Below are 57,671 nucleotides of genomic sequence, written 5' to 3'. Positions count from 1 at the left end.
CGACCAAAGGCCTCCCACAGGGCAGCCGCCGAGAGCAGAAGACGCCATCTGGGTGACCGACCGAACTCCTCCACACGATCTCGGCCTCAGGCAGGTCGAGAACAACGTGTGGCGGGGGACTGTACCGATCGATGAGCTCGTCGACGTCCGCGAAGTTTTCGTCGAGATTCCCGTGTGATCCGGCTCTACGTCCCACACGCCCGTGCGTATCCGACACCATGACCATGCCCGCAACCACCCGAGGAGCACCCGCGTGACCATCATGCAGAAGGCCGTCACCCCGCCGATGTCGCAGGCGTACCTGCAGGGCGGTTTCGACCGGCTCGCCGGGTTCGTCGTCCGGGCCGAGGACGTGGCGTTCGCGACGACCCCGGCCGCGTTGTTCGAGGTGCACGGGCTCGGCTTCCCCGGGTCGACGTTCACGCCCGACGCGCCGTACGTCGACATCCTGCGCTTCCCCGCGACGCCGCAGCTGCGGTTCGAGAACGCGACCGGCGGCGTCGACCAGGAGACCCGGCAGCTCACCGGTGGCCCCTTCGTGGACCGGCCCCCGTTCACGGGCACCGGCTTCGTCGCCGTCCAGGGCGCCGTCGTGCCGCTCTACTGGTTGGTGCACTCGCGCGTGCCTGCGGGCACCGAGCTGGTCAGGGTCGCGGCCGACGGCTCCCAGAGCGTCCTGGCCCGGCACGTCGACGTGGGTCACGGCTGGCAGTCCGACGTCGTGTCGGTCACCCACTCGCCGAGCCCGCAGATCTCCCGCTTCGTGGGTCCGATGGCGAAGTGGTCCGAGACCTACCTCAACGCCGACGTGCTGGGCGACGACGTCGTCGTGGTCGCCGAGGTCGAGCCGCCGGCGCAGCTCGGGTTCGAGCGGACCGAGGCCGGGCGTTGGCGCCGCGTGGTCCCGCGCGCGGAGGTGACGGAGCTGTTCGAGCTCAACGTGACGGCCCGGTGGAACGGGCTCGAGATGCGCGTCGTCGACCAGTGGACGGAGCGAGGCGGCGCGACGGTCTCGCGCGTCTCGTACACGGGCCACAACGCGGACCTGGCCGAGGGCCTGCGGCTCGAGAAGATCGACGCCGGGGTCTACGAGGCGACGGTGCCGACCGGCAACCTCTCGGACGTCGTCACCGCGCAGCTGATCCCGTCGTCGTGGGCCGCGAGCGTCTGACCGACGCTGCCCGTCCCACGAGGCGCATGCATGTCCGCGCCCGCGACGGGACCGCGGATCTCAGTGCCAGTCGTGCCACGTCAGGACGAGGCCCACGACCACGGGATAGCGGGCCAAAGCAGCGAGATCGGTGGCGTCCGCGAGCGCTCGCGCGAGCCCGGGTCCGTCGGGGACGTACTGCGCGGGGTAGGCGGGTAGGGACCAGTTCGGCACCCGTCCGTTCGGCTCGAGCTGGTAGCCGTACCTGTACGGCGCCGTGCTTCCCGCCGGACGTGGGCGGCCACGAGGGATGAACGCGGTCGGCTCCCAGCGACACACGTGGTTCCGTCCGGCCGGACCACGGCCACGGGTGGGTCAGGGCGGGCTGCCCGACACGACCCGAGAACGTGCGGTCACCGAGCACGAGCGCGTCTCCGCGCCTGCGTCGCCTCCGAGGGCCGGAAGTCGTGACCGGCCGGGCGGCCGGTGAGTCGTCGGTCACTCGGACATCGTGCCTGACCACTGGCAGCCGGTTGTGCAGGTCAGCGTTCGCGGACGACCACCGTGCTGACGACCTTGTCCGCGAACGTCTGGTTCCTGGGGTCCCACAGCGGCCACAGGTAACCGAGCGAGCCGGGCCAGTCGAGCACGTGGGCGAAGTCACGTCCGATCGTGCGGCCCACCCCCGGCACCTGACCGGACGTCGCATCCGCCAGGCGCAGGCCCAGCGCCTGCTTGCCCACCGACCGCCCGGTCCGGCCCTGCCGGATCCACCGGTTCCACACCCAGATGCCCGCCTGGATCGCCAGCGCGGCCAGCATGACCCAGTCGCCGGCGGTGCTGGTCATGATCGACGGCTCACCGAAGATGTCGACCCCCCGGTCCGCGGTGAACCAGGCGAACGGGCCCGCGACGAGCCACGGCAGCAGGGCCACCAGGTGGTCGAGCAGCATGGCACCCACGCGCTGGAGCCAGCTCGCGAGCTCGGCCTGCCGTGACGGCGGCGCGCCGACATCCAGCCGGAGTGACGCGTACTGCTGTCCGGGATCGTGGGCCATCTGTGCTCGCTGCTCCTCGTCGGTCCGCTCGTGCCGCCACCGAGTGTGCCAGCCGCCCGCCGGACCGTCCGCCAGTGATCCGTCCGTCGGGCACCGCGCCGCTCGCGGCGTATCCTTGGCGTCCGCCCTCCGAGAAGAGCCTCTCTCCGTGATCTCTCCCGCCCCCGTCGTGTTCGTCCACGGCGTCCGTACGTCGTCGGCCATCTGGGCCGAGCAGATCGCCGCCCTGGCCCGGCACGGTCACGAGACCTACGCGCTCGACCTGCCCGGCCACGGCTCGCGGTCCGGCGAGACGTTCACGCTCGCCGCCGCACTCCAGACCATCGACGAGGCGGTCCGCCGGTTCCCGGTCCCGCCGCTGCTCGTCGGTCTGTCGCTCGGCGGCTACGCGTCGCTCGCGTACGCGGCGCGGCACGAGGGCACCATCGCCGGCGTCGTGCTGGCCGGCTGCTCGACCGAGATCCGCGGCAAGCCCGTCGGCGCGTACCGCACGCTCGCCCACCACGTCTCCCGGACGCTGCGCCCCACGGGGGGCACGTGGCACGTGGTCACCGACATGCTCGCGGCGATGAAGGGGCACTCGTCGCTCGCCGACCTGCGCCGTCTCCTCGTGCCGGTGTGGCTCGTGAACGGTCGCCGCGACATCCTCCGGCTCGAGGAGCGGCGCTACCTCGCCGCCCGGCCAGGCATCCGCCTGACCGTGGTGCCCCGCGCCGGGCACGACGTGAACAGCCACAACCCGATCGCGTTCAACCGGATCCTGCTCGACGTGATGCACGAACTGCGCGTCGCTGCGGGGACCCTCACGGCGCCCCTGCACGCGCACGCCTGAGCGCCGCCTCGCCGATCCGGCGCTGTCGACCCGGGCGGTGAATCGCCCCGTCCGGGCGGCCGCCTGGTTACCGTGAGCCCATGGCGGCATCCAGGACTCCGGCGGTCGAGCTCGAGGTCGGCGGCCGCACGGTGCGCGTGACCAGCCCCGACCGCGTCGTGTTCCCCGAGCGCGGCCTGACGAAGCTCGACGTCGTGCAGTACTTCGTCGCGGTCGGCGACGGCATCCTCGGGGCGCTCCGCGAGCGGCCCACGACCCTCGAGCGCTGGCCCAAGGGAGTCTTCGAGGGGGCCAAGCTCGCCACCCGGACCGACTCGACGGGTGACGCGTTCTACCAGAAGCGGGTCCCGAAGGGCGCTCCGGACTACGTCGAGACGTCGACCATCGCGTTCCCCTCGGGCCGCACGGCGGACGAGGTGTGCCCCACGGAGCTCGCCGTCGTGGCCTGGGCCGCGAACATGGGCACGCTGACCTTCCACCCCTGGCCGGTGACCCGCGACGACGTGGAGTCGCCCGACCAGCTCCGGATCGACCTCGACCCCCAGCCGGGCACCGACTACGACGACGCGGCCCGGGTCGCGCCGCACGTGCGCGCGCTGCTGCACGACCTGGGGATGGAGGGGCAGCCCAAGACGTCGGGCGGCCGCGGGCTGCACATCTTCGTCCCGATCCAGCCGCGCTGGACCTTCACGCAGGCGCGCCGCGCGACGATCGCGCTCGGCCGGGAGATCGAGCGCCGCCTGCCGGAGCAGGTCACGATCAAGTGGTGGAAGGAGGAGCGCGGCCGGAAGATCTTCATCGACTACAACCAGATGGCCCGCGACCGCACCATCGCGTCGGCCTACTCGATCCGCTCCAACCCGCGTGCCACCGTGTCGGCGCCGCTGCGCTGGGACGAGGTGCCCGACGTCGCGCCCGACGACTTCGACGTGACCACGATGCCGGCGCGCTTCGCCGAGGTCGGCGACCTGTTCGCCCCGCTGGTCGCCGGCGCACCCGAGGCCTACTCGATCGAGCCGCTGCTCGAGCTCGCCGACAAGGACGAGCGCGACAACGGCGCCGGCGACCTGCCGTACCCGCCCGAGTACCCGAAGATGCCCGGCGAGCCCAAGCGGGTGCAGCCGAGCAAGGACAGGGACCGGCCGCGCTGAGGTTCCGGACGCGATCGTCGGCGGATCGGGGAGCACGACCGGGATCGAGGTGCCACCCGAGATCGGACGCCACGACACCGGAGACGCGGCGGAGCCGGGTCGAGAAGGCGGTCACGATGCTCGCCGGGGGCCGCACGTGACGCCTGCCGCGCGAGAGAGCCGCCCACGCAGAAGGCGGCGGGAGCCGAAGCTCCCGCCGCCTTCCTCCTGCGTGTCGCGCCGATGGACGCCTCTCGGCGCGTGGCCGCTCGTAGCGGCTGAGTGTGAAGCCCGGGGGTCTTGCACCGACGCGACACCAGACAGTAACTCGCCGGAGCGCCCCGGTCATCCCCTGCGGGAGCGAAATCTTCGGTGACGGCCACCACACGTCGCTCGGTGCGGAGCATGGTGCTGCTGTGGCAGGAGCGAACCGTACGGCTCGCCACCGGCCACTCGAGCACCTTCCGTCACCTGCGCCGCGCGGAAGGACGGGCTCAGAGCTTGCCGAACTCGAAGTGCCACGGCTCGAGCGGTCCGGTACCGCCCGGACCCATGTAGGGCGGGTGGTACCAGCCGAACGCGGGACCGTTCTCCTTCATCCAGCGGTACGACGGGTTGGTGAACTGGCCGACGCCGCCGAAGTTCCCGAAGTCGACCGCGAGCCCGCGACCGTGGTTGGAGCGGCCTGGCTGGCTCGCGAGCCCGCCCTTGAGCGACTTCACCGCGACCTGCTGGTCGAGCGAGCGGTACGTGCTCGTGATCTGCAGGCTGCTGCCGAAGGCCGCCCGGTACGCGGTGTTGAGCGCCTCGAGCGCCTGGGCCGCGTCGCAGCGCAGCTGCACGTTGCGCTGGAACGAGACGCCGCAGAGCAGCTCGACCGGGATCTGTCCGTTGGGCGCCTTGGTGGCGAGCGACGCCTTGCGGGACTGCGACTGGGCGGCGGCGCTCGCCGCTGCCTCGGCGGCGGCACGCGCCTCGGCCGCTGCTGCCGCGGCTGCGAGGTTCGCCTCCGCGGTCGCCTGCACCTGCGCCGAGAGGTCGGCGACCAGCTGGGCCGCCCCGACGATCTGAGCGCTCGTGCCGAGATCGAGCTCGGTGAGCTGGATCGCGAGCTGCTCGGAGGTGACCACGGGGACCTCGGCGACGGCCGGAACGGTGCCTGCGGGCTGCTCCGCAGTCGAGGCCGCCGGGGTCGTCGGGCCGGTCGTCGTGCCGGCAGCCGGAGGTGGCGTGAACTCGCCCGACACCGCGCGCTGGCTGCGCGCCGCGGGGCGGTCGGCACGCGCCTCGAGGGTCGAGGACCCGGGCGCCAGGGCGGTGACCGGCTCGGACGCGAGGTCGACGGTCGGCACCGCGGACGGCGAGGTGGCCGGCACGGCGTCGGTCGGCGTCGTGGGCGCGCCCTGCGCCGGCGAGGCGAGTGCCGCGGCCTGGACCACGGGGTCCGGCGCGGCCTCGATCATCGCGGTGAGCGTCGCCCGCGCCTGGTCCAGCGGCGTCAGCGCCTCCGGCCCCGCTGCCGGCCCCGCGGTCGCCGCGACGGCCTCGGCCTCGGCGACGACGGCGCGTGCGACCGCGAGCGCCTCGGTCCGCTTGACCGCGGCGTAGGAGACCGCCTTCCCCTGGAGCCGGGCGGCCTGCGTCCGGGTCGCCCGCGCGAGCGTGGCGTTCTCGACCAGCGCCGCGTCCTCCGCGGCTGCCACGGCGGCGCGCGAGGCCGCGGCCTGGGCCGCGACCTGCCGGGCGACGTGTCCGTCGTTGACCACCTCCGCGACACCACCGCCCAGGAGGGCGGCCGTCAGCGTCATCGCGGCGACCGTCCGCACGGACGCCGGCACGGTGGCTGTGGTCGCGGCGCGCAGCGAGCTCGTCACTGCCGCCGGGACGGCGACACGCGGGACCGCGAGCCGGTCGCTCGTCAGGGCCTGCGAGACCGTCCGGAGCGCGGCGGACCGCAGGGAGACGGCGAGGTCGCGCGACGTCGGGGCGAGGTCCGACGCCGAGAGCCAGAGACGGGACGCGAGCAGCCGCAGGGCCGGGGGAAGGACACCCGCGGCCGCCGCCGGGACGCTGCGCCGGCGCGCTCGCGCCTCGGCCTCCCTCAGCTCGCGCCGGGTCACCGGCACCTGCGTGCACTCCATCGGTAGGCCGCGTCTCCCGTCGTACGCCACCGCGCGGCGTCGAGGGGCGCGCACGCGGGCAGGGCGGGCGGCGTCGGTTGGGACGTGCCCTGCACCCGTCCAGTCGGCGCGGTGGGTCGCGGACTGTAGGGATCGGGAGGGTGCAATCGGACGTCACACGCGGGCGGCGTGCCGCGGCGTCATCCGAACGGCCCAGTCCGCCGCGGAGCTCGTGGTCGAGGTGGCCGGTTCGGGCGACGTGATGGTGAGCGGCACCGCCGAGAGCCAGTCGGTGCGCGTCGAGGGGTCGGGCACGTACGAGGGCTCGGGGCTGACGAGCCGGGACGCCGAGGTCGCGGTCGCGGGGTCCGGCGGTGCCCGGGTCGACGTCAGCGGGTCGCTCGGCGCGGTCGTCGAGGGCTCGGGCTCGATCCGGCACCTGGGTGGCGCCCGGGTGACGAGCCACGTCTCCGGGTCCGGTGACATCGAGGAGGACTGACCGCTGTGGCCCGACGGGAGGCGGGCGTCAGCGGCGGATCGCTCTGGGGCCACCGGCGGCCTCGGCGCAGGAGCCCCTGGTCTCCACGAGCTCCGCACCGGTCAGGACGGTGGTCGCACGGTCGCGGCCGAGGTTCCACTCGATCGGGCCCGTCGGCGCGTCGACCCGGGCGCGCGCGAGCAGGCACGAGCGCAGCGGCTCGTCGAGCGCGTCCATCGCGGGGACGGCGTCGGCCGAGAGGTCCTGGAGGTAGAGCACGTCGGTCCCGGCGGCACTGAGGTCCGCCGTCGCGTTGTGGCGGACGATCTGCGCATCCGGGTTGAGGAGCGCCAGCCCCAGCATCGCGACGGCGACCACCTGCACGACGGCGCGCGGCAGCCAGCCGCTGCGCCACCGCACCCCGGCGACCATGACCAGCACGAGCACCGCGGCCAGGACGAGCTCGACCACCACGGCGAACACCCGCAGCCGGGTGAGCCCGAACGCGTCGACGTAGAGGTCCATGCGGCGCAGCGCGGACGCGACCACGCCGAGCGTCCCGACGCACAGCAGGCCGAGCGCGATCCGCGTGAGCAGGCGGTCGCGCCCGGTCTCGCGCGGCGCCCGGCGGGCGGCGACCGCGACGACGACGAGCGTGAGCGCCGTCGCCGCGAGGAGCTGCGCGAACCCCTGCCGCGCGTACTCCGCGTAGGTCAGGCCCGCCGTCTCGAGCACGTACCGGTGGCCGCCGAGCAGAGCACCCACCTGGACGAGCACGAACGCGAGCACCAGCGCGTCGAGCGCGAGCACCGGGAGCAGCCACTCGCCGCGCTTCGCGGGCCGGCCGGGCGCCAGCGCGATCCCGGTCCAGCGCGGCGGCGCCAGCGCGAGGTGCGCCATCGCCGCCGCCGCGAGCGCGACCAGCACACCGACGACGACGCGCGCCGGCAGCAGGTCGAGCTCGATCTCGAACCGGGGCAGGTAGCTCGCGAAGACCTGGTCGGCGCTCGCGAAGAGCAGCCCGAACACGACGAGCAGCGCGACGGTCACGAGGACGCTGCGGGCGGCCCCGAGGAGGCGGCTCCGCTGCGTCCCGAGCAGCGTGCCGAGCTGCTGCCCCGCCGCGCCGCGGAACCAGGGGAGCACCCGGAGCACCCCCGCCGCGCCGGCCACCGGGCTCAGCACGACCGCCGGGGCCGAGCGCGCCGACGTGACCGCGACCGCGGCCACCACGACCGCGGTGAGCACGCTCAGCGCCGCGACCCACTCGGCGTCGCGGACCGCGACCATCGCGACCAGCGCGATCGAGAGGGCCGCCGTCACGGCGTCGCTCACGGACCGGCGGCGGACCAGCACGGGCAGGGCAGCCGCCCACACCAGCAGACCGAGGACCGCCAGCCCGAGCCCTGCCCGGTGACCGACGAGCACCGCCCCGCCCACGACGCCGGCCGCCAACGCGCCCACCAGGACGGGCAGCGGCACGGGCCCCTGCCGGGCCGACCAGAACTCGCGCAGCGCGAGGGCCACGGGACCCGCGGGACGCGGCGCGGGGAGCCGCGGGTACGCCGCACGCACGACGGCCGGGGGTGCAGGCGGCGGGGACACGACGCCGGAGCCGGGCTCAGGCGTCGGGCGCGGTGACGAGGGCGGTGACGCAGCGACGTCGGGCATGGGCGCAACGTTAGGGCTCGCTCGCGGTCGTGGCGGCGACCCGGTCGGCAGGTCCGGTGCAGGTTTCTGTGCGCAGGCGTGGGGGTTCGGTGGACCAGGCCCGCTGCGAATTCGGCCATCCGGCCCCGCGAGGCACGCCGCGATCGCTACGCTTCCCAGCACCACACCGTCGAGGTAGAGGTGCACCACCGTGGAGACGCGTCGTCGTCCTCGTCGTCGTGGTGTGGCGTGAGATCTGGCGCCGGCGTGCGCCGAAGCCGCAGTGGGACCGCGACGAGCAGCGACGCATCCCGCACCCGGGCCACGTACGCGAGACGTACGACGGCCGGCCGTTCAGCAGTCCCCCGATCGACCGGACGGGGCACATGGGCGGAAGCGGCGGATTCGGCGGCGGCGGGTGACCGCCGCACGCGGCGAGCCCGTCGTCCGCAACGGGTCGCGATGGCAGCGGTCGCTGCTGGTCGTCGCGACCTACGGGGCAGCCGTGGTGTTCTGGGTCCAGACCGGCCACCAGATCGCCCTGACCGCCCTGCTGATCATCGGAGCGCTCAACCAGACCGCATGGTGGACGTTCGAGCGGTGGTACCGGCGCCGACCGCCACGCGACCGCGCAGGCTCAGGGCCGCGTGACGACCAGGTGTGGCGGGCTCCCGACCGTCGTGCCCGACCAGGTCCGCCTGCCGCGCGGCCGGTGGACCCGAGCGACTGGCGCGGCCGATCGGCTGGTTCGTTCGCCGCCGGCTCGTCAGGAGCCGTGTGGTTCGCGGGCGGCGACGGCGGAGGGTTCGACGCGGGCGGTGGCGGTGGTGATGGTGGAGGTGGGTGCTGACGCTCAGTCGAGCGTGCACGTGCCGAGGAACGCGATGAGCTCCGTGGCGTCATCGGTCGTGAACATCCGGTCGAGCGCGACGTTGAACTCGAGCTTGCGGGCCGCGGGAACCGACACGGGGTCGTACCCACCGGCCATCAGGTGTCCCGTCATCATCAGCCGCGCCGTCCGCTTGTTCCCGTCGAAGTAGAACTGGGACCGGGTCGCGGCCGCGAAGTACACCAACGCTGCCAGTCGAACATCCGGTACCCGGTCCAGGTAGGCGATCAGGTCCTGGTGGCGGGCCAGGAGCTCCACGCCGCCTTCACCCGCCTCGGCACCCGCGACCACCGACCCGTCCGACAGGCGCACGTGACCGCCGCCGGTCGTTGCCCCTTCCCCACGGAACCGGCCCGCGTCCAAGGCCTCATGGCGGGCCAGGATCGCGTGCAGGTGGTCCGAGGTCCTTTTGTCCAGACGGAAGGTACCGTCGGCGAGCACCTGGTCCAGGTGGGAGTACGCCTCGGACAGTGCCAGGATCTGCCGTTCGTCATCCACCGGCTTCCCGGCGACCGTCACCCCTTCGAGCAGGGTCCGGACCTCCGGCAGGGTGTACGTGTTGCCTTCAAGGGCGGCCGCGTTCCAGACCAGCTCCGGCAGATGGCCCCGGAACCGGGCCCGCGCCCGGTCCAGACCTGACGTGCGGATCGCGGTCACGTCGACCTTGGTGTCGTCCCAGGTGACCTGCGTCAGGGCGCGCCGGCCGTCGTCGCGGGCGGCACGGCTCACGGACGGTTCAGGTGCGGCAGGCCGAGCCCGCTTGCGGTACTGGTCGGACCCGACGGCCCACCGGCTCTCAGGCATCGTTCACCACCGCCGGGCTTCGTCGAACGCCGCGGACTGCAGGGCCGGTTCGAGACCGAACGCGTCCAGCAGCATCTGGATCGGGGCGACGTACCGGAGGGGGCCATCACGCCAGGAGTCCTGGAAGACCGCCGGGTGAGCGCCGGCGACGATGACGGTCGCGACCGTCGGGGAGGTGGCCTTGCGGAGCGCCTCGCCCAGGAGCCGGGCTGCGACGTCGGGCCGCTCGGACCACAGCACGATCGTGCCCTCGACCCCCAGTGGCGGAGCGCCGGAGATCGCCCACGCACCGCCGGCACCTTCCCCGGCTGACGCGACCCGCAGGAGCGGGACCGGCCCGGTCAGGTGGAACGCCCCGGGCCGGTGGGTCAGGCTCGCGGCCTGGCCCGCGGCACGGGTGACCTCGACAGGGTCCTGACCGGCCTGCCGGGTGAGGCGGTCGACCCACGAGTCGGCTCCCGCCTGGTCGTGCGGTCCGTACCCGGCTTCGAGCATGAATCGGGCGGCTTCTGCGGCGGCGGGGTCGGACACGGGTCGGGTGTGGAGGTCGATGTCGAGCCCGCAGGCGATCGCGAGCTCGCGCAGGGTCCGCAGCGAAGGGGCGGTCTCGCCGGCTTCGATGCGCAGCACGGTGGAACGGGCAAGGCCCGCCCGCTCTGCGACCTGCGACCTCGTGAGGCCGGACGCTGCCACCCACTCCGCGATCTGTTGCATACGCGCAACAGTATCGCGTGGCGTTGCGTGCATGCAACAGATCGAGAGATCAGGGCTGAGGTGGACTGGACCTCTGCGCGAGCGACTGCTCCGCACGTCACATCGAGCGCGCAGACCGAGCAGCCGGACGTGGTCAGGCGTCGGTGTCGAGCATGCCCTCCGCCAGCGCGGCCGACAGCGCCGGGCTCACGGGCAGCCGCGGGACAAGGGTGGCCTGGAGAGCGTGGTAGACGTCGGGCTTCCCGGACCAGGTCTTGGCGCTCGGGCCGTTGGTGGGGCTGAGCTCGTGGATCCAGGCGCCGGGGCGCTCGATGTGGTGCGCGGCGGCGTGGTCCCACCAGGTGCGGTACCAGTCGTCGTAGCCGGTCTCGCTGGTCACGCGGTGCAACGCCGCGGCCGCGGCGATCGCCTCGGTGAGGACCCAGTGCATCCGCTCGCGCACCACCGGGACGCCGTCGAGGTCGACCGTGTAGACGAAGCCGTCCGCGCCGTCCACGGCCCATCCCTCGGCCGCACCCGCGGCGAAGAGCTGCCGGGCACCGTCGAGCATCCAGTCCGCCGGCGCGCGGCCGCGCCGGGTCAGGGCGTCACGTGCCTGCAGGGTCAGCCGGGCCCACTCGAACCAGTGCCCGACGGTGGCGCCGTACGGCCGGAACGGGTGCGCCGGCTCGTCCTCGTTGTACTCCGGCAGCGGCGCCCAGTCCGCGGTGAAGTGCTCGGGGATGCGCCACGACGCGGCACGGGCGAAGCCGTCGACGACCCGCTCGATGATGAGCACGGCCATGTCGAGCCAGACGTCGTCGTCGGTCACGTCGGCGGTGGCCAGGTAGGCCTCGACCGTGTGCATGTTGGCGTTGACGCCGCGGTAGTCCTCGGCCTCGGAAAAGGCGCGGTCCCAGCCCTCGACGACCATGCCCTCGTCCTCGCGCCAGAAGTGCTCGAGGGACACGGCCTTGGCGCGGGCGAGGAGCCGGTCGGCGCCGGGCCTGCCGGCCGCCGTCGCCGACGACGTGGCGAGCAGGACGAAGGCGTGCGGGTAGGCCTCCTTGCGGTCCGCCGTCGGGCCGTCCGGGCCGACGGCAGCGAACCAGCCCCCGTGCTCGGCGTCGGCGAAGACGTCGGTCAGGGCACGCAGGCCGTGGTCGACGAGCGGGGCGCAGCCGGGGCGGCCGAGCAGCGCGCCGAGCGCGAAGACGTGGGTCATCCGGCAGGTGATCCACAGCTCGGACGGGCGGGCGGGGTCCACCCGCCCGTCCGCGTCGAGGTAGCCGAAACCCTGCTCGGTGCGCGAGCCGCGGGCGAAGTCGAGCAGGGCGTCGGTCTCCTGCTCGAGCCAGCGGGCATGCGCGGGCGTGCCCAGCCAGGTCGGCGTCGTCATGGGTCCTCCGGGTCGGTCGGCCGTCGCATCGTCAGGGGCGTCCCGGTTGAGCGTATCCACGCCGGTCACCGGGCCGGGGTGAGGCGCAGCGTCACCAGCTGGAAGGGCCGCAAGGCCAGCCCGACGCCGTCGGCCGGGGTGGTGCTGAGGGCCGGGGTGGTGGTGACGGCCGGAGTGGTGGTGACGGCCCGGGGCTCGACCCGCTGCTCGTGCAGATCGGTCTCGACCACGTCGGCCACGGGGAAGTCCGCCGTGAGGACGGCGGCGGCGCGGCCGCCGTGTGCCTCGTAGAGCCGCACGACGACGTCTCCGCTGCGGTCGTCGGCGAGCTTGACCGCCTCGACCACCACGGCGGGGTTGTCGACCCGGAGAAGCGGGCCGGCGGCCCGAGCTCCGGTGACGTGGCGCAGCGGGACGTTGAGGCGGTAGCCCTCGCCGACGGCGTCCGCGACGGTGGCGCCCACTCGGAGCGCAACCGCGAACGTGTGCTCGCCCTGGTCCGCGGTGGGGTCCGGGAAGAGCGGCGCCCGCAGGAGCGACAGCCGGACCAGGGTGACGGTGCCGCCGTCGGCGCCGGTGGTGCGGGTGATGTCGTGGCCGTAGACGGAGTCGTTGGCCACGGCGACGCCGTAGTCCGCCTCGCCGACGTGCACCCACCGGTGGGCGACCGTCTCGAACCGCGCCGCGTCCCAGGAGGTGTTGGCGTGGGTGGGCCGATGGACGTGACCGAACTGGATCTCGGAGGCGGCCCGCTCGGCGTGGACGTCGAGCGGGAAGGCGAGCTTGAGGAGCTTCTGCTTCTCGTGCCAGTCGACGGTCGTGGTCAGATCCACCGTGGGCTCGTCGGGGCGCAGGCCGATCACCTGGGTGATGGTCGAGGAGCCGACCGCGCGCTCCACCCGGACCACGGGGCCCTCGTCGGACTGCACGACCTCGACGGACTCGGCCTCGTCCAGGTCACGACCGTGCCGCCGGTAGTGCTCGTCGATGTCCCACGCGTCCCACTGGTTGGGGGTGTCGCGGAAGATCTGGAGCAGGTTGGCCGCCTGGCCCGGGGCGACCACCTCGCGCTCCGCAGCCCGGTCGTAGATCGAGGTCACAAGCCCGCGGGCGTCGACGGTCACCCGGACGTGGGCGTTCTCGAGGGCGTGGCCACCCTCTGCGTGCGTCACGGTGCTCGCCGCCCCTTCGGGGGTGGCACGGGCACGGCCGGCACCGTCGACCCGTGCCGCGTCGCTCGCGAGTCCGGCGCCGAGCGCGGGCACGCCGTCGACCGCGCGCGGCCCGGCGTTGAGGACCAGCTGCCGCTCGCCGTCGCCGACCAGCGCGGACACCGCCGCACCGATGAGGTGCTCGAGGCTCTCGGCCACCTCGGCGTAACGCCGCTCGGCCTCCTGGTGCACCCAGGCGATGGAGCTACCGGGGAGGATGTCGTGGAACTGGTTGAGCAGCACCGTGTGCCAGGCGCGCTCGAGCTCCTCGTACGGGTAGACGGCACCGGCGCGGACGGCCGCCGTCGTCGCCCACAGCTCCGCCTCGCGCAGGAGGTGCTCGCTGCGGCGGTTCCCCCGCTTGATGCGCGCCTGGGAGGTGTAGGTGCCGCGGTGGAACTCGAGGTAGAGCTCACCGGACCACACGGGCGGGTTCTCGTACTCGGCCTGCGCCTGGGTGAAGAAGTCGCGCGGGCTGCCCAGGCTGACGGCAGGGGACCCCTCGAGGTCCTTGGTGCGCGCCGCGGCCGCGAGCATCTCGCGCGTGGGCCCGCCGCCGCCGTCGCCCCAGCCGAACGGCACGAGCGAGGTGGTGCCCGCCCCCTTCTCCGCGTACTGGCGCTCGGCCCGGGCGAGCTCGGTGGCCGACAGCTCCGCTCCGTAGGTGTCCACCGGCGGGAAGTGGGTGAAGATGCGGGTGCCGTCGATGCCCTCCCACCAGAAGGTGTGGTGCGGGTGCCGGTTGGTCTCGTTCCAGGAGATCTTCTGGGTGAGGAACCAGCGGGCGCCGGCGGCCCGCATGATCTGCGGGAGCGCCGCCGAGTACCCGAACGAGTCGGGCAGCCACACCTCGGGCTGGTCGACGCCGAGCTCCTCCCGGAAGAACCGGGTGCCTGCCACGAGCTGGCGGGCCATGGCCTCACCGCCGGGCAGATTGGTGTCCGACTCGACCCACATGCCGCCGACGGGCACGAACCGTCCTTCGGCGACGCGCTGCCGCAGGCGGGCGAACAGCTCCGGCTGGTCCTCCTGCAGCCAGGCGTACTGCTGGGCGGACGACGCCGCGAAGACGAGCTCGTCGCTGTCAGCCATGAGGTCGAGGACGTTGGAGAAGGTCCGGGCGACCTTCCGCCGGGTCTCGCGGGTGGGCCACAGCCAGGCGGAGTCGATGTGCGCGTGCCCGACGGCCACCACCCGGTGGGCGCTGGCGTGCGCAGGGCTGGCGAGGACCGGGGCGAGGACCGCACGTCCGGCGGCGGCCGTCCCGGCGACGTCGTCCGGGTCGACCGCGTCGGCCGCCCGCTCGAGCGCCCGCAGGATTCGCGCCCCTCGCGACGAGTCCGCCGGCAGGACCTCCAGAAGCCCCCGCAGGGCGACGACGTCCTGGACCAGCTCCCAGACGATCTGGTCGAGAAGCCCGACGGCGAGCTGCTCGAGCCGGTAGACCGGGTCCGTGCCCGCCGTCGTCTTCTCGCCCAGCGGCGTGGGCGCGAACTGCCACCCGCCGGAGAGGTCCGGGTTGGCCGCGGCCTCGAGGTAGAGGTCGACGGCGGAGCCGGGCCCGTCGGGAAGCGGCACGTACCGGTTGCGCGGCTCGACGGCCTTGCGGATGACGCCGTCCGGTGAGTACGCGGTCCCCTCCGCCTGGAACCCGGACTGCGCGACCGTGAAGCCGAGGTCCACGACGAGCTCGGCCCGGGTGCCCGGTGCGGTCCACGTCGCGGGGACGGTGCCGGTGACGTGGAACCAGGTGGTCGACCAGGGCCGGCCCCACCGCGAGCCGACGGCGAACGGCTCGTAGTCGCCGCGGACCGCCTCGGCGAAGGTCACCGGCTCGCCCGCCAGGCCGCCGCCGCCGTCGTGCCGCTCCTCCGGCACGGTCCAGGCGGTGACCGAGACGGGCGCGAGCTCGCGGTACTGCGCCGGGACCAGCCGTTCGCGCAGGAACCGGTCGATCCGGGTGCGGACGAGGGCAGAGTTGTCGTGCATATGAAGAAGCTCCTTGGTGCTGCGGGTCAGCCCTTGACGGCGCCGGACATGGCGAACGAGCCGCCGACGCTGCGCGAGACGATGACGTACAGGACGATGACGGGCAGCGAGTAGAGCAGCGAGAACGCTGCCAGCTGGCCGTAGTCGATGGCGCCGAACTGCCCGAAGAACTGGTAGATCGTGACGGCGGCCGGTTGCTTCTCCGGGCTGCGCAGCAGCAGGAACGGGACGAAGAAGTTGCCCCACGCCTGCATGAACACGTAGATGAACACCACGGTCAGGCCCGGCCGCATGAGCGGCACGACGATCCGGCGCAGCGCCGTCATGGCCGGCGCGCCGTCCATCCACGCCGCCTCCTCGAGCGACACCGGCACCGAGTCCATGAAGTTCTTGGTCATCCAGATCGCCATGGGCAGGGAGGTCGCCGCCATGAACAGCGCCGTCGCCCAGATGGAGTCGAGCAGGCCGGTGCGCACGGCCAGCGAGAACACCGGCACCATGATCGCCGTGACGGGCAGGCTGGTGCCGAAGAGCACGGTGTACAGGAACGGCTTGGAGAAGCGCATCTGGTAGCGCGACAGCGGGTAGGACGCGAGGACCGCGGCGAGCACGGTGACGGTCGCCGAGCCGAGCGAGAGCACGAAGCTGATCAGCAGTGGCCGCAGCGCGATGTCCGCGGTCAGGACGGCGCGGAAGTTCTCGGTCGAGACGGTGTCGGGCAGGCTCGTGCGGGCGCTGGCGCCCGGGTCCACCGCCGAGAGGAACAGCCAGGCCAGCGGCACGAGGAAGCAGACGCCGATCAGCACGAGGACGGCGTTCGCCGCCACCCGACTGGGGCGTCGCCCGGGTGCTGCCAGGGCCGGGGTGCGGCCGGTGGTGCCCGGTGCAGTGGGAACGGCCATGGTTCAGTCCTTCCCCGGTCGCAGCATGCGGATGTAGACGACGGAGGACAGCGCGCCGACCACGAGCATCACCGTGGCGATTGCGGTGCCGTACCCGACGTCGAGGAAGTTGAAGGCCTCCTCGTAGGCGAGCAGCGGGAGGGTCATCGACCGGTTCGACGGTCCGCCGGCGGTCATGACGAAGATCAGGGTGAACACCGACAGCGTCTGCAGCGTGGTGAGCATGAGGTTCGTCGCGATGGTGCTCTTGATGACCGGCAGCGTGATCCGGAAGAGCCGCTGGGTCGGGCTCGCGCCGTCGATCTGGGCGGCCTCGACGAGCTCCGGCGGGACGTCGTCGAGCGAGGCCCGGTAGACCATCATCGAGAAGGCGGTCCCCCGCCAGATGTTGGCGAGGATGACGGCGAACATCGGGGCGACGAACAGCCAGTTGGGTCCGTCCACCCCGACCAGGCCGAGCAGCTGGTCGAGGGTGCCCTCACCGGTGAAGAAGGCGTACATCACGAACGCGGCCACGATCTCCGGCAGGACCCACGCGGAGACCACGACGCCGCCGATGAGCGCTGAGACGCCGCCGCTCGCGCGCGACATCAGCAGCGCGAGCGCCATCCCGAGGATGTTCTGCCCGACGACGGCCGAGAGCAGCACGAAGACGACGGTCAGCAGCACCGACCGTGGGAAGTCGGGGTCCTCGAGCAGCCGCGAGTAGTTGTCGAGACCGATCCACTGCGGGTTCTGCGCGTTGGGTCCGGTCAGGGCGGCGTTCGTGAACGACCCGTAGAGGGACCAGAGCACCGGTCCCGCCATGAAGAGCAGGAGCAGGAGGACCGCGGGGACGAGCGGCAGGATGCGCACCAGGGTGCGTCCCACCTGCCGCGGGCGTCGGGGTGCGGGCCCGCCGGGACGGGAGACGGACTCCCGCCCCGGCGCAGCACTCGTGGTCGTTCTGGGCATCGTCGGTCAGGACCCGCTGACGCCGTCGGCACCGACGATCCTGACGAGCGCGTCGTCGTACGCGGCGGCCGCCTCGGCCGGCTCGGCCGCGCCGGTGACGACCTGCTCGGTCGCCTCCTGGATCTGCGCGGAGATCCGGGGGTAGTCCGCAGTGGCCGGCCGGAAGTTGGTGACCTCGACGAGGTCGGTGAAGAACTTCACGTACGGGTTGGCCTCGAGGTAGGACGGGTCGCCCGCGACGTCGTCGCGTACGGCGATCTGGGAGTTCTCCACGGTGTACGCGAGGGAGTTCTCGAAGTTCATCGCCAGGGTGAGGAACTCGAACGCCAGGTCCGGAGCGTCGCTCTGGGCGCCGACGGCGAGCGTCCACCCGCCCGACATGCTCACGCGCCCGGGCGCCTGGCCGTTCTGGGTCGGGAAGGCCGCGACGCCGATGCTGTCGGCGTACTCGGGCCACTCGAACGGACCGCCCTGCTGCCAGAACGAGGCGCCGTACGAGCCCTCGACCACGCCACCGAGCTTGGCGTCCGGCAGCCGCGTGTCGAAGATCGTCTGCCAGAGGTTGGCGTCGAGCGCCTCTTCGACAGGCACCGCGTAGCCGTCGTCGTAGAGGGTGTCGAGGAAGGTGAGCGCGTCCTTGAAGCCCTGGGTGCCCGTGTTCCAGGTCTGCGACTCCTCGTCGTACAGGCGGTCCTCGGTGCCGTAGAGCAACGGCAGGAAGCTCTGCATGAGCGTGCCCTCACCGGCGGGCTTGCCGGCGTACATGTGGAACGGCACCGACTCGGGGTCGTAGGCCTTGATCTGCTCGGCGGTGTCGAGGATGTCCTGCCAGTTCTCCGGCTGCCAGGGCAGCGTGACGCCGGCGGCCTCCAGCAGCGGCTCGGAGTACCAGATGCCGCGGGTGTCGGTGCCGAGCGGGATGGCGTAGGTGCTGCCGTCGTCGCCGCGACCGGCGCCTCGAGCGCCCTCGTTGAACTGGTCCCAGTCCTCCCACTCGGCGACGTACTCGTCGAGGTTGAGCAGGTACCCGGCCTCGACGTCGGAGCGCACCCGGAAGGTGTCCTCGTAGAAGACGTCAGGGGCGGTGCTCGCCGACTGCTGCGCGAGCGCCAGCTGGGTGGCGTAGTCGTCCTCGGCGGCCTCGATGGGCTGGAGCTCGACGGTGACGCCGTCGTTCGCGGCCTCGAACTCCGGCTTGATCCGGTTGAACAGCTCATCCAGGGCGGTGACGCCCTCGGTGCGCTGGTACATGACGGTGATGGTGTCGCCACCGCCGTCGGCCGTGTCGGCCGTGCCGCCGTCGCCGTCGCCGCTCGCGCTGCAGCCTGCGAGGGCAAGCGTGCTGGCGAGCGCCAGCACCGACGTGTTTCGAATGGTCTGACGCATGGTGCTCCTTTGCTCCGGGCCGCGGCACCGGTCCGCGGTGCGTGTGGTTAACTCAATCGGGTTTAGTTAATCACGGGTTCGAGGTGGGCCACAATGGTGGGAGGAGGGCACGCCGTGGTGCGCAGAGGGACAAACCCGGTCCGGATCGGGTCGTACAACCAGACGGTGGTGCTGGACGCCATCCGCCGGTCGGAGGGACTGAGCCGCGTCGAGCTGGCCGCTGTGACCGGACTGTCCGCCCAGGCGGTGACCAACATCTGCCGCCGCCTCCTCGCCGACGGGCTCGTGCGGGAGGCGGGCACCACGAACGTCGGGCGGGGCAAGCCCCGCACGCTGCTGCGCCTCACGGCCGCGGCCCGCCTCGCCGTCGGCGTGCACCTGGACCCGGCGGTGGTCTCCGTAGCGCTCCTCGACCTCGAGGGGGTCGTCCTGGCGCAGCAGCGGCTGGCGACACCCTCCGCGCTCGACCCGCCGCACGCCATCGCCGCCATCACGGCCGCCGTCGACGCCGTGATCGCCGGCGGCGGGGTGGACCGCGACCGGATCCTCGGCGTCGGGGTGGCCGCGCCCGGGCCCATCGACCTCCGCCGCGGCGTCGTGGCGAACCCGCCGAACCTGCCGGACTGGCACCAGGTCCCGCTCCGTGACGACCTGGCCGCCGCCACCGGGCTGCCGGTGCTGCTGGACAAGGACGTGACCGCGGCCGCCGTGGCGGAGACGTGGTGGGGCAGTCCCGGCCGCGGGGGAACCATGGCGGTGCTCTACATCGGGACCGGCATCGGCGTCGGGCTGGTCGTCGACGGCGAGGTGGTCCGCGGCTCCTCCGGCAACGCGGGCGAGATCGGGCACATCATCGTCGATCCCGACGGGCCGCCCTGTGCCTGCGGCCAGCGGGGATGCGTCGCGGTCACCCTGGCTCCGGTCGCGCTGGTCGGGCGGGCCCGCCGTGCCGGTGCGCTCGGCGCGGGCGCGCCGTCGGACACGGCCGGCGCCCTCGGCGTGCTCTTCGACCAGGCGGACGCCGGCGACCTCGCGGCACGACGCATCGTCGACGATGCCGCGGCGGGCATCGCGCGCCTCGGGCTCGTCGTCACGAACATGCTGGACCTGGACCGGCTCGTGCTCGGCGGGCCGTACTGGAGCCGACTGGAGCCGTACTACCTGGGCAAGGGCGCGGGCGAGGTGGGGGCGGGCACGGCGGCCCGCCAGATCCATCACGTGAAGGTGCTCGGCACGAGCATCGGCGAGCACTTCGGCGCGGTGGGTGCTGCCAGCCTCGTGCTCGACCAGGCGTTCTCCGCCCACCCCACGGCGTTGGTCGAGGACGTGCGCCACGACAGCCCCCGGGCGCGGTCCAAGCTCGCCTGACTCGGCAACCGGCGGATCCACGACCATGCCGATCTCGGCACAGGAACGGCCCCCCGACCTGTGCATGTGCAGGTGAGGGGCCAGCTTCTCCGGAGCCGCCTAACAGAATCGAACTGTTGACCTTCTCATTACGAGTGAGACGCTCTACCGACTGAGCTAAGGCGGCACCCTCGCGACCGAGGTCACGACGAGCGGGAGCCACTGTACCTACACGATCCCGTCCCGACCAAAGCGAGCGCTCGGGCGGGCGCCGGACGCGGTCCGCGCCGAAGATCGCCCGGTGCGGACGAGTGATTCGACTGACGCCGGGCCCCTCGCCCGGCGAAGATTCCGGCATGGAGACGAAGGCCCTCGAGACCAGCACCGTGATGGGGTTCGGCAGCCGTGGCGTGACGATGACCGAGGCGGCGCGTGCGGACTCGCCGGCCGGCTTCCGGATCCACCTCGCCACGTTCGACGCCGACTCGCTGCTGGGGCGTCACAGCGCCGGCGTGTGGCAGCTGTTCACCGTGACGTCCGGGTCGGGCTGGGTCGAGGGCGAGGACGGCGAGCTGTACACCGTCCGGTTCGGTGACGCGGTCGTCTGGCAGCCGGGCGAGCAGCACTCCATGGGGTCCGACGGCGGGATGTCGGCCCTGATCGTGCAGTCGCCCCAGCCCCTCTACGCGCCGGGCAACCCCGCCTGAGCCGTGCCGGGCGGGCGGTAGCCGACCTGCTGCGCTCGACGCAGCGCCTCGAGCGTCTCCTCGACGGGACAGCAGCACCGTCGTCTCGAGCGACCCGAGGGCGCCCCCGGCGCCGAGCGCCACGGCGACCGCAGCCATCGCGACGTCGTCGGGAGTGAACCCGAACGTGGCGTCTCTACGTCCACACGGCTCAGCAGCGCGTGCCGTCCGCGGGCACCTCGCCGGCGAGCAGGAACTGGTCCACGGCGTCCAGGATGCAGTCGTTCGACCGCCCGTAGGCCGTGTGCCCCTCGCCCTCGTAGGTGAGCAGGACGCCCGAGGACAGCTGCTCGGCGAGCGCCTCCGACCACGCGTACGGCGTCGCGGGGTCGTTCGTGGTCCCGATCACGAGGATCGGGGGTGCACCCTCGGCCGTCGTCGGGCCCGGCTCGCCCGTGGGCGGGTACGGCCACGCGGCGCAGGTCACACCCCCGTAGCCGAAGAAGGCGCCGACCGTCGGGGCGGCCGCCTCGATCTCCGCGGCCTCCGCCCGCATCTCCGCGAGATCGGCGGACGAGGCGGAGTCGAGGCAGTTGATCGCGACGAACGCCTCGGTCGAGTTGGACGAGAACGAGCCGTCGGGGTTGCGGTCGTTGTAGATGTCGGCGAGCTGGAGGAGCACCGAGCCGTCGTCCTCGACGATCGCCGCGGTGAGCGCCTGCGTCAGGTAGCCCCAGAGCGCGTCGTCGTACAGCGGGAGCGCGATGCCGGTGAACGCGAGCGAGCCGGTGAGGGGGCGCCCGCTCTCGGTCTGCAGCGGGTTGCGACGCGCGCGCTCGACCAGCGCCTCGACCTGCGCGAGCCCGTCGTCGACGCCGCCCTGCAGCGGGCACTGCGACCCCGCCTGGCAGTCCTCGACGTAGGCGCGCAGCGCGTTCTCGAAGCCGACCGCCTGCTGGAGCGCGAGCTCGGACCGCGTGACCGTCGGGTCAAGCGCGCCGTCGAGGACGAGGCGTCCGACGCGGTCGGGGAACAGGTCGGCGTAGGTCGCGCCCAGGAGCGTGCCGTACGAGTAGCCGAGGTAGGTGAGCGCGTCGTCGCCGAGCGCGGCGCGCAGCACGTCGAGGTCACGCGCCGCGCTCACGGTGTCGACGTGACCGAGCAGCGGGCCGGTGTTCGCGGCGCACGCCGCGCCCAGGGCCGCGTAGGCGGCCGTCGCCGCCGCGACGCCCGCGTCGGTCGAGTAGTCGACGTCGGTCGAGATCAGCTGGTCCTTCGCCTGGTCGTCGAGGCACCGGATGGGCGTGGACTGCCCGACGCCGCGCGGGTCGAAGCCGACGACGTCGTAGTTCGCGAGGACACCCTCGCCGAAAGTCTCGACCGCGCTGTCCACGAGGTCGATGCCCGCGACCCCCGGACCGCCGGGGTTCACGAGCAGCGAGCCGATCGCCGTGCCGGACGCGGCGGGCGCCCGCTTGAGCGCGAGCTCGACCGAGCCGGCGGCCGGCTCGGCGTAGTCGAGCGGGACCTGCGCCGTCGCGCACTCGAAGCCGTCGCACGCCGTCCACTCGATCGCCTGCGTGTAGAACGGCTCGAGCCCCGGCTCGACCGCGCCCGTGGCCGGCGCCTCGGGCGGCACCACGACCGACTGGTTCTTGGGCGACGACGTGCAGCCCGCGAGCAGCAGCGCCAGCACACCGACGACGACGCCGGTGCGCGCCCCGAGCGGCCCGCGCCGACGGGCACGGGGAGGCGCCGAGACGGGGTCGGGGAGCAGGGACGGCTGCGGCGAGGGGCGGGCTTCGGGGCGGGACGAGGGCTGGGCGTCGGACGACGAGGAGGCGGGGCGGAGCACGGGTCAACGGTAACGGGCGCCGGGCGCCGGTCCGGGCGCGTCCGGGCACCGGTTCAGTCGTCCGGTCCAGTCGTCCTGTCCAGCGGCCCGCACCATCCACGTGCTGGTGGGCGTGGTGGGCTGCGGTCAGCCCTGGGGCCGCAGCGCGATCGTCATGGCCTCGACGGCCAGCACGGGCGCGACGTTCCCAGCGAGCCGCGTGCGGGCCTCGCCGATCGCGTCCATCCGCCGCAGCGTCTGCTCGGGCGTGCTGGACTCCGCCAGCCCGCGGACGGTCTCCTCGAGCTCGACGTTGACGAGCTCGACAGCGGCACCCAGCTGGACGACCAGCACGTCGCGGTACAGCGACAGCAGGTCGACCATCGAGCGGTCCAGCACGTCCCGCTGCGCGCGCGTGGCGCGCTTCTTCTGCTCGTCCTCGAGCGCCTTGACCTGCGAGCGCAGCGCCGGCGGGAGCGTCGCCGCGCCCTCGGCTCCCATCGCCCGCAGCAGCGCCGTCTTCTCCCGGGCGTCCCGGTCCTCCGTCGCGGCCTTGGCCTCGGCCTGCGAGACCTCCACGAGCCGCCCGGCCGCGAGCACGGCGTCGCCGACGCCCCGGATCGAGGCCGGGATGCCGAGCACCTTGGCACGCCGGTCACGCGCGTGCGGGTCGCGCGCGAGCCGGCGGGCGATGCCGATGTGGCTCTGCGCGGCCCGCGCGGCGATGCCCGCGAGCCGCGGGTCGACGCCGTCCCGCTCCACGAGCAGCGCCGCGACCGCGTCCGCGGGCGGCACCCGCAGCGCGACCGAGCGCGACCGCGACCGGATCGTCACGAGCACGTCCTGCGGGCTCGGCGCGCACAGCAGCCACACCGTGCGGGGCGGCGGCTCCTCGATCGCCTTGAGCAGCGCGTTGCCCGAATGGTCGTTCATGCGGTCCGCGTCCTCGACGATGATCACGCGCCACCGACCCTCGGAGGGTGCGCGCTGCGCGAGCTGCACGAGGGGACGTGTCTGCCCGACGGTCATGATCGCGGCCTCCGTCGCGACCACCGTGACGTCCGCGTGGGTGCCCGCGAGCGCCGTCGTGCAGGCGAGGCAGTGCCCGCAGCCGCCCTCGAGACACTGGAGCGCGGCGGCGAAGGCGCGCGCGGCGTTCGAGCGTCCCGATCCCGGTGGTCCCGTGATCAGCCAGGCGTGCGTCATGGCCGACGGGTCCCGCACCGCGCCACGCAGGACCTCGACGGCGGCCTCCTGGCCGACGAGGTCCGCCCAGACGCTCACGCGCCCGCTCCGAGCCGGGCACCGAGCGCCGAGCCGACCGCGGCCCGGACCTCCGCCTGGATCTCGTCGATCCCCCGCGCCGCGTCGAGCACGCGCCACCGCCCGGGGTCGGCCGCCGCCCGGTCGAGGAACGCCTGCCGCGTCCGCGCGTGGAACGCGTCACCCGCGCGCTCGAGCCGGTCGGGGTCGCCGGTCAGGCGGGTCAGCCCGACCAGCGGGTCCAGGTCGAGCAGCACCGTCAGGTCGGGCAGCAGCCCCTCGGTGGCCCAGAGCGAGAGCTGCTCGACCTCGGCCGCGCCCAGGTCGCGTCCGTCGCCCTGGTACGCGACAGACGAGTCGAGGTAGCGGTCCGTGATGACGACGGCGCCCCGCGCGAGCGACGGGCGGACGAGCGCATGCACGTGGTGCGCCCGGTCGGCGGCGTAGAGCAGCGCCTCCGTGCGCGCGTCGAGGTCCTCGCCGTGGAGGACGGCGTTCCGCAGCTCCATGCCGAGCGTGGTCCCGCCGGGCTCCCGGGTCAGCACCACCTCGCGGCCGAGCTCGGCGCGCAGCCACTCGCCGAGCAGCCGGGCCTGCGTCGACTTGCCCACGCCCTCGCCGCCCTCGAACGACAGGAAGAAGCCGGGACGGGTCTGCAGGATCACGGTCGTCAGGGTAACCGGCCCCCCGACGCCTCTGGCGGACCCGTGCACCCGCCCCGGCCGCACGAGCACGAGCACGAGCACGACGTTCCTGGACCTCACAGCCGCAGGCGTGACGGACGTGACCCCTGGGGCGCGCGAGACGTCTCGCGCGTCACTCCCGTCCCCGCAGCCCCACGCGCGGCTGTCAGGTCCGCGCCACCGACCCGGCCTCGCGGCCGCCGCCTCACCACCGCGTCACTCGCCGGGGTACCGGACCCCGACCTGGGCCCGGACCGTGTCCAGCGTGCCCATCACGTCCAGCGTCCCCTGCCAAGACATCCGCGGGCTCTCGGTCTCGCCCGCGGCCACCCGGCGGGCGACCTCGGCGGCCTCGAACTGCAGCCCGCGCGGCACCGGCCGGTCGAAGGTCCACCGGGTGCCGTCGTGGCGGGTCACCGTGAAGGACGTCGGCGCGTAGAAGCTCCCCGCCAGTTCGACGTGCCCCTCGGTGCCCGCGACCCACGCCGTCGTGGGAGTCCTGGCCCAGAGCGTCGTGGTCAGCGTCGCCTGCACGCGAGCGCCGTACGAGAGGACCGCGGTGACCTGCCCGTCGACGCCCGTGTCGGTCAGCGCGCCGACGGCCGTCACCGCGTCCGGCACGCCCAGCAGGTCGTGCGCGAACGACACCGGGTAGACGCCCAGGTCGAGCAGCGCCCCACCGGCCAGGGCCGGGTCGAAGAGCCTGCTGCGGGGGTCGTACCGGAACGCCTGCCCGTGGTCGGCCGCCAGGCTCACGACCTCGCCGATCTCGCCGGCGTCGATCACCTGGTGGAGCGCGGCGACGTGCGGCAGGAAGCGCGTCCACATCGCCTCCATGACGAAGACGCCGGCCTCGCGCGCGGCCGCGAACACCTCCTCGGCCTCGCCCGCGTTGCGCGTGAACGCCTTCTCGACCAGCACGTGCTTGCCGGCCGCGATGGCGAGCAGCGCGTGGTCCCGGTGGTGCGAGTGCGGGGTCGCGACGTAGACCGCCTCGACCTGGGGATCCTCGACCAGGTCGCGGTAGCCGACGTGCGTCGTCGGGATGCCGTGCGCGGTCGCGAAGTGCTCGCAGCGGTCGCGGTCGCGTGACCCGACGGCGACGACCGGCGACCGGGTGTGGGCCGTCACCGCGTCGGCGAACGCCCCGGCGATGCCGCCCGCCCCGAGGATCCCCCAGCGGATCGGCGGGGCGGTGCGCGGGTCCTCGACGTGTCCCATGGCCGACAACCTAGCCGGGTCCGATGGCGGCGCGCCGTGGCCGCGCCACCCTCGACCAACTGCGGCAGCGGGGCACCAGCCGCAGGCGCTCGGCGCTCCCGAGCACCCTGACCGGGCGGTGCCGCGACTTCGCTGGTGCGGCACTGAATTCGCTGGTCCGGATCGGCGAACTCGGCACCGGACCAGCGAACTGGCGGCGGGGCCCGCGACAGGGGGTGGTCTCGACCGACCGTCAGGTGCTCGACGTCGTCGGGCGTGCGGCACATCGCCACCCGCTCGAGCGTCAGTCCCCGCCGCCACCACCGCCGTCCTCGCCGCCCCCGCCGTCGCCGCCCGCGCCCGACGAGGTGCCGTCGCAGATGGCGTCGACGGAGTCTGCGAACGGGATCAGCCCCGCGCCGTCGTCGGCCGCGCGTGCTCGCCGCTGGAGCTCGTCGGCCGGCACACCGGCGTCGCGGAGCACGAGGTGCGTCTGCCCGGTCGAGCCCAGCACGCGGACGAGGGCAGCTTCCCGCGGCGCGGCGAGGCTGTCACGGAGGACCACCTCCTCGACCGTGTCGAGCAACTCCGCGCGTCGACCTGGGGCCGCGACGAACCAGCGCTGCGTCGTGATGACCCACAGCACGCGGCGCTCCTCGCGGCGCAGCAGGCCACGCTCTGCCAGCCGGTCCTGCAGGCTGACGGCGAGCCCCGCCCCGCACCGGCGGAGCACCTCGTTCAGCCGACCGGTGCCCGGCCCGCGAGAGAGGCACTGGAGCACCTCGTCCAGGACATCGTCCCCGACGGGCCCGGCGTCGCGCACGACCACCTCCGACGTCGTGTGCCGCGCGCCGCTGGCCACGACCTCCACCCGTCCGAGCAGCGTGAGCTCCGCGAGCACCGCCCCCGCAAGTGCATGGTCGAGCCGGGAGCCGGTCAGCAGCGTCGTCCCCGTTCGCTCGTCGATCAACAGCAGCAGGAGGTCCTCGGCGATCAGCACGGCACCGAGGCTACGAGTGGCCACCCACCTGGCGCCAGGAGCAGCGGTACGCCGCGGTGCGAGGTGCAGCTCTGCGCCCGGGAGCGCGTGCGCATGACGACGACGCCCCGGTGCATCACAGGAACTCCGCCGGGAACCACCCGGCTCTCAGCGGAGTTCCTCGCGCCATCGTCCAGGGAGCCGGGCGGCTCGGCGCGGCGGGGCCGGCGTCGCATCCGTGCGGCCACGCCCACACCGCCGCGTTCCCGCTCGAGCGAACGGGGAGCGGCGTCGGTCCCCAACTGAGGGGCACCGTCAGTCCCGGACCTGAGGGGCCGTTTTCGGTCCGCGACCGTCAGTCGAGCACGGGCTCGTAGACCGAGATGTGCCGTCCGGAGCGGGCGTGGAACGGACTCCCGAACCAGTCCTCGTAGCGCTCCGTCAGACGCATGCCGGCGATCCGCGCCATCAAGTCGAGCTCCGCGGGCCAGGAGCAACGGCTGATCTCCGGCGTCTTGCGCATCTCACCGGCGCGCATGTAGATCTGGCCGATCGCTGCGATCTGGGCGACCTTGTCCACCTGCACCGTCATGAGCAGGATCGACTCCTTGTCGAGATGCTGCACCATCACCTCATGGCCGGACGGGATCATGTGGAACCGCGAGGGCTCGTACGCCTCGATGATCAGCTTGCCCTCGTCCTTCAGATGGCGTCGAGCATTTTCGAACACCTGGATCTGGCCGTCCTGGTCGGGAACCATGAAGAGCGTGTTGATCGCGATCAGCGCCGTGTCGTGGACGCTGCCGCAGTCGGCCGTCGTAAAGTCACCCGGATTGGCGGCGCGCCTCGACCTTTCGTCGGACCGGGCTCGCCCGTCGGCGGGTGCGACCACTCGGCGCACGTCACCCCGCCGTAGCCGAAGCAGGCGCCGACCCCGGGCACGGCCGCTTCGATCTCGGCCGCCTCCGCCCGCATGTCGGCGAGATCGGGCGACCAGGCCGAGTCGAGGCAGTTGATCGCGATGAACGCCTCGGTCGAGCTGGCCGAGAACGAGCCGACCGCCTGGACCTGAATCCCCGATGAACTCACGGAGGTGACCACTCGCCGGGCCGGGCGGGGTCGTCATGCCGCCGGGCCTGGCCGACCTACTTCTTCGCGGTCGTCGCCTTCTTCGCCGCGGGCTTCCTGGCGGGCGCGCGCTTGGGCGCGGCCTTCTTCTTGACCGGCCCCCGCGCGCGCTTCTCGGCCAGCAGCTCGGACGCGCGCTCGAGCGTGATGGTCTCGACCGCGTCCTCCTTGCGGAGCGTCGCGTTCGACTCGCCGTCGGTCACGTAGGCGCCGAAGCGGCCCTCCTTGACCACGACCGGCTTCTGCGACACCGGGTCGACGCCGAGCTCGCGCAGCGGCGCGGCGGCCGTCGCCCCGCGCCCGCGCTTGGGCTGGGCGTAGATCGCGAGCGCCTCCTCGAGCGTGACGTCGAACATCGCCTCCTCCGTCGGGAGGGTGCGCGAGTCGGTGCCCTTCTTCAGGTACGGCCCGTAGCGCCCGTTCTGGGCCGTGATCGTGTCGCCCGACTCGGGGTCGACCCCCACGACGCGCGGCAGCGAGAGGAGCTTGAGCGCGTCGTCGAGCGTGACGGTCTGGAGCTGCATCGACTTCAGCAGCGAGGCCGTGCGCGGCTTGGGCGCCGCGGCCAGCGCCTTCTTCTTCGCGGCGGCCGAGAGGCCCGGGTCGAGCTCGGGCTCGGGCAGCAGCTCGGTGACGTACGGCCCGTACCGGCCGTTCTTGGCGACGATCGTGGTGCCCGACGACGGGTCCTCGCCGAGCACGAGGTCGCCCTCGGCCTGGGTCTCGAGCAGCTCCCGCGCCTTGGCGACGGTGAGCTCGTCGGGCGCCAGCTCGTCCGGGACCGAGGCGCGCTTGGGGTCGCCGCCCTCGGTCGGAGGGGCGGCGGTGTCCTCGAGGTAGGGCCCGTACCGCCCGACGCGGAGCGTGATGCCCTCCCCGATCGGGATCGAGTTGATCTCGCGGGCGTCGATCTCGCCGAGGTTCTCGACCGCGCGGCTCAGCCCCTCGACCGCGCCGGCCCCCGCGGCCACGTCGTCGGCCCCGAAGTAGAACCGGCTCAGCCACTCGACCCGGTTCTTGTCCCCCGCCGCGATCGCGTCGAGGTCCTCCTCCATCTCGGCCGTGAAGTCGTAGTCCACGAGCCACTCGAAGTTCTCCTCGAGCAGCCGCGTCACGGCGAACGCGAGCCAGCTCGGCACGAGCGCCTGCCCGCGGCTGTTGACGTACCCGCGGTCCTGGATCACGGAGATCGTCGCGGCGTACGTCGACGGGCGACCGATGCCGCGCTCCTCGAGGGCCTTGATCAGGCTGGCCTCCGTGTAGCGCGGCGGCGGCGAGGTCTGGTGGCCGTCGGCCAGGAGCTCGCGGGCGGTGATCGCGTCGCCCTCGGCCATCTGCGGCAGCCGCGTCTCCGCGCGCTGCCCCTTGCCCGAGGCCGAGGTACCCGGGGCGGCCGCGTCCGCCGTGTCGTCGGCGTACCGGTCGGTGTCGCGGCCCTCCTCGTACGCGGCCATGAAGCCCCGGAAGGTGATGACGGTGCCGGACGCGGCGAACACGGCGTCGCGCCCGTCGCTCGCCCGTGCGCCGATACGGACCGACGCCGTCGACCCCCGCGCGTCGGCCATCTGCGACGCGACCGTGCGCTTCCAGATCAGCTCGTAGAGCCGGAACTGGTCGCCCGACAGCTCGCGCGCGACCTGCGCCGGGGTGCGGAACGAGTCCCCCGCCGGCCGGATCGCCTCGTGCGCCTCCTGGGCACCCTTGTTCTTGGACGCGTAGACGCGCGCCGAGTCGGGCACGAACTCGGGGCCGTACAGCTCGGCCGCCTGCCGACGGGCGGCGTCGATCGCCTGCGAGCTCAGCGCCGGGGAGTCGGTCCGCATGTAGGTGATGTAGCCGTTCTCGTACAGCGACTGCGCGGTCCGCATCGTCTGGCGCGACCCGAGCCGCAGCTTGCGCGACGCCTCCTGCTGGAGCGTCGACGTCGTGAACGGCGCCGCCGGCTTGCGGGTGTACGGCTTGGTCTCGAGGCTGCGGACCTCGAAGTCGGCCTGGTCGAGAGCCGCGACCAGGCCGCGCGCGCCCTCCTCGTCGAGGTGGACGGCGTCGCGCGTCGTGAGCTGCCCGCGGTCGTCGAAGTCCCGCCCGCTGGCCACGCGGGCGCCGTCGACGGTCGCCAGGCGCGCGTCGAACGACGGCTCGTCGGTGTCGGCGGTGGCGAGCAGCGCCTTGACGTCCCAGTAGTCGGCCGCGCGGAACGCCATCCGCTCGCGCTCGCGCTCGACCACCATGCGGGTCGCGACGGACTGCACCCGCCCGGCCGACAGGCCCTGCCGGACCTTGCGCCAGAGCACCGGCGAGACCTCGTAGCCGTACAGGCGGTCGAGGATGCGGCGCGTCTCCTGCGCGTCGACGAGCCGGTCGTCGAGGTCGCGCGTGTTCTCGAGCGCCCGGGTGATCGCCTCGCGTGTGATCTCGTGGAACACCATCCGCTTGACCGGCACCTTGGGCTTGAGCTCCTGGAGCAGGTGCCACGCGATGGCCTCGCCCTCGCGGTCCTCGTCGGTCGCGAGGTAGAGCTCGTCGGAGTCCTTGAGCAGCCGCTTGAGCTCGGCGACCTTCTTCTTCTTGTCGGAGTCGACGACGTAGTAGGGCTCGAACCCGTTCGTCACGTCGACCGCGAACTTGCCGAAGGGCCCCTTCTTCATGTCTGCCGGCAGCTCCGAGGGCTGCGGGAGGTCGCGGATGTGGCCCACGCTCGCCTCGACGTCGTAGTCGGAGCCGAGGTAGCCGGCGATCGTGCGCGCCTTGGCGGGCGACTCCACGATGACGAGCTTGCGGGACATGCGGACCTGCTTCCTGGGGACTTCTGGGGTCTTGGCGCGCTGCGACATCCGGATCAGCATCGCCGACGGCGCACTCTACGACCTCGCGTCACCCGCTCCTGCCCGCAGCCTGACGGACGGTGAGCATCACCGCGAACGCGAGGCAGCTCGTCGCGACGACGCCGAGGGCGCCCCCGGCGTACGCGACGAGCAGCTCACGCTGCGTGCTGAGCGGGCCCTCGCTGGTCCACAGCGCCTGGAGCGCGACCCCGGCGGGCACCGCGGCGCCGAGCGCCACGAGGGCAAGGAGACCGCCGACGACGCCGGACGTCGTCGGGCGTGGACCGGTGCGCGAGCCGGGGGTCGCCCCGCGCACGGACGCTGCGACCGGCCGTCGGCGCGACGTCGCCGCGAGCGCGCACGCGACCCCGCTCCACGCGAGCACCACGAGGATCGCCGCGACCGCGTCGCTCGGCCGGTGCCAGTTGCCGACCAGGGTCGAGACGCCCGTCGCCGCCGTGTAGGCCGCGCCGAGCACCGCGGCCCACGGTCGGGCACGTGGCGGCACGACGAACAGGAAGGCGGCGGCCACCGACGCGGCCGCCGTCGTGTGGCCGCTCGGGAGCGCGTTGGGGTAGACGCTCGTGACGCCGAGGTCCGGACGGTCGAGCACGAACTTCTTGAGCACCTGGGTCGTGAGGTTCGCCCCACCCATGAGCAGGACCACCTGCGCCGCCAGGCCCCACCGCCGGCGCACGACCGCGATCAGGACCGCCGCGACCAGCACCAGCGCGATGAACGGGACCGACACGACCTCGAGCACCGGCTCGGCCACGCGCCACAGGGCGTTCTGGCCGTACCGGGCGCCCTCGAACACCGCCTGGTCGACCCGCTGACCCGCGGCGGTGTCGACGAATACCCGCCAGGTCAGCCACACACCGACCGTCGCGAGCAGCGCGGTCGCGAGGCCGAGCGCGACCCCTCCGCGGGCCGTCTGCCCGCCGCCGGGCAGCCGCGCGGCAGGTCGGTCGGCCGTCACGGATCCCTGGGTGCTCACGGCACCACGGTAGGCGACCGGAAGGCGCCCCGGCCGGACACGGACGGCCCAGCGCCGTTGCGCCCGACGGGGGAACCCCGCCGGCTTCGACCGGTTCGCGCCCTAGGCTGTGCCACCGACCATCGGACCGACCGACCACCGCCCGCCAGCAGGAGCCTCGTGACCATGACGACCGGGCGCCCCTCGGCACCGGCGCCCGAGCGCCTGCGGATCACCGCTGACGAGTTCGTCGCCCTGCGGCGCGGGCTGCCCGAGCTGCCCCTCGGTCCCGCGCTCGACCTCGACTGGATCCCGGGCCTGGCGGCGTCCGACCGCGTCGAACGCCGGTACGACGCGATCGCGCGCCTGCGCCGGTCGGGACTCGTGTCGAACGCGTCAGTCCGCTACGACGCCGCCGGTGACGCGGACCTCGGCGGCGTCCTGACGGCTCGCGGCGCCGCCTGGTGGTCCGTCGCCGCCGACCCCTGGGTCACCGTCGAGGTCACCGCGTGGGACCGCAGCGCCGTGCGGCACGGCTGGTACGCCGTGCGCGGACCCATGCTGGTCGGCCTCGTGCGCGAGTCCGTCGTCGCCGTCGCCCCCGTGGGTGGACCGGGACTCACCGCACCGGTCGCGATCGACCTCGAGCCCGTCGAGATGACGATCGCCGACGCCGGCAACCTCGCGACGCTCGTCGAAGAGCTCTGGCCGGCGGTCCCGGTCGCCCACGACGCCGAGCCCGGTGCCGACCCGGCACGCGTGCGGCGTCCGGGGCGCACGCCCGACCCCGTCGTCGTGGACCTGGTCGACGGCGTCGCGTTCCTGCGCGCGCTCGCGACCGGCGATGCGGCGGTGGTCGACGAGGTCATGGCGCAGGCCGGGTGGACCCGCTTCCCCGAGGTGCTGCGCGGTCTGGAGGGCGGCGTCGTCGGCGGTCTCGACCTCACCGTCGTGTCGCGCCCCGGAGGCGACGAGCGGCGCACGACCGGCCACTGGGTGCTCGGGACCCGCGGGTGGCGCGGCCTGCAGGTGCGCGTGCCCAGCGCGGTCCCGGGCGGCGCGCGACGCCGTCAGCCCAGGCACCGCCAGGAGACGGGCTCGCACGCCGACCGGGTCCGGCAGCTGGCCGACCAGTCGCAGGTGCGCGTGACCGCCCACACCCCGAAGACGATCCACCGCACGCTGGCCATCGGCGTGACGCACGCGCTGGAGGACCAGGGCGCCTGACGACCCGCTCAGCCGGTCGTGCCGGCCGGGATCAGCAGCCCGTCGCGCACGAGACCGCGGACGGAGGGCAGGACGTCCGCGGCGACGTCGTCGGCCGGCACCTCGAGGAGCGCCGCGAGCGCACCGACGACCTGCCCGACCGCGAGGTCGCCGTCGCACGCCCCGACGAGGCCGGCGAGCGCCGTGCCCGCCTGCACCGCACGGCCGAGCCCGCCGCCCTGGCGCAGCAGCACGACCTCCGGGTCCACGCTGCCGGGTCGCAGGTAGCGCTCCTCGGTCACGTCGGGGGCGACGACGAGGTGCGCGGCGGCGAGGGCGGAGTCGTCGCGCACGGTCAGCCAGTCGTGCGCCGCGAGGCTCGCGGCCAGGTGCCCGCCGAGCGGCTGGTGGACGGTGCCGGTGTGCTCCTCCAGCCGACGCAGCGTGGGGCGGCCCGTGGCCGGGCGGCGGAGCGTGAGGATCCCGAAGCCGACGGCGACGACGTCGCGCGTCGCGAAGTCGTCGAGCCACGCGCCGTACTGAACGTCCCACGCGGCGCGGTCGCGGTCAGGCGTCACCCCACCGTCACGGATCCAGGTCTCGGCGTACTCGGCCGGGTCCAGCAGCTCGCGCTGGATCACCCAGCCGTCGAGCCCCGCCTCGTCGAGCCACGAGCCGACCCGCTCGTGCCACTCCTCGCCGCGCCGGACCTCCCAGTTGCCCAGCAGCTGCGCCACGCCGCCCGGCGCGAGCACCGCGCCGACGCCGGTCACCAGCTCCCGGACCACAGCGTCCCCCGCCCGCCCGCCGTCGCGGTACTCGTAGGCCGGGACGCCCGGCGTCCGCGGCGTGATGACGAACGGCGAGTTCGACACGACGAGGTCGAACTGCTCCCCCTCGACCGGGGCGAGCATCGAGCCGGCCCGCAGCTCGACCCGCTCCGGGCCGACGCCCGCGAGCGCCGCGTTGACGCGCGCGAACGCCAGGGCGCGCGCCGAGACGTCGGTCCCGACCACCGCCTCGGCGTGCCGCGCCGCGTGCAGCGCCTGGATCCCGCAGCCCGTGCCGAGGTCGAGCACTCTGCGACGCCGGTCCCGGACCGTCACCTGCGCGAGGGTCGTCGACGCCCCGCCGACGCCGAGCACGTGGTCGGTCCGCAGCGCGCGGCCCGTCGCGACCTCGCCCAGGTCGGACACGAGCCACCAGCGCACCGGGCCGGCGGCGTCCTCCGCCTCGTACGGACGCAGGTCCACGCGCGCCCGCACCTCGTCGTCGCGGCCCGCGCCCGCCGCCTGGACCAGACCGAGCCGAGCAGCGCCGTCGACCCCCAACGTCGGCAGCGCCGCCGCGAGTGCCACGCGCGGCACCCCGCGACCGAGCACGAAGACCCGCACGAGCGCCGCGGTCCGCGCGTCTGCATCCTCCCCTCCCGGGACGTCCGCACTCGTGGGTGCCGTGGCCCCACGGAGTGCGGACGACCCGGACAGGACGAGCGGGGCCGTCGCGCGAAGGGCAGGCAGCGGCTGCTCGCGGTGGAGCGCGGCCGACGCGACCGGCCCGAGGAGGTCCTCGACCGCGGTGACCGTGAAGCCAGCAGCCGTGAGGTCGGCGCGCAGCGCGCCGAGCTGCGCCGGGTCGTGGCGGGGGACGTCGCGCGAGGGCAGTCGCTCGGGGCTCATGGCGTCATCCTCGCGTGCGCGTCACGCGGTCCCGTGCTCGGCCTGCGCACCCGACTCGAGGTCCTCGAGCGGCTCGGCGTCCACCCGCTCGAGGTCCACGACGATCGGCAGGTGGTCGCTCGCACGCCGCGTCCGGTCGTCGCGCAGCACCGTCGCCTCGACCACCCGCAGGTCGGGACTGATCAGCACGGCGTCGATGCGGCGCCGCGGCCGCCGCGCGCTGAAGGTCGGCGCAGCCGGCTCGACGGCGTCCCGCAGGTGCCGCGTCAGCCGTCCCCACACCTCGCCGCCGGGCTGCTCGTTGAGATCGCCGACGACGACGCGCGGCCCGGTCTCCCGGTCGATCTCGCGCAGCACGCGGTCGAGATGGCGCCCCCGTTCGTGCGCCCCGAGCGCGAGGTGCAGCACGGCGACGAGCACGCCGTCGACCCGGGCGACGCAGAACCCGCGCCGCACCTGACCGAGCCGCCAGGGCAGCCGGCGCGCGCCCGCGCCCGTGACGGCGACGTGCTCGGACACGAGCAGCGCCGTCGTCCGCGCGCCACCGCCCCCCACCGCCACGCGGAGCCCGCACCGGCGCGCGAAGGTGCGCAGGCGGCGTCGGCCGCGGAGCGCCCGCGGCGGCTCCTGGACGCCCAGCACGTCGGGGGCGACCGAGCGGACGACCTGGACGAGCGCGTCCTCGTCGAGCGTGAGCCCCTTGATGTTGTACGTCATCACCCGCAGCCGCCCCACGGGACCACTCAACCCGCGAGCGGACGTGCCCGCACGCCACGCCCAGGGGACGCGGCGTGCGGGCACGGTCATCGGCCGCCCTCAGACGAGCTGCGTCTCCTGCTCGAGGCGGGCGTCCGCATCGACCCGCGCGGCCCGAAACCGGGACATGACCACGGAGCCGAACGCGACCGCCGCCGCGGCGACCGCGATCCCGAGCCGGAGCGCGTGGTTCGCGTCCTCACCGACGCTGACCATGACGATCGCGGGGGCGATGAGCAGCGCGACGAGGTTCATGACCTTGATCAGCGGGTTGATCGCGGGGCCCGCGGTGTCCTTGAACGGGTCGCCGACCGTGTCACCGATGACGACGGCCTCGTGCGCCGGGGAGTTCTTCCCGCCGTACTTGCCGTCCTCGACGATCTTCTTCGCGTTGTCCCACGAGCCTCCGGCGTTCGCGAGGAACACGGCCATGAGGACGCCGGTCGCGATCGCGCCCGCGAGGAAACCCGCGAGCGGTCCGATGCCGAGCCCGAACCCGACGGCGACCGGGGCGGACGCCGCGAGGAGCCCCGGGGTCGCGAGCTCCCGCAGCGAGTCGCGCGTGCAGATGTCCACGACCTTGCCGTACTCGGGCCGGACGTCGCCCGTCATGATGCCCGGGTTGTCGCGGAACTGGCGGCGCACCTCGAAGACGATCGCGCCCGCGGCGCGCGTCACGGCGTCGATCAGGAGGCCCGAGAAGAGGAACACCGTCGCGCCACCGAGGATCACGCCCACGAGCGTGATCGGCGAGATGATCTCGTACGCCAGCAGGGCGGCGGTGAAGCCGCTGGCTGCGGACACGGTCTCGCCCAGCTCGGCGAGCGAGTTGGACACCGTGTCGGCGTACGACCCGAACAGCGCGGTCGCGGCGAGCACCGCCGTCGCGATGGCGATGCCCTTGGTGATCGCCTTGGTCGTGTTGCCCACGGCATCGAGGTCCGTGAGGACCTGGGCGCCCTCGGCGGTGACGTCGCCCGACATCTCCGCGATGCCCTGCGCGTTGTCGCTGACCGGCCCGAAGGTGTCCATCGCGACGATGACGCCCACGGTGGTGAGCAGGCCGCAGCCCGCGAGCGCGATGAGGAAGAGCGCCAGGACCACCGAGCCGCCCGAGAGCAGGAAGGCCGCGCAGATCGCCGCGGCGATGATGCCCGCGGTGTAGACCGCCGACTCGAAGCCGACGCCGATGCCCGAGAGCACGACCGTGGCCGCACCCGTCTGGGAGGTGCGGGCCACGTGGAGCGTGGGCTTCGACGTCGTGCCCGTGAAGTAGCCGGTGAGCCACAGGATGACGCCGGCGAGCACGATGCCGATGATCACGGCCCCGGTCGCGACCAGGCGTGGGTCACCCCCGTTGTCCGCGAGGCCCTCGCCCACGCCGGGGAGCTCCGCGAACGTGGCCGGCAGGTAGGTGAACGCCGCGATCGCGGACAGCACCGCCGCGACGATCGCCGAGATGTAGAAGCCGCGGTTGATCGCCGCCAGCCCGCTCTCGTTGCCGCGCACCCGCGTGATCAGGACCCCGAGCACCGCGGTGAGCGCCCCGATCGCCGGGACGATGAGGGGGAAGACGAGCCCCTGCTCACCGAACGCCGCCTTGCCGAGGATGAGCGCAGCGACCAGCGTCACGGCGTACGACTCGAACAGGTCGGCCGCCATGCCGGCGCAGTCGCCGACGTTGTCACCCACGTTGTCGGCGATGGTCGCGGCGTTGCGCGGGTCGTCCTCCGGGATGCCCTGCTCGACCTTGCCGACCAGGTCGGCACCGACGTCGGCGGCCTTGGTGAAGATGCCGCCGCCGACGCGCATGAACATCGCGAGCAGCGCGGCGCCGAAGCCGAAGCCCTCGAGCACCGCGGGTGCCTCGCCGCGGTAGATCAACACCACCGCGGCCGCCCCGATGAGGCCGAAGCCGACCACGCACATGCCGACGACCCCGCCGGTGCGGAACGCGATCTGGGCGCCCTCGGTGCGGCCGCCCGGCTTCGACGCCACCGCGGCGACCCGCACGTTGGCACGCGTCGCGAGCCACATGCCCAGGTACCCGATCGCCGCGGAGAAGCCGGCGCCGAGCAGGAAGAACATCGAGCGACCGATCTTGACGCCCGCGTCGCCCGGCAGCAGGAACAGCAGCGCGAACACGACGACCGCGAACAGGATCAGCGTGCGGAACTGCCGGTTGAGGTACGCGGCGGCGCCCTCCTGGACCGCCGCCGCGATGTCGCGCATCCGCGCGGTGCCGTCTGCCGCGGCGAGCACCTGCCGCCGCAGCACCACCGCGAAGAGCAGGCACGCGACGGCGATCGCCGCGACCACCCCGACGATGGTGAGGCTCGTAGTACCGAGCTGGAGCATCCGTCCTCCTTGACGACGCAGGGCCTCGAGGGCCGCCCCCTTGAACCCGTTCGGCCCCGTTGCCGCGCGGACTGGCGAAGTCTAGCCAGACGGACGCGCACGCCACCCGGACACATGTCCGGGTGGCGTCCCGGTCGTGCCCCTGGGAAGCGACTGTCAGGCACGGCGCGCGAGGGCGCACGCGTCCGGTCTGACACGGCCGTGTGCGCGCGGGATACGGGAGGAGCTGTCAGGCCTCGCGCGCGTCGGTGCGCGCGCTCGGTCTGACAGCTCGCGAGGCCGGGGTCGCACCACGCCGGCGCGATCCGAGACGCTCAGGCGAGGGCGTCCTCGAGCGACTCGTGGATGACGAACACCTGGTCGAGCGCGGTGATCCGGAAGACCTTGAGGACCTTCTCCTGAGCGATCACGAGCTGGAGGTTGCCGCCGAAGCCGCGGACCCGCTTGAGCGCCCCGACGAGGACGCCGAGCCCGGTCGAGTCCATGAAGCCGACGCCCCGGAGGTCGACGAGCAGGTCGCGGTGCTGCGAGTCGATCAGCTCGGCGAGCTTCTCGCGGAGCCCGTGGGCCGTGTAGACGTCGATCTCCCCTGCGACCTCGATGATCGTCCGGGGTCCGTGCTCGCGGCTGGTGACCGAGACGTCCACGACCCACCTCCTTCTGCGTTGTGCAGTGCATTCAACCAAAGCGCAGGCCAGAAGGAGTCACCGGAGCCTCGCGCGGCTCGCGGCCGTCGACCGGCTGAGCCCGGCCGTCGGCCGGGTGGGCAGTGGCCAGGCACCGTCGGTGGGCGATGGGAGACTGCGGGGGTGGTCTGCGGTGGGTGACACGGATGCGCTGCTCGACGTCCTGCTGGCCGGGGGACGGCGCGCGGACCGGCTGACGCACGTCGAGCACCTCCCGGCGCGCACGGGGGAGCAGGTCGACTGGCCCGCGTGGGCCGACAGCTCGCTCGTCGCCGACTACCGCGCCCTGGGCGTCGAGCGTCCGTGGCGGCACCAGGTGGAGGCCGCCGACGCCGCGTGGTCCGGTCGGCACACCGTCCTGGCCACGTCGACGGGCTCGGGGAAGTCGCTCGCGTTCTGGCTCCCCGCCCTGACGTCCGTGCGCGCCGCGATCGGCGCCGGCACGCTCGACCCCGGCCGCATCGAGTCGGTTCAGCGCCGCGGGTCGGTGCTGTACCTCTGCCCGACCAAGGCGCTCGCCGCCGACCAGCTCGCGGGCCTGGACCGCCTGCTGGCGGCCGGGAGCGCTCGCGACCTCCGGGTCGCGACGTGCGACGGCGACACCCCGACGGAGGACCGCCGCTGGGTGCAGGAGCATGCCGACGTCGTGCTCACCAACCCCGACTTCCTGCACTACTCCCTGCTGCCCAACCACCGCCGGTGGGCGCGGCTGCTCGCGAGCCTGCGCTACGTCGTCGTCGACGAGTGCCATGCCTTCCGCGGGGTGTTCGGCGCGCACGTCGCGCTGGTCCTGCGCCGCCTGCGCCGGCTGGCCGCGCACTACGGGGCGGGTCGTGGCGGCGTCGGCGGCGGGCACGCGACCGGCGAGGCGACCGGGCCGACGTTCCTGCTCGCGTCCGCGACGACGTCGGACCCGGCGCTGAGCGCGGCCCGTCTGCTGGGCGTCGACGCCGACGACGTCCTCGCCGTCGCGCACGACGCCTCACCGGCGGGGCGCAAGACGGTGGTGCTGTGGCAGCCGCCCGAGCTGCCCGGCACCGAGGCCCCGTGGTCGACCGCCCCGCTCGACGCCGACCCGTGGGCGACCGACACGCCCGGGCCCGCGCCGACGGTCGGCACGGGGTCGGGGATGGTCGAGGCGGACCCCGACCGGCCACGCCGCTCGGCGACCGCGGAGATCGCCGACCTGCTGGCCGACCTGACGGTCGCGGGTGCGCGGACCCTCGCGTTCACGCGGTCGCGGCGCGCGGCCGAGACGGTCGCGACCGTGACGCAGCAGCACCTCGCGGCGGTCGACCGGGGGCTGGCACGCCGGGTCGCGGCGTACCGCGGCGGCTACCTGCCCGAGGAGCGTCGCGCGCTCGAGGCCGCGATCCGGGACGGCACCCTGCGGGCGCTCGCGACGACGAACGCGCTCGAGCTCGGCGTCGACATCTCGGGGCTCGACGTCGTGCTGATCGCCGGGTGGCCCGGCACGCGGGTGTCGCTCTGGCAGCAGGCGGGCCGGGCCGGTCGCGCGGGCGCGGAGGGCCTCGTCGCGCTCGTCGCGCGCGAGGACCCGCTCGACACGTTCCTGGTGCACCACCCCGAGGCGATCTTCGCCGCGCCCGTCGAGGCCACCGTGTTCGACCCGACGAACCCGTACGTGCTCGCGCCGCACCTGTGCGCCGCGGCCGCTGAGCTGCCGCTGCGCGGCGAGGACCTCCCGCTGTTCGGCCCCGGGACCGCCGAGCTGCTCGACGTGCTCGTCGAGCGGGGGGCCCTCCGGCGGCGCTCGTCGGGCTGGTACTGGACGCACCACGACAGCGCGGCGCGCCTGACCGACCTGCGCGGGACCGGCGGCGACCCCGTGCGGGTCGTCGAGCTCGAGACGGGGCGCCTGCTGGGGACGGTCGACGCCGCCTCGGCCGACGCGACCGTGCACCCCGGCGCGGTCTACGTCCACCAGGGTGCGACCTACGTCGTGGAGGAGCTGGACCTGCCCGACGCCGTGGCGCTGGTCGCGCGACGCGACGTGGACTTCGGCACCTGGGCGCGCTGGACGACGTCGATCGACATCCGCTCGACGCGCGACCGGCGGTCGTGGGGCCCGGTGACCTGGGGGTTCGGCTCGGTCGACGTGACCCAGCAGGTCATGAGCTTCCAGCGCAAGCGCATCCCCGACATGCAGGTGCTCGGCACCGAGCTGCTCGAGCTGCCCGCGCGGACCCTGACGACCGCGGCCGTGTGGTGGACGGCGCCCACGTCCGTGCTCACCGAGGCCGGCGTGACGGCCGAGCTGGCGCCCGGCGCCCTGCACGCGGCCGAGCACGCGTCGATAGGCCTGCTGCCGCTGCTGGCGACGTGCGACCGCTGGGACCTCGGCGGGGTGTCGACCGCGCTGCACGTCGACACCGAGCAGGCGACGGTCTTCGTGTACGACGGCTACCCCGGCGGTGCGGGGTTCGCCGAGCGCGGGTACGGTCTCGGCGCCACCTGGCTGCGCGCGACCCGCGAGGCCATCGCGAGCTGCCGGTGCGCGACCGGCTGCCCTGCCTGCGTCCAGTCGCCGAAGTGCGGCAACGGGAACAACCCGCTCGAGAAGGCCGCCGCCGTGCGCCTGCTCGACGCGGTGCTCGCGCACGCCTCGAACTGACCGCGAGATCGTCACCCGGCCGGAGATCGCTCGTCGGCGGGCGATCTCGGACCGGCGCGCGCGCTCGCGCGGGCAGGACCCAGGGCGCTGTCGCGGCTGGCGGTGACGCGCACGACGCCGTCCCCGACGTGCTCGCAGCTCGTCAGGACCGCCCCGTTCTCCGCCACCACGGCCTGCGCGACGGCGCACCCGGCCGCCGGGCCCGCGGAGGCGACCCGTCGCGCCCCGGCAAGCGCGCCGAGGTCCGCCGCGGCCTGGACGGCGCCACGGGTGGACTGCGTGCGTGCGAGCAGGCTCACGGTCACGACCAGCACCAGCACGACGGCCACCAGCCCGAGCACCAGCACCGTGCCCGACCCGCGCTCGTGCCCGCCACCGACCGTCGGGGCGCGATCGCGCACCGACACGGCTCGATCCCGGGCCTTCACGGCTCTGTCCGGGGCCGTCACGGCTCTGTCCGGGGCCGTCACGGTTCTGTCCGGGGCCCTCACGGCTCGACCCATGCCGTGGCGGTCGCACTCGCGCGGAGCGGCACCGCCCACTCGAGCCCGCTCACGGCTCGCGTGACGGTCACGGTGACCCAGGCGTCGTCGCGGACGATCTGGACCGCCGCATCCGCGCCGGCGAGCCGCTTCGCCGTCGCGACCACCTGGGCGGGGTCCTCCCGCAGCGCCGCGGCCCGCGCTGCCGCCCGCGCCGCGTCCGCGCAGCGCAGGTGCGTGACGGCAGCCGAGCCCAGCACGAGCACGGCCGCGAGCAGGAGCGCCACCGCGGGAAGCGCGAGCGCCAGCTCCGCGGTGACGCTGCCCCGCTCGCGCTCTCTCACACCGACAGCGCTCCCCGGATGATCCCGAGCAGCAGCTCGCGCACGTCGCTGCTCCGCAGAATCACGACGAGCAGGCCGGCGAAGCCTGCCGCGGCGACGGTCGCGATGGCGTACTCGGCCGTCGCCATCCCCGTCTCGGCGCTCCGGCCGGGCTCCTCGGCCACACCCGCGATCCGGTCACGCGCTCGCTCGACCCGGGCCCGGGCCCGTCCGGCGATGGCAGTGATGTGGTTCCTCATGATGTTCCTTCCTTCCGATGACGGCTGACACCCCACGGTGCCGGGAGCGAGCCACTCGTCGTCGGTCGGCGGTCGGCGCTCGGGGACGCGCGGGGCGAGCGACCGCCTGTGGACGGCCAGATGGGCAGTCCGCCGGCAACCGGTGGCAGCCGGGTGGGTTGCCAGTGGGCAGCCGGTGGGAAGGACGACGCCGTGGACAGCAGAGTCAGCGGATGAGGTCGCCACTGAGCGACACGAGGACCGGCACCAGCCCGATGAGCACGAAGGCCGGGAGGAAGCACAGCCCGAGCGGTAGCACGAGGTGCACGCCGAGGCGCCCCGCGGCCTCCCGTGCTGCGGCGCGGCGCTCGCGGCGCAACCGGTCCGCCGCCGCGCGCAGCGCCGGCCCCGGCGCCGCGCCTGACACCCAGGTGGCACCGAGACCGTCCACGAGCGGCGCGAGTCGCGATGGCACGCCGGCCCAGGCGGCGCGCCAGTCGGCACCCATCACGAGGGCGGACGACGCGCGGACGAGCGCCTCCCCCTCCTCACCTCCGGTCGCGCGCCCCACCGCACCGAGCGCGCGGGGGAGGCCGGCGCCGGAGGTCATCGCCGCGTCGAGCAGGTCCAGCAGGACGACGACATCGAGCGTGTGCACCAGGTCCCGTCCGTGCAGGAGCGGGTGCGTCCCGTCCGCGGCCGCACCGGCCGCACCGGGCGCACCACGTCCGCGGAGACTCCGGGCCGAGGCGGATGCGCGCGCGCGGCCCGGGGTCCGCCCGTCGCGGGCGGCCCGCGACCAGGTGCCGGTCGTCGTCCACGGCGCCGTCGCACCCAGCGCGCAGATCGTCACCAGAGCCGCTGTCAGCAGCGCTCGCATCACCGCCTCACCGCGTCCGGCGCCTGCGGGTCCGGTCACCCGCGCGCGCGGCGATCATCACGAGCCGGGCGATCCACCACCGTCCGACCGCCAGCAGCGCGGCGCCGATCGCGAGCCCGAGCGTGCCGATCCCGCCGTCGAGCAGGACGGCGACGGGATCGGCGCCGACGGCCGTGCCCAGGACCACACCCAGCACCGGGAGCATCGTGAGCACCCCGGCAGTCGCGCGGGGACCCGCGAGCGCGGCACGACGCTCCCCCTCCGCCTCCTCCCCGGCCGCGAGCGCCTGGGCCACGCGGTCGAGCACCGCGGCGAGCGGCGCGCCGAGCTCCCGGGCCAGCTCTCCGGCCACCAGCACGGCGGCGACCTGGGCCTCGTCGCCGCGCCCGGCCAGCGCCGCGGCGTCGGGTCGCCCGCCGGCCCCGAGGGGGCGCCCGAGCGCGACCTGCCACGCCCGCGCCGGGTCGGCACCCGCCCGGAGCTGGGACGCGACCTCGGTCACGACGGTCGCCAGGTCGGCCCGCTCGACGGCCTGCCCCGAGCGGGAGCCCGGCCGGGGCAGCCGCCCGGTGACGCGCGCGAGCATCGAGCCCCTCGCGCGGCTCGAGCGTCCTGCGGAGTCGACGTCGAGAGCCCGGGCCGGTCGTCCGGACGGCCCCACGGCAGCGGTCACGCCCAGCGTCACGAGGACCGCGAGCAGCGCGACCGCCGCGGTCCCCGCGTCGGCCGGGTCCGGTCCGCTCATGCCGCGGGGCCGCGCTCGTCCCGACCGACCCGGCCGACGAGGCGGTCCCAGCCCGGGCCGGTCTCCACACCGCCGTCCGTGCCGCTCCGCAGGCGGAGGGCGGGCACGACCTCCAGCTCGCCGTCGCCGGTCCGCCGCACCACCCCCACCTCGACCAGCCGACGCCGACCGCGGTCCCGTCTCAGGTGCAGGACCGCGTCCAGGGCGCTCGCCGCCTGCGCCGCGACGGACTCGCGGGCCATCCCCGCGAGCGCGGCGAGCGCCTCGAGGCGCGCGGGCACGTCGGACGCCGTGTTGGCGTGCACGGTGGCCCATCCGCCCTCGTGCCCGGTGTTGAGCGCGGTGAGCACCTCGCGGACCTCGGCGCCGCGGCACTCGCCGAGCACGATCCGGTCGGGCCGCATCCGCAGCGCCTGCCGCACGAGGTCCGGCAGGCCGACCGCCCCGACTCCCTCCACGTTCGCTCGCCGAGCGAGCAGCCGGACCACGTGCGGATGGTCCGGCTCGAGCTCTCCGGACTCCTCGATGCACACGATGCGCTCGGTCGGCGGGACCAACGACAGGAGCGTCGAGAGCAGCGTCGTCTTGCCGGTCCCGGTCGCACCGGAGACGACGACGTTCGCCCGCGCCGACACCAGCGCGCGGAGGGCCGGCTCGAACCCTGCGTCGACCCCGCCGAGCCGGACCAGCTCGTCGAGCGTGAACGCACGGGGGCGGAGCACCCGCAGAGACAGGAGCGTGCAGGCGCCGCCGACCGGCGGGAGCACGGCGTGCAGCCGCGTGCCGTCGGGCAGCCGCGCGTCCACCAGCGGGCTCGCGTCGTCGAGGCGTTGACCTCCAGCCGCTGCCAGGCGGACGGCGAGCGCCCGCACCTGGTCCGGCGTCCCCAGGTCGACCGCGACCTGCTCGAGCCGACCGGCGCGCTCGACCCACACGTCCTGCGGGCCGTTGACCAGGACGTCCGTGACCGCGGGGTCCTCGAGCAGTCCCTGCAGCGGGCCGGCCCCCAGGAGCTCGGCCCGCACCGCTGCGACGAGCTGCGCGAGGGCGCGGCTGCCGAGCACCGCGCCGCACTCCTTGACGAGCGCGGTCACCTGCGCGGCTGTGGGCGCACCGCCCGACCGTGCGAGCCGCGACCGGACCTCCGCGAGCAGCGCCTCGTCGACCCGGTGGTCGACGGCTCCGCCCTCGGACGACGTCGCGGCATCGCCGCGTCGCCCTGGTCGGGCCACGATGCGGCCGCCGAGGCGGTCGTCCTCGGCGAGGGGTGTCGCCGCGACGGTCCTCATGTCAGCCCCGCGACGAGCTGCTCGGCCACGCGCGCGAGCGGCTGACCTCGGCGGAGCGGCGGCCCGCCGCCACGCTCGAGTGCGGCCGCGAACCCGCGCTGGGGGTCCATCGAGGCGGCGACGGGCAGGTCCACGACGTGCGCGAGCTCGAGCACCCCGAGCCCACCCGGAGCCGGCCCCCGCACGACGAGGCGGACGTCCGCCTCACGCGTGGTCGCGCCGCGCATCGCGAGCAGCCCGGCCACCGACTGCAGGTCGCGGCCCGCCAGCACGAAGAGCGCCGAGCACCTGCCGAGCACCCCGTCCCCCCGGCTGCCGTGCGCGTCGCGCCCGCGGAGCCCGTCACCCTCGCGGAGGTCGTCACCGTCACGAGCCCTGTCACCTCCCGCACGCACTGCCGCCCGGTCGAGGTCCAGCACGACGTCGTCGTGGCTGTCGACGATCGCATCGAGCACGTCGTCGACGACGGCCGCGTCGGGCGGACCCGGTCGCGACCGGTCCGCGCTCAGCACCGTCACGCGCGACCAGCGGGGAAGCAGCGCGGTGAGCTCGTCGCCCGAGACCTCGCCCCGAGCACCACGCAGGTCGGGCCAGCGCAGGCCGGGCTCGGCCTCGATGCCCAGCAGCACGTCGACGCCGCTCCCGAATCGGTCCAGGTCGACCAGGGCGGTCCGCCGGGCCCCGCCGCGCGCGCCTGCGAGCCGGTGCGCCAGCGCAGCCGCGAGCGAGGAGGCGCCCAGCCCGCCGCGCGCTCCCACCACCCCGAGCACTCGCGCACCCCGCCGTCGGTCCTCGATCACGTCACCGTCTCCCCTCGCCTCGCACCTCGCGGCCGGACCCCGGGCGGGCCGACGACCTCGCGCACGACCGTCGACGCCCCCTCACCCGAGGCCTGCTCGGGCGCCATGCTCGCCCGCGCGGACGAGACGGCGTCGGGCATCGACGCCGTCATGGGGATCGCGCGGCGGCGTCGGCTCCTGGGGTCGGGCCGACCTCGTGGCTAGGCTCGCCGCAGGGCTCCGGCGGCACGGGGCACGCCCGAGAGGACAGGGCTACGCGATGACACCGCCCGAGGACGAGGCGCCCCGCAGCGCAGCGTTCTTCGACCTCGACAAGACGATCATCGCGACGTCGTCGGCGACCGCCTTCTCGCGCCCGTTCTACGCCGGCGGGCTCATCACGCGCGGCGACGTGCTGCGGACCGCCTACGCGCAGGCCGCCTTCCTGCTCGGCCGCGCGGACCACGACCAGACCGAACGGCTCCGCGCGCAGCTGTCCGCGCTCGCCGTGGGCTGGGACGTCGCGCAGGTCTCGCAGATCGTGGCCGAGACGCTGCACGAGCTGATCGACCCGGTGGTCTACGCCGAGGCGGTCACCCTCATCGACGAGCACCACGAGGCGGGGCGTGACGTCGTGATCGTCTCGGCGTCGGGGGCCGAGGTCGTCGAGCCGATCTCGGCGCTCCTGGGTGCGGACAGGGTGATCGCCACGCGCATGACCGTCGAGGACGGCCGGTACACGGGTGACATCGACTTCTACGCGTACGGCGAGAACAAGGCCACGGCGATCCGCGAGCTCGCGGCGGCGGAGGGCTACGACCTCGCGTCGAGCTACGCCTACTCGGACTCCGTCACGGACGCGCCGATGCTGGCCGCCGTCGGGCACGCGTTCGCCGTCAACCCGGACCGGGTGCTGCGCCGGCTCGCGGCGACGAGCGGGTGGGGCGTGCTGACGTTCAGCCGGCCGGTCTCGCTGCGCGCCCGCCTGGCTCCGCCCGCGCCGGTCGTCACGGCGGGCGCGGTCGCCGTGGGGCTGGTCGTCGCGACGGTCGCATGGCGTGTCGTCGCGCGCGCCCGGGCGCGTCGCTGAAGCGGTCCCCTTTGTCCCTTGCCCCTGCGAAGGTCACAGGAGTATCACGGAAGGACAACAGCATCGAGGAGAGGGCACCCACGCGCGGATCGTCCACGTAAGGACATGTCGACCGGGCTGGGCCCGTTGCGACAGCCGAGCTGCACGCCTGATCACCCTCGTCTCATGATGTTGGCGACGGCGCTCCGAGCGGGCGCCGTCGTTGTGTCCGCGCTCGCCCTCGGGTGACGCTCAGGGGACGATCCCGCGGAGAACCGCGGCGCACACGATGCGCACCCGTCCGTGTCGCCCCCTTCGGCCCCTGCGACCAATGCATGGGCTCCCGGCACCTGGCGGGACGCAGTCAGCCCCACGCGCCCCGGAGGTACTGGTCCGGCCACGGCGCCCGCTCGGGCGGCACTCCCAGCTCGTGCGCGGCCCGCAGCGGCCACATCGGGTCGCGCAGCGCGGCGCGACCGAGCAGCACGACGTCGGCCGCGCCGTCGGTCAGGACCGCCTCGGCCTGCTGCGGCGTGGTGATGAGCCCGACGGCGCCCACGGGCAGCCCGGACCCGCTGCGGATCGCCTCGGCCGCCGGCACCTGGTAGCCCGGGCCGACCGGGACCGACGCCGGGACGTTGCCGCCCGTCGAGACGTCGACGAGGTCCACGCCGCGCACCGAGAGCTCCTTGGCGACCTGCGTGACGTCGTCGACGGTCAGCCCGCCGTCCACCCAGTCCGTCGCCGAGAGCCGCACGAGCAGCGGCTTCCTCTCGGGCCACACCGCGCGCACCGCGTCCACGACGTGGAGCGTCAGCCGCGCCCGGTTCCGCAGCGAGCCCCCGTATTCGTCCGCGCGATCGTTGGACAGCGGCGAGAGGAACTGGTGCAGCAGGTAGCCGTGGGCGGCGTGCACCTCGACGACGTCGAAGCCTGCCGCGTCCGCCCGCCGCGCCGCGGCCGCGAAGGCCCGCGGGACTGCCGCGACGTCGTCGGCGGTCATCGCGGCGGGCGCCGCGTAGCCGGGGAAGGCCGACGCCGAGGGCCCGACGGCGGTCCAGCCGCCCTCGTCGGCCGGAACGGTCCCGCGCGCCGGGCTCCAGGGCCGGTGGACCGAGCCCTTGCGCCCCGCGTGGGCGAGCTGCATCCCGACCCGGGCGCCTCGGGCATGCACGAAGTCGACGATCCGGGCCCACGCCGTCGCCTGCTCGTCGGACCACATGCCCGCGTCCTGCGGGCTGATCCTGCCGTCGGGCACGACGGCGCTCGCCTCCGTCAGCACGAGCCCGAACCCGCCCGTCGCCCGCGCGCCGAGGTGCACGAGGTGCCAGTCGTCCGGGACGCCGTCGACCGCGGAGTATTGGCACATCGGCGCCAGCCAGATGCGGTTGCGGAACGTGGCGCCGCGCAGCGTCAGCGGCTCGAAGAGGGCGCTCGTCACGCTGGGGGAAACCGACCGGCGCGCACGGGCATTCCCGCGCCGAGAGCCGTCCCGCCGAGCGGCGCGACGGGCCCCGCAATAGCCTGAGCAGCGGTGATGCTGCGCCGCGGCCACCGTGCGACCTCGTCTGCGAAGGAGCATCCGATGAGCAGCCCCGACCACCGCGAGCCGCGCCCCGCCGAGCCGTACCCCGACGACCCGCGCCCCGACAGCGCGGCCGCACCCGCACCCGCACCCGCACCTGCACCGGCACCGGTCGACCGCGCGGCGGAGGAACGCCGGCTCACGGCGGACCGCCAGGAGCAGGAGCGCCGGCGCGACGGCGCGTTCCCCGTCGCCACCGGACCGCGCACCACCGGGGCCGGCGGGCACGTCGTCGGGTTCCTCGTGGGGCTCGTGCTGACGATCCTCGCCGGGTTCCTCGTCGTGCTGGGCCAGTCCCGGATCCTCGCGGAGGGCGTCGGCGCGACGGACGTCAGCCCGGAGACGCTCGGCATCGTGCTGGTGACGCTGGGAGCGCTGGTGGCCGGCGTCGTCGTCCTCCTCGGGCTGTGGACGCCGGCCGCGCCGCTGGCGGGTGGGCTCGCGGCGCTCCTCGTCGGCGCGGCCTACCTGTTCGCGCCCGTCGAGACGCACCGCGAGACCCTGCGGGTGTTCGCGACCGAGCAGAACCGGACCGCGGTGCTCAACTCCATCACGGTGATGAACGCGGGGGGGCTCTTCGCGACCGGCGTCGTCCTCCTCGCGGCCGCGACGGCGTTCTCGCTCGCGCGGCGCCGCGGCGTGGAACTGGGCGCCTTCCGGGAGCGTCGCAAGCGAGCACTAGAGTCGTGATCAGCGGGTCTGCCGCCCAGTGAGGCATCCCCGCCGCATCACCGCCGCATCACCGTCGCCGCGCCGGAGGAACTGTGACCGAGGACAGCACCACCTCAGAAACCCTGGAGAACCTGCTCACCGAGGACCGGCGCTTCCCGCCCGGCGCCGACTTCGTGACGCAGGCGAACGCGCACGCGGAGCTCTACCCGTGGGCTGCCGCCGATCCGGCCGGGTTCTGGGCCGACCAGGCACGCGAGCTCCTGACGTGGCAGCAGCCCTTCACCGAGGTGCTCGACTGGTCGAACCCCCCGGTCGCACGCTGGTTCGCGGACGGGACGCTGAACGCCTGCTACAACGCCGTCGACCGGCACGTCGAGGCGGGCCACGGGGACCGGGTCGCGATCCACTTCGAGGGCGAGCCGGGCGACACCCGCACGCTCACCTACGCGGACCTGCAGCGTGAGGTCTCGCGCGCCGCGAACGCGCTGACCGCCCTCGGCGTGCAGACCGGCGACCGCGTCGCGATCTACCTCCCGATGATCCCCGAGGCCGTCGTCGCGCTGCTCGCGTGCGCCCGGATCGGGGCCCCGCACTCCGTGGTGTTCGGCGGGTTCTCGGCCGAGGCCCTGCACACCCGCATCGAGGACGCTGACGCCAAGCTCGTCATCACGGCCGACGGGGGCTACCGGCGCGGCGCCCCGAGCGCGCTCAAGCCCGCGGTCGACGACGCGCTCGCGAAGGGACCGACCGACGTCGCCCACGTGCTCGTCGTGCGGCGGACCGGGCAGGACGTCGCGTGGACCGAGGGCCGCGACGTGTGGTGGCACGACGCCGTGGACAACGCCTCCGACCAGCACACGCCCGTCTGGGTCGAGGCCGAGCACCCGCTGTTCATCCTCTACACGTCCGGGACGACCGGGAAGCCCAAGGGCATCTTCCACACGACCGGCGGCTACCTCGCGCAGTGCGCGTACAGCCACCTCAACGTCTTCGACCTCAAGCCCGAGACGGACGTCTACTGGTGCACGGCCGACGTCGGCTGGGTCACCGGGCACAGCTACATCGTCTACGGGCCGCTCACCAACGGCGCGACCCAGGTGATGTACGAGGGCACGCCCGACACGCCGGGCCGGGACCGGTGGTGGGAGATCGTCGAGAAGTACAGGGTCTCGATCCTCTACACCGCGCCGACGGCGATCCGGACGTGCATGAAGTGGGGCGAGGAGTTCCCGGCCGCCCACGACCTGTCCTCGCTCCGCGTGCTCGGCAGCGTCGGTGAGCCGATCAACCCCGAGGCGTGGATGTGGTACCGCCGCGTCATCGGCGGCGACCGCACCCCGATCGTCGACACGTGGTGGCAGACCGAGACGGGCGCGATCATGATCTCGCCGCTGCCGGGGGTCACGACGCTCAAGCCGGGCTCGGCGCAGACGCCGCTGCCCGGGATCGCGGCCGACGTCGTCGACGACGAGGGGCACCCCGTGCCGAACGGTGGCGGTGGGTACCTCGTGCTGACCAAGCCGTGGCCCGCGATGCTGCGCGGGATCTGGGGCGATCTCGAGCGGTTCAAGGACACGTACTGGTCGCGGTTCTCCGGCATCTACTTCGCGGGCGACGGCGCCAAGAAGGACGAGGACGGCGACATCTGGCTGCTCGGCCGGGTCGACGACGTCATGAACGTGTCGGGGCACCGGCTGAGCACGACGGAGATCGAGTCGGCCCTCGTGTCGCACCCGTCGGTCGCCGAGGCGGCCGTGGTCGGCGCGACCGACGAGACGACCGGGCAGGCGGTCGTGGCGTTCGTGATCCTGCGCGGGGGCAACGAGGAGGTCGAGGGCACGGTCGCCGAGCTCCGGGCGCACGTCGCCAAGGAGATCGGGCCGATCGCGAAGCCGCGCAAGATCCTCGTGGTGCAGGAGCTGCCCAAGACCCGCTCGGGCAAGATCATGCGCCGGCTGCTGCGCGACGTCGCCGAGCACCGCGCGGTGGGGGACGCGACGACGCTCGCCGACGCCTCGGTCATGGACCTCATCGCGCAGGGCATCGACAAGCCGGCGCGGTCGTCCGAGGACTGATCGAGGGAGCCGGTCAGAGGCGCAGCAGGCGACGCAGGTTGCGGACGGCCTCGCGACCCGCGCGGTTCGCGCCGACCGTGCTCGCGCTCGGGCCGTAGCCGACGAGCTGCAGCCGGGGGTCCGCGACCACCTGCGTGCCGTCCATCACGATGCCGCCGCCGTGCCCGCGCAGGTGCAGCGGGCGCAGGTGGTCGAGACCGGCACGGAAGCCGGTCGCCCACAGGATGACGTCCGCCCGCTGGTGCTCCGGCGCGGGTGGGACGTCCTCGGGAGCCCACACCACGCCGTCGGGCACGATGCGCTCGAACATCGGCAGCCGGACGAGGATGCCGCGGTCGATCCCGCGCTGGTACTCCTCTGTGAGCGGCAGCCCGGTGACGGACACGACGCTCTCGGGCGGCAGGCCGGCGCGCGTGCGCTCGTCGACCTTCGCGACCGCGGCGCGGCCCCACTCCTCGTCGAACGCGCGCTGCTGGAACACCGGCGGGCGGCGCGTGACCCAGGTGGTCGTGGTGATCTCGGCGATCTGCAGCAGGAGCTGGATCGCGGACGTCCCGCCGCCGACGACGACGACGTGGAGGCCCAGGTAGTCGGCCGCGGACCGGAAGTCGCGCGTGTGGAGCTGCTCGCCGGCGAACGTGTCGCGACCCGGGTACGTCGGCCAGAAGGGCTTCTGCCACGTGCCGGTCGCGTTGATCAGGCCGCGGGTCAGCCACCGGCCGCGGTCGGTCTCGACGACGAGCATCCCGTCCGGCCCGCCCAGCTCGCGCACCGAATGCACCCGGACCGGCCGGACCACGCGGAGGTCGTGATTCCGCTCGTAGTCCGCGAAGTAGCGCGCGATCGCGACCGACGCCCGCTCGTCCGGGTCGACCTCGGGCAGCGCCATCCCGGGCAGCTCGTGGATCCCGTGCGCGTGCTGCATCCGCAGCGAGTCCCACCGGTGCTGCCACGCCCCGCCCGCGCTCGGGGCGTCGTCGAGCACGACGAAGCCGCCCGTCACGTGCTCGCCCAGACCCTCGGGACGGGCGGCCAGGCCCGCGCGACGCAGGTGGTAGGCGGCCGAGAGCCCCGCCTGACCGGCGCCGACGACGACGACGTCCACGGCGCGGTCGACGTCAGTTCCGGGGGAGCTCATCACGCGGTCCAACGTGCCAGGACGACTCCGTGTTCCGCAGCCCGACCGGCGCGGCGGCACGCCGGTGCGTGGTGGGATGGGCGGCATGACGTCCCCCGAGGTCCGCCGCGGCCCGCTCGACGACGACACCGCGGCCCAGGTGCGCCGGCTCGCGGCGGCGGCCGAGTCCGTCGACGGCGTCGCCCCGCTCTCGGAGCAGCCGCTGCTCCACCTGACCGCCGCCGCGCCCACCGTGCACCTGCTCGCGCGCGGGAGCGACGGCGCGCGCGAGGGCGACGGCGCGCTCGACGGCTACGCGCAGCTCGACCTCGACGCGCCGGGGACCGCGAGCGCCGAGCTGGTCGTCGCGCCGGGCGCCCGTCGACGCGGTCTGGGACGCCTGCTCCTCGACGGCGCGCGGACGCACGCGGTCGAGGACCGGACCGGCGACCCGGCCGGCAGACGGTTCACGGTGTGGGCGCACGGCGACCTGCCGCCGGCCCGCGCGCTCGCGTCCGGCGCCGGGCTGAGCGTCGTCCGCGAGCTGTGGCGCATGGGCGTCGACCTGACGGCGCTGCCCGCCGACGGCGAGCGCCGGCCGCCGCGCGGCATCGAGATCCGCACGTTCGAGGTCGGCCGGGACGAGGAGCCGTGGCGACGTGTGAACGCCCGGGCGTTCGCCGGCCATCCTGAGCAGGGCCGCATCTCTCGTGCCGACCTCGACGCGCGGATCGCCGAGCCCTGGTTCGACCCCGCCGGCTTCCTGCTCGCCGAGCGCGACGGCGTGCTGCTCGGCTCGGTGTGGACCAAGGTGCACCCCGCCCGCGGCGACGAGGACGCCGTCGGCGAGATCTACGTCGTCGGCGTCGATCCGGATGCGCAGGGCCTCGGCCTCGGCGGTGCGCTCACGTGGCGCGGCCTCGAGCACCTGCGTGGCCTCGGGCTGCGCCGCGCCATGCTCTACACCGAGGGCGACAACGAGGTCGCGATCCGCGCGTACAGCCGCGCGGGGTTCGGGCGCACGGGGGTCGACGTGCAGTTCGGCTGACGTTCACCTGCCGACCCCGGTCGAGCAGGGTGCGCCGGTCGGTGACGGTGGCACCATGGACGGATGAGCGAGGAGACCGACCACGACCACGCGTCCGGCGACGCCGGAGCCGTCCGGCTCGCGACGGAGCCCGCCCCGGTCGTGCGTCCTGCCGAGCCCCCGGCCCTGGCGCCCGAGCTCGAGGCGGTGACGCTGGCCGGAGCCGAGCTGCCCGCCGACCGGTTCCACGACCGCGAGCTGAGCTGGCTCGCCTTCAACGAACGCGTCCTCGAGCTCGCCGAGGACCCGCAGGCGCCCCTGCTCGAGCGTGCCCGGTTCCTGGCGATCTTCGCCTCGAACCTCGACGAGTTCTTCATGGTGCGCGTGGCCGGCCTCAAGCGGCGGATCGCCACCGGGATCGCCGTCGCGGCGGCGTCGGGCCTGAGCCCGGACCAGGTGCTCGAGGGCATCAGCGAAGGTGCCCACCGGCTCATGGACCGCCACGCGCGGGTGTTCGCCGAGCAGGTCCAGCCGGCGCTCGCGGCGGAGGGCATCACGCTCGTGCACTGGGACGACCTCGCCACCGAGGAGCACGAGCGGCTGCACAAGTACTTCCGCAAGCAGATCTTCCCCGTGCTCACGCCGCTTGCGGTGGACCCGGCGCACCCGTTCCCCTACATCTCGGGGCTGTCGCTCAACCTCGCCGTGCTGCTCGGCAACCCCGCGACCGGCAAGGAGCACTTCGCCCGCGTCAAGGTGCCCCCGATCCTGCCGCGGTTCATCGCCGTCGACGCCAAGGGACGGCCGAGCGCACCCAGTCGCCAGGCGGGCTCGAGCCGGAAGCCGACGTCCTTCGTGCCCGTCGAGGACGTCATCGCGCAGCACCTCGACTACCTGTTCCCCGGCATGGACGTGCTCGAGCACCACACGTTCCGGGTGACGCGCAACGAGGACGTCGAGGTGGAGGAGGACGACGCCGAGAACCTCCTGCAGGCCATGGAGAAGGAGCTGTTGCGGCGCCGGTTCGGCCCGCCCGTGCGGCTCGAGCTCGCCGAGAGGATCCAGCCGCGCATCCGTGAGCTGCTCGTCCGCGAGCTGGGAGTCACCGAGCACGAGGTGTACGAGCTGCCCGCGCCGCTCGACCTCACCGGGCTCAACCTCATCGCGGACCTCGACCGGGCCGACCTGAGCTACCCGCGGTTCGTCCCGACGACGCACCGCCAGCTCGCCGAGGTCGAGAGCGCCAAGCCGACCGACCTCTTCGCGGCCATCCGGGCCCGGGACGTGCTGCTGCACCACCCGTACGACTCGTTCTCGACCTCGGTCCAGGCCTTCCTCGCGCAGGCCGCCGCCGACCCGAACGTGCTCGCCATCAAGCAGACGCTCTACCGGACGTCGGGCGACTCGCCGATCGTCGACTCGCTCATCGACGCGGCCGAGGCGGGCAAGCAGGTGCTCGCGCTCGTCGAGATCAAGGCCCGGTTCGACGAGCAGGCCAACATCTCCTGGGCCCGCAAGCTCGAGCAGGCGGGCGTCCACGTCGTGTACGGCATCGTCGGCCTGAAGACGCACTGCAAGCTGAGCCTCGTCGTCCGGCAGGAGCCCGACGGCCTGCGCCGGTACTGCCACGTCGGCACCGGCAACTACAACCCGAAGACGGCCCGCCACTACACCGATCTCGGGCTGCTCACGTGCCACCCCGACGTCGGCCAGGACCTGACGCGCCTGTTCAACCAGCTCAGCGGCTACGCGCCGAAGTCCCGGTTCCACCGCCTGCTCGTCGCGCCCCGCTCCGTGCGCGCCGGGCTGGTCGAGCGGATCGACCGCGAGGCCGCCGCGCACCTCGCCGGCCGGCCGGCGTGGATCAAGTTCAAGGTCAACTCGGTGGTCGACGAGGCCACGATCGACGCGCTGTACCGGGCGTCGCGGGTCGGGGTGCCGATCGACCTCGTCGTGCGCGGGATCTGCGCGGTGAAGGCCGGCGTGCCGGGGCTGAGCGAGAGCATCCGGGTGCGTTCGATCCTCGGCCGGTTCCTCGAGCACTCGCGCGTGTTCGCGTTCGCCAACGCCGAGGGCGACGGTCCCGAGGTCTACATCGGCTCGGCCGACCTGATGCACCGCAACCTCGACCGCCGCGTCGAGACGCTCGTCCGCATCGCCGACCCCGAGCAGGTCGCCGAGCTCATCGACCTCAACGACCTGTCCATGGACGACGGCACCTCGACCTGGCACCTCCAGCCCGACGGGACCTGGGAACGCCACCACCTGGGGCCCGACGGCGAGCCGCTGCTCGACGTCCAGGCGTGGGAGATCGGCCAGCGTCGGCGTTCGGCGCGCGCGTTGTGAGGCGACCGTCACCGCGCCAGGCCGCGTTGCGGCGTCGTCGGCCGCTCGACATCATCGACCGGTGACGCCCGCTCCTCGCACCCGCCCCGTCGAGGCCGCGGGAGGGCTGGTGTGGCGTGTGCGCAAGGACGCGCTCGAGGTGCTGCTCGTGCACCGGCCGCGCTACGACGACTGGTCCTGGCCCAAGGGCAAGCTCGACCCGGGCGAGGCGCTCCCGACCGCGGCCGCCCGGGAGATCGCCGAGGAGACGGGGATCGACGTCGTGCTCGGCAACCCCCTCCCGGGTCAGCAGTACGCGATCGCCGACGGGCGCACCAAGCGCGTGCACTACTGGGCGGCGCGCGTGGCCACCGACGACGACGCCCCCGCGCTCGCCGCCCGCGCACCGGTGGCAGCAGCCGGGCCGGACGAGATCGACGACGTCGCGTGGCTGACCCCCGCGAAGGCCGGCAAGCGGCTGACCCGGGCGGCGGACGGCGCGCAGCTCGCGGAGCTCGTCGCGCTGCACGAGCGCGGGCGGCTCGACACGCACGTCCTGGTCGTCGCCCGGCACGGGCGGGCCAAGGAGCGCTCCGCATGGCACGGCGACGAGACCGACCGGCCGCTGACGCCGAGCGGCCGGGCACAGGCGGAGGCGCTCGTGCCGGTGCTCGCGGCGTTCGGGGTGCGCGACGTCGTGACGAGCCGGTGGGCGCGGTGCGCCGCGACGATCGAGCCGTACGCGCGCGCGGCGGGGGTGCAGCCGCTCGACTCGCACCTGACGGAGGCGGAGCACGAGCGGTCCCCGAGCCGTGCTGCGGGCGAGGTGAGGCGACTGCTGGAGTCCGCGCGCGACGTCGTCGTCTGCACCCACCGTCCCGTGCTGCCGACGGTGCTCGACGTGCTGGGTCAGCACTCCCGACGCGCGGTGGCCGGGTCGCTGCCTGTCGAGGACCCGTACCTGCAGCCGGGCGAGATCCTGGTGACGCACGTCGGTCAGACGAAGAAGGGGCCGCGCGTCATGGGCGTCGAGAGCCACCACCCGCCCCTCCACTGACGCGGCTCCCCCCGGCGACGTGTCAGACCGAACGCGCCCGTCCACACCCACTACGCCTGACACGCCAACCCGGCCACCGCGCCCACACACCCCACCGGCGACGTGTCAGACCGAACGCGCCCGTCCACACGCGCTACGCCTGACACGCGCCGCGGAGGCGGACGATCAGGCGCGTCCCGGCCATCAGGTGGTCATCCGTCCCCGGCGCCTCGTAGCGGGCCGCCTTGCACAGGGCGTCGGATGCACGCCGCGGCGGCGTACGCCCGCCCGCGAGGGTCGTCGCATGACTGGACGAGCGACCGCACTGGATGACGTGACGGGTCTTCGCGCTCTGGCGGACAGACAGCATGGGGTGTGCACGCGTGACCAGCTCCACTCGCTCGGCGTGTCCCGGCACCATGTCCGCAACCAGGTCGCTGCTCGACGATGGCGGCTCGTCTGCCCGGACGTCGTGGCTCTGCACCGGGGACCGCTCGACCGCATCGCAGCGATGTGGGCGGCCGCGCTCGCGTGCCCGCCGGGCGGTGTCCTCGGCGCGTGGACCGCGCTCGAGCTCGCCGGGCTCGACGGGTGGTACCGCCAGGAGCTTCACGTCGTGATCGCCCGCGGCCAGCGGCCACCGGGAGCGACGGGCGTCGTCGTGCACGAGTCCCGGCGCCATGTGCCCACCGACGGCGTGCTGCTGCGGGGGCTCCCCGTCCATCCGGTGGATCGGGCGGCTGTCGACGCCGCCGCGTGGAGCCGGTCCTCCCGGACGGCGGTAGGTCTGCTCGCCGCCGTCGTGCAGCAAGGACTGAGCACCGCCGACCGGCTCGGCAGCGCCCTCGAGCTCGCGGGGAAAGTGCGTCACAGGCGGCTCCTCGCGCACTGCCTCGCGGACATCGACGGAGGGTCTCAGTCGCTCGCCGAGATCGACTTCGTCCGGTTCTGCCGGGACCACGACCTGCCCGAGCCCCGGCGACAGGTCCGCCGTCAGGACTCGCGAGGTCGCTGGCGGTACCTGGACGTCGAATGGCAGCTCGCGGACGGGCGTACCGTCGCTGTCGAGATCGACGGGATCGGCCACATGGAAGCGACGCGGTGGTACGACGACCTCCTCCGGAGCGCGGAGCTGCCGCACG

50 protein-coding genes and 1 tRNA gene (2 of these 51 cut by a window edge) are annotated in these 57,671 nt (G+C 74.1%); 17 read left to right on the top strand and 34 right to left on the bottom strand.

Annotated elements, in window-relative coordinates; genetic code table 11:
• Window positions 1–178, top strand: the end of a protein-coding gene (locus HIR71_RS06210) for a hypothetical protein (RefSeq protein ID WP_169324177.1). Its footprint begins 272 nt before the window's first position; the window shows 178 of its 450 coding nt (coding positions 273–450); the start codon falls outside the window, past its left edge; its stop codon occupies window positions 176–178.
• 84 nt (window positions 179–262) lie between these two features.
• Window positions 263–1,171: a hypothetical protein gene (locus HIR71_RS06205; protein ID WP_211373862.1), complete on the top strand. Its 909-nt coding sequence runs from the start codon at window positions 263–265 to the stop codon at window positions 1,169–1,171.
• Between the two features lie 60 nt (window positions 1,172–1,231).
• Here HIR71_RS06205 and HIR71_RS06200 read toward each other — a convergent pair whose 3' ends face one another.
• Together HIR71_RS06200 and HIR71_RS06195 are read right to left on the bottom strand one after the other, a co-directional pair.
• Window positions 1,232–1,384, bottom strand: coding sequence for a hypothetical protein (locus tag HIR71_RS06200; protein WP_169324175.1), 153 nt, complete (start codon window positions 1,382–1,384; stop codon window positions 1,232–1,234).
• A 308-nt stretch (window positions 1,385–1,692) separates the two neighbouring features.
• Entirely contained in the window at window positions 1,693–2,208 is a 516-nt protein-coding gene (locus HIR71_RS06195; protein WP_249051602.1) for an RDD family protein, read from the bottom strand.
• A 148-nt stretch (window positions 2,209–2,356) separates the two neighbouring features.
• Between HIR71_RS06195 and HIR71_RS06190 the strand changes: the two genes are divergently transcribed.
• Window positions 2,357–3,040, top strand: a complete 684-nt coding sequence (locus HIR71_RS06190; protein WP_311836131.1) for an alpha/beta fold hydrolase — start codon at window positions 2,357–2,359, stop codon at window positions 3,038–3,040.
• An 80-nt stretch (window positions 3,041–3,120) separates the two neighbouring features.
• Entirely contained in the window at window positions 3,121–4,191 is a 1,071-nt protein-coding gene (gene ligD, locus HIR71_RS06185; protein WP_169324172.1) for a non-homologous end-joining DNA ligase, read from the top strand.
• Between the two features lie 473 nt (window positions 4,192–4,664).
• Here the strand turns inward: ligD and HIR71_RS17385 are convergent, their stop codons facing one another.
• Entirely contained in the window at window positions 4,665–6,296 is a 1,632-nt protein-coding gene (locus HIR71_RS17385; protein WP_169324171.1) for a M15 family metallopeptidase, read from the bottom strand.
• 4 nt (window positions 6,297–6,300) lie between these two features.
• Here HIR71_RS17385 and HIR71_RS17380 point away from each other — a divergent pair, with 4 nt between their 5' ends.
• Window positions 6,301–6,789, top strand: a complete 489-nt coding sequence (locus HIR71_RS17380; RefSeq protein WP_311836130.1) for a GIN domain-containing protein — start codon at window positions 6,301–6,303, stop codon at window positions 6,787–6,789.
• A gap of 27 nt (window positions 6,790–6,816) precedes the next feature.
• Here the strand turns inward: HIR71_RS17380 and HIR71_RS06170 are convergent, their stop codons facing one another.
• Window positions 6,817–8,439 carry a DUF4153 domain-containing protein gene (locus HIR71_RS06170; RefSeq protein ID WP_169324169.1) on the bottom strand — a complete coding sequence of 541 codons (1,623 nt, stop codon included), beginning with the start codon at window positions 8,437–8,439 and terminating at the stop codon, window positions 6,817–6,819.
• Window positions 8,440–8,836: 397 nt separating this feature from the next.
• Here HIR71_RS06170 and HIR71_RS06165 point away from each other — a divergent pair, with 397 nt between their 5' ends.
• Window positions 8,837–9,268: a hypothetical protein gene (locus tag HIR71_RS06165; RefSeq protein ID WP_169324168.1), complete on the top strand. Its 432-nt coding sequence runs from the start codon at window positions 8,837–8,839 to the stop codon at window positions 9,266–9,268.
• Window positions 9,269–9,271: 3 nt separating this feature from the next.
• On the opposite strand, the gene HIR71_RS06160 is transcribed toward HIR71_RS06165, so the two are convergent.
• From HIR71_RS06160 to HIR71_RS06130, 7 genes are all read right to left on the bottom strand, one after another.
• Window positions 9,272–10,111, bottom strand: a complete 840-nt coding sequence (locus HIR71_RS06160) for a Fic family protein (RefSeq protein ID WP_211373839.1) — start codon at window positions 10,109–10,111, stop codon at window positions 9,272–9,274.
• Window positions 10,112–10,114: 3 nt separating this feature from the next.
• Complete coding sequence (locus HIR71_RS06155) at window positions 10,115–10,825, bottom strand: helix-turn-helix domain-containing protein (RefSeq protein WP_169324167.1); 711 nt, start codon at window positions 10,823–10,825, stop codon at window positions 10,115–10,117.
• Between the two features lie 133 nt (window positions 10,826–10,958).
• Window positions 10,959–12,203 (bottom strand): AGE family epimerase/isomerase, encoded by a 1,245-nt coding sequence (locus HIR71_RS06150; RefSeq protein WP_169324166.1) that lies wholly within the window; start codon window positions 12,201–12,203, stop codon window positions 10,959–10,961.
• Window positions 12,204–12,268: 65 nt separating this feature from the next.
• Window positions 12,269–15,403 (bottom strand): alpha-mannosidase, encoded by a 3,135-nt coding sequence (locus tag HIR71_RS06145; protein WP_169324165.1) that lies wholly within the window; start codon window positions 15,401–15,403, stop codon window positions 12,269–12,271.
• Window positions 15,404–15,429: 26 nt separating this feature from the next.
• Complete coding sequence (locus tag HIR71_RS06140) at window positions 15,430–16,305, bottom strand: carbohydrate ABC transporter permease (protein WP_169324164.1); 876 nt, start codon at window positions 16,303–16,305, stop codon at window positions 15,430–15,432.
• A gap of 3 nt (window positions 16,306–16,308) precedes the next feature.
• Complete coding sequence (locus HIR71_RS06135; protein WP_169324163.1) at window positions 16,309–17,259, bottom strand: carbohydrate ABC transporter permease; 951 nt, start codon at window positions 17,257–17,259, stop codon at window positions 16,309–16,311.
• Window positions 17,260–17,265: 6 nt separating this feature from the next.
• Entirely contained in the window at window positions 17,266–18,645 is a 1,380-nt protein-coding gene (locus tag HIR71_RS06130) for an extracellular solute-binding protein (RefSeq protein ID WP_169324162.1), read from the bottom strand.
• Window positions 18,646–18,762: 117 nt separating this feature from the next.
• Here HIR71_RS06130 and HIR71_RS06125 point away from each other — a divergent pair, with 117 nt between their 5' ends.
• Entirely contained in the window at window positions 18,763–20,013 is a 1,251-nt protein-coding gene (locus tag HIR71_RS06125; RefSeq protein ID WP_311836128.1) for an ROK family transcriptional regulator, read from the top strand.
• Window positions 20,014–20,106: 93 nt separating this feature from the next.
• Here the strand turns inward: HIR71_RS06125 and HIR71_RS06120 are convergent.
• Window positions 20,107–20,179: transfer RNA gene (locus HIR71_RS06120), tRNA-Thr, on the bottom strand.
• Between the two features lie 169 nt (window positions 20,180–20,348).
• Between HIR71_RS06120 and HIR71_RS06115 the strand changes: the two genes are divergently transcribed.
• Window positions 20,349–20,699, top strand: a complete 351-nt coding sequence (locus HIR71_RS06115) for a cupin domain-containing protein (protein WP_169324161.1) — start codon at window positions 20,349–20,351, stop codon at window positions 20,697–20,699.
• 190 nt (window positions 20,700–20,889) lie between these two features.
• Here the strand turns inward: HIR71_RS06115 and HIR71_RS06110 are convergent, their stop codons facing one another.
• The 8 genes from HIR71_RS06110 to HIR71_RS06075 form a co-directional block, all read right to left on the bottom strand.
• A complete protein-coding gene (locus tag HIR71_RS06110) occupies window positions 20,890–22,533 on the bottom strand; it encodes an alpha/beta hydrolase (protein WP_311836127.1) in 1,644 nt (547 codons plus the stop codon).
• Between the two features lie 126 nt (window positions 22,534–22,659).
• Entirely contained in the window at window positions 22,660–23,796 is a 1,137-nt protein-coding gene (locus HIR71_RS06105; RefSeq protein WP_169324160.1) for a DNA polymerase III subunit delta', read from the bottom strand.
• Window positions 23,793–24,440 (bottom strand): dTMP kinase, encoded by a 648-nt coding sequence (gene tmk, locus HIR71_RS06100; protein ID WP_311836126.1) that lies wholly within the window; start codon window positions 24,438–24,440, stop codon window positions 23,793–23,795. The genes HIR71_RS06105 and tmk overlap by 4 nt, the downstream gene beginning before the upstream one ends.
• Window positions 24,441–24,674: 234 nt before the next feature.
• Window positions 24,675–25,679: a Gfo/Idh/MocA family protein gene (locus HIR71_RS06095; RefSeq protein ID WP_169324158.1), complete on the bottom strand. Its 1,005-nt coding sequence runs from the start codon at window positions 25,677–25,679 to the stop codon at window positions 24,675–24,677.
• Between the two features lie 283 nt (window positions 25,680–25,962).
• Entirely contained in the window at window positions 25,963–26,658 is a 696-nt protein-coding gene (locus tag HIR71_RS06090) for a GOLPH3/VPS74 family protein (protein ID WP_169324157.1), read from the bottom strand.
• 334 nt (window positions 26,659–26,992) lie between these two features.
• A complete protein-coding gene (locus HIR71_RS06085) occupies window positions 26,993–27,529 on the bottom strand; it encodes a hypothetical protein (protein WP_169324156.1) in 537 nt (178 codons plus the stop codon).
• Window positions 27,530–27,782: 253 nt separating this feature from the next.
• A complete protein-coding gene (gene topA, locus HIR71_RS06080; RefSeq protein ID WP_169324198.1) occupies window positions 27,783–30,551 on the bottom strand; it encodes a type I DNA topoisomerase in 2,769 nt (922 codons plus the stop codon).
• 88 nt (window positions 30,552–30,639) lie between these two features.
• Window positions 30,640–31,587, bottom strand: coding sequence for a phosphatase PAP2 family protein (locus tag HIR71_RS06075; protein WP_311836125.1), 948 nt, complete (start codon window positions 31,585–31,587; stop codon window positions 30,640–30,642).
• A 165-nt stretch (window positions 31,588–31,752) separates the two neighbouring features.
• Here HIR71_RS06075 and HIR71_RS06070 point away from each other — a divergent pair, with 165 nt between their 5' ends.
• On the top strand, window positions 31,753–32,793 hold the full coding sequence (locus HIR71_RS06070) for a hypothetical protein (RefSeq protein WP_169324155.1): 1,041 nt from the start codon (window positions 31,753–31,755) through the stop codon (window positions 32,791–32,793).
• Window positions 32,794–32,801: 8 nt separating this feature from the next.
• On the opposite strand, the gene HIR71_RS06065 is transcribed toward HIR71_RS06070, so the two are convergent.
• From HIR71_RS06065 to HIR71_RS06050, 4 genes are all read right to left on the bottom strand, one after another.
• The gene (locus tag HIR71_RS06065) at window positions 32,802–34,451 is read right to left on the bottom strand and encodes a DUF7059 domain-containing protein (protein ID WP_169324154.1); all 1,650 of its coding nucleotides are present in this window, start codon (window positions 34,449–34,451) and stop codon (window positions 32,802–32,804) included.
• Between the two features lie 21 nt (window positions 34,452–34,472).
• Entirely contained in the window at window positions 34,473–35,198 is a 726-nt protein-coding gene (locus HIR71_RS06060; protein ID WP_169324153.1) for an endonuclease/exonuclease/phosphatase family protein, read from the bottom strand.
• A 69-nt stretch (window positions 35,199–35,267) separates the two neighbouring features.
• On the bottom strand, window positions 35,268–37,565 hold the full coding sequence (locus HIR71_RS06055; RefSeq protein ID WP_169324152.1) for a sodium-translocating pyrophosphatase: 2,298 nt from the start codon (window positions 37,563–37,565) through the stop codon (window positions 35,268–35,270).
• Between the two features lie 314 nt (window positions 37,566–37,879).
• Entirely contained in the window at window positions 37,880–38,212 is a 333-nt protein-coding gene (locus HIR71_RS06050) for an STAS domain-containing protein (RefSeq protein WP_169324151.1), read from the bottom strand.
• 172 nt (window positions 38,213–38,384) lie between these two features.
• On the opposite strand from HIR71_RS06050, the gene HIR71_RS06045 reads away from it, so the two are divergent.
• Window positions 38,385–40,886, top strand: coding sequence for a DEAD/DEAH box helicase (locus HIR71_RS06045; RefSeq protein WP_311836124.1), 2,502 nt, complete (start codon window positions 38,385–38,387; stop codon window positions 40,884–40,886).
• Between the two features lie 11 nt (window positions 40,887–40,897).
• Here the strand turns inward: HIR71_RS06045 and HIR71_RS06040 are convergent, their stop codons facing one another.
• The 8 genes from HIR71_RS06040 to HIR71_RS06005 all read right to left on the bottom strand — a co-directional run bounded on the left by HIR71_RS06040 (window position 40,898) and on the right by HIR71_RS06005 (window position 45,784).
• Entirely contained in the window at window positions 40,898–41,293 is a 396-nt protein-coding gene (locus HIR71_RS06040) for an Rv3654c family TadE-like protein (RefSeq protein ID WP_311836123.1), read from the bottom strand.
• Between the two features lie 80 nt (window positions 41,294–41,373).
• Window positions 41,374–41,712, bottom strand: coding sequence for a TadE family type IV pilus minor pilin (locus tag HIR71_RS06035; protein WP_169324148.1), 339 nt, complete (start codon window positions 41,710–41,712; stop codon window positions 41,374–41,376).
• Window positions 41,709–41,951: a DUF4244 domain-containing protein gene (locus HIR71_RS06030; RefSeq protein WP_169324147.1), complete on the bottom strand. Its 243-nt coding sequence runs from the start codon at window positions 41,949–41,951 to the stop codon at window positions 41,709–41,711. The genes HIR71_RS06035 and HIR71_RS06030 overlap by 4 nt, the downstream gene beginning before the upstream one ends.
• A 205-nt stretch (window positions 41,952–42,156) precedes the next feature.
• Complete coding sequence (locus tag HIR71_RS06025) at window positions 42,157–42,810, bottom strand: type II secretion system F family protein (protein WP_169324146.1); 654 nt, start codon at window positions 42,808–42,810, stop codon at window positions 42,157–42,159.
• Window positions 42,811–42,817: 7 nt separating this feature from the next.
• Complete coding sequence (locus HIR71_RS06020; protein WP_169324145.1) at window positions 42,818–43,555, bottom strand: type II secretion system F family protein; 738 nt, start codon at window positions 43,553–43,555, stop codon at window positions 42,818–42,820.
• Window positions 43,552–44,844, bottom strand: a complete 1,293-nt coding sequence (locus tag HIR71_RS06015) for a TadA family conjugal transfer-associated ATPase (RefSeq protein WP_169324144.1) — start codon at window positions 44,842–44,844, stop codon at window positions 43,552–43,554. The genes HIR71_RS06020 and HIR71_RS06015 overlap by 4 nt, the downstream gene beginning before the upstream one ends.
• A complete protein-coding gene (gene ssd / locus HIR71_RS06010; RefSeq protein WP_169324143.1) occupies window positions 44,841–45,644 on the bottom strand; it encodes a septum site-determining protein Ssd in 804 nt (267 codons plus the stop codon). Before ssd ends, HIR71_RS06015 begins: the two co-directional genes overlap by 4 nt.
• Complete coding sequence (locus HIR71_RS06005) at window positions 45,641–45,784, bottom strand: hypothetical protein (protein ID WP_169324142.1); 144 nt, start codon at window positions 45,782–45,784, stop codon at window positions 45,641–45,643. The genes ssd and HIR71_RS06005 overlap by 4 nt, the downstream gene beginning before the upstream one ends.
• A gap of 119 nt (window positions 45,785–45,903) precedes the next feature.
• On the opposite strand from HIR71_RS06005, the gene HIR71_RS06000 reads away from it, so the two are divergent.
• A complete protein-coding gene (locus tag HIR71_RS06000) occupies window positions 45,904–46,713 on the top strand; it encodes an HAD family hydrolase (protein ID WP_169324141.1) in 810 nt (269 codons plus the stop codon).
• A 343-nt stretch (window positions 46,714–47,056) separates the two neighbouring features.
• Here HIR71_RS06000 and HIR71_RS05995 read toward each other — a convergent pair whose 3' ends face one another.
• Entirely contained in the window at window positions 47,057–48,133 is a 1,077-nt protein-coding gene (locus HIR71_RS05995) for an NADH:flavin oxidoreductase/NADH oxidase (RefSeq protein WP_311836122.1), read from the bottom strand.
• Between the two features lie 144 nt (window positions 48,134–48,277).
• Here HIR71_RS05995 and HIR71_RS05990 point away from each other — a divergent pair, with 144 nt between their 5' ends.
• Together HIR71_RS05990 and acs are read left to right on the top strand one after the other, a co-directional pair.
• The gene (locus HIR71_RS05990) at window positions 48,278–48,967 is read left to right on the top strand and encodes a hypothetical protein (protein ID WP_169324139.1); all 690 of its coding nucleotides are present in this window, start codon (window positions 48,278–48,280) and stop codon (window positions 48,965–48,967) included.
• 74 nt (window positions 48,968–49,041) lie between these two features.
• Complete coding sequence (gene acs, locus HIR71_RS05985; RefSeq protein ID WP_169324138.1) at window positions 49,042–51,024, top strand: acetate--CoA ligase; 1,983 nt, start codon at window positions 49,042–49,044, stop codon at window positions 51,022–51,024.
• Window positions 51,025–51,037: 13 nt separating this feature from the next.
• On the opposite strand, the gene HIR71_RS05980 is transcribed toward acs, so the two are convergent.
• Window positions 51,038–52,162 carry an NAD(P)-binding domain-containing protein gene (locus HIR71_RS05980; RefSeq protein ID WP_169324137.1) on the bottom strand — a complete coding sequence of 375 codons (1,125 nt, stop codon included), beginning with the start codon at window positions 52,160–52,162 and terminating at the stop codon, window positions 51,038–51,040.
• An 85-nt stretch (window positions 52,163–52,247) separates the two neighbouring features.
• On the opposite strand from HIR71_RS05980, the gene mshD reads away from it, so the two are divergent.
• The 4 genes from mshD to HIR71_RS05960 form a co-directional block, all read left to right on the top strand.
• Complete coding sequence (gene mshD / locus HIR71_RS05975) at window positions 52,248–53,189, top strand: mycothiol synthase (protein ID WP_169324136.1); 942 nt, start codon at window positions 52,248–52,250, stop codon at window positions 53,187–53,189.
• A 63-nt stretch (window positions 53,190–53,252) separates the two neighbouring features.
• Window positions 53,253–55,514 carry an RNA degradosome polyphosphate kinase gene (locus HIR71_RS05970; protein WP_169324135.1) on the top strand — a complete coding sequence of 754 codons (2,262 nt, stop codon included), beginning with the start codon at window positions 53,253–53,255 and terminating at the stop codon, window positions 55,512–55,514.
• 61 nt (window positions 55,515–55,575) lie between these two features.
• Window positions 55,576–56,550: an NUDIX hydrolase gene (locus HIR71_RS05965; RefSeq protein ID WP_169324134.1), complete on the top strand. Its 975-nt coding sequence runs from the start codon at window positions 55,576–55,578 to the stop codon at window positions 56,548–56,550.
• A 352-nt stretch (window positions 56,551–56,902) separates the two neighbouring features.
• Window positions 56,903–57,671, top strand: partial view of a hypothetical protein gene (locus tag HIR71_RS05960; RefSeq protein ID WP_311836121.1) — the 5' portion only. It continues 146 nt past the right edge of the window; only the first 769 of its 915 coding nucleotides appear in the window; it begins with the start codon at window positions 56,903–56,905; its stop codon lies beyond the right edge, outside the window.

Source organism: Cellulomonas fimi, assembly GCF_012952065.1.
Taxonomy (GTDB): Bacteria; Actinomycetota; Actinomycetes; order Actinomycetales; family Cellulomonadaceae; genus Pengzhenrongella; species Pengzhenrongella fimi_A.
This window is presented reverse-complemented; position numbering and strand designations above follow the sequence as displayed.

Bases quoted from the DNA above. Each gene is read 5' to 3' on its own strand.
- HIR71_RS06020 (WP_169324145.1), bottom strand. From the start codon at position 43,555: ATGAGCGGACCGGACCCGGCCGACGCGGGGACCGCGGCGGTCGCGCTG.
- HIR71_RS06135 (WP_169324163.1), bottom strand. From the start codon at position 17,259: ATGCCCAGAACGACCACGAGTGCTGCGCCGGGGCGGGAGTCCGTCTCC.
- ligD (WP_169324172.1), top strand. From the start codon at position 3,121: ATGGCGGCATCCAGGACTCCGGCGGTCGAGCTCGAGGTCGGCGGCCGC.
- HIR71_RS06145 (WP_169324165.1), bottom strand. From the start codon at position 15,403: ATGCACGACAACTCTGCCCTCGTCCGCACCCGGATCGACCGGTTCCTG.
- HIR71_RS06115 (WP_169324161.1), top strand. From the start codon at position 20,349: ATGGAGACGAAGGCCCTCGAGACCAGCACCGTGATGGGGTTCGGCAGC.
- HIR71_RS05980 (WP_169324137.1), bottom strand. From the start codon at position 52,162: ATGAGCTCCCCCGGAACTGACGTCGACCGCGCCGTGGACGTCGTCGTC.
- HIR71_RS06160 (WP_211373839.1), bottom strand. From the start codon at position 10,111: ATGCCTGAGAGCCGGTGGGCCGTCGGGTCCGACCAGTACCGCAAGCGG.
- HIR71_RS06070 (WP_169324155.1), top strand. From the start codon at position 31,753: ATGACGACCGGGCGCCCCTCGGCACCGGCGCCCGAGCGCCTGCGGATC.
- HIR71_RS06195 (WP_249051602.1), bottom strand. From the start codon at position 2,208: ATGGCCCACGATCCCGGACAGCAGTACGCGTCACTCCGGCTGGATGTC.
- HIR71_RS06095 (WP_169324158.1), bottom strand. From the start codon at position 25,679: ATGGGACACGTCGAGGACCCGCGCACCGCCCCGCCGATCCGCTGGGGG.
- HIR71_RS05990 (WP_169324139.1), top strand. From the start codon at position 48,278: ATGAGCAGCCCCGACCACCGCGAGCCGCGCCCCGCCGAGCCGTACCCC.
- HIR71_RS06130 (WP_169324162.1), bottom strand. From the start codon at position 18,645: ATGCGTCAGACCATTCGAAACACGTCGGTGCTGGCGCTCGCCAGCACG.
- HIR71_RS06000 (WP_169324141.1), top strand. From the start codon at position 45,904: ATGACACCGCCCGAGGACGAGGCGCCCCGCAGCGCAGCGTTCTTCGAC.
- HIR71_RS06015 (WP_169324144.1), bottom strand. From the start codon at position 44,844: ATGAGGACCGTCGCGGCGACACCCCTCGCCGAGGACGACCGCCTCGGC.
- HIR71_RS05970 (WP_169324135.1), top strand. From the start codon at position 53,253: ATGAGCGAGGAGACCGACCACGACCACGCGTCCGGCGACGCCGGAGCC.
- HIR71_RS06205 (WP_211373862.1), top strand. From the start codon at position 263: ATGCAGAAGGCCGTCACCCCGCCGATGTCGCAGGCGTACCTGCAGGGC.
- HIR71_RS06170 (WP_169324169.1), bottom strand. From the start codon at position 8,439: ATGCCCGACGTCGCTGCGTCACCGCCCTCGTCACCGCGCCCGACGCCT.
- topA (WP_169324198.1), bottom strand. From the start codon at position 30,551: ATGTCCCGCAAGCTCGTCATCGTGGAGTCGCCCGCCAAGGCGCGCACG.
- HIR71_RS06150 (WP_169324166.1), bottom strand. From the start codon at position 12,203: ATGACGACGCCGACCTGGCTGGGCACGCCCGCGCATGCCCGCTGGCTC.
- HIR71_RS06065 (WP_169324154.1), bottom strand. From the start codon at position 34,451: ATGAGCCCCGAGCGACTGCCCTCGCGCGACGTCCCCCGCCACGACCCG.
- HIR71_RS06005 (WP_169324142.1), bottom strand. From the start codon at position 45,784: ATGCCCGACGCCGTCTCGTCCGCGCGGGCGAGCATGGCGCCCGAGCAG.
- mshD (WP_169324136.1), top strand. From the start codon at position 52,248: ATGACGTCCCCCGAGGTCCGCCGCGGCCCGCTCGACGACGACACCGCG.
- HIR71_RS06025 (WP_169324146.1), bottom strand. From the start codon at position 42,810: ATGCGAGCGCTGCTGACAGCGGCTCTGGTGACGATCTGCGCGCTGGGT.
- HIR71_RS06140 (WP_169324164.1), bottom strand. From the start codon at position 16,305: ATGGCCGTTCCCACTGCACCGGGCACCACCGGCCGCACCCCGGCCCTG.
- HIR71_RS06155 (WP_169324167.1), bottom strand. From the start codon at position 10,825: ATGCAACAGATCGCGGAGTGGGTGGCAGCGTCCGGCCTCACGAGGTCG.
- HIR71_RS06055 (WP_169324152.1), bottom strand. From the start codon at position 37,565: ATGCTCCAGCTCGGTACTACGAGCCTCACCATCGTCGGGGTGGTCGCG.
- HIR71_RS06030 (WP_169324147.1), bottom strand. From the start codon at position 41,951: ATGAGGAACCACATCACTGCCATCGCCGGACGGGCCCGGGCCCGGGTC.